General features: G+C 64.3%; 58 protein-coding genes, 1 pseudogene and 1 riboswitch (2 of these 60 cut by a window edge). Of the genes and pseudogenes, 20 read left to right on the top strand and 39 right to left on the bottom strand.

Features of this window, described 5'->3' with window-relative positions; translation table 11 throughout:
- The 4 genes in view from cysS to carD are tightly spaced (at most 53 nt apart) and all read right to left on the bottom strand, a layout consistent with a single transcriptional unit that may run on beyond the window.
- Positions 1-939, bottom strand: the 5' portion of a protein-coding gene (gene cysS, locus H7K34_RS10995; protein WP_264061922.1) for a cysteine--tRNA ligase. It extends 471 nt beyond the left edge of the window; the window shows 939 of its 1,410 coding nt (coding positions 1-939); its start codon is at positions 937-939; its stop codon lies off the left edge, out of view.
- A gap of 53 nt (positions 940-992) precedes the next feature.
- On the bottom strand, positions 993-1,472 hold the full coding sequence (gene ispF / locus H7K34_RS10990) for a 2-C-methyl-D-erythritol 2,4-cyclodiphosphate synthase (protein WP_264061921.1): 480 nt from the start codon (positions 1,470-1,472) through the stop codon (positions 993-995).
- Positions 1,469-2,140, bottom strand: a complete 672-nt coding sequence (ispD, locus tag H7K34_RS10985; RefSeq protein ID WP_264061920.1) for a 2-C-methyl-D-erythritol 4-phosphate cytidylyltransferase — start codon at positions 2,138-2,140, stop codon at positions 1,469-1,471. Before ispD ends, ispF begins: the two co-directional genes overlap by 4 nt.
- 15 nt (positions 2,141-2,155) lie before the next feature.
- Complete coding sequence (gene carD, locus H7K34_RS10980; RefSeq protein ID WP_007166539.1) at positions 2,156-2,644, bottom strand: RNA polymerase-binding transcription factor CarD; 489 nt, start codon at positions 2,642-2,644, stop codon at positions 2,156-2,158.
- Positions 2,645-2,956: 312 nt separating this feature from the next.
- Here carD and H7K34_RS10975 point away from each other — a divergent pair, with 312 nt between their 5' ends.
- The 3 genes and pseudogenes from H7K34_RS10975 (at position 2,957) to disA (ending at position 6,070) form a co-directional block, all read left to right on the top strand.
- Entirely contained in the window at positions 2,957-3,511 is a 555-nt protein-coding gene (locus tag H7K34_RS10975; protein ID WP_372510733.1) for a hypothetical protein, read from the top strand.
- 50 nt (positions 3,512-3,561) lie between these two features.
- Positions 3,562-4,983 carry a DNA repair protein RadA gene (gene radA / locus H7K34_RS10970; RefSeq protein WP_264061919.1) on the top strand — a complete coding sequence of 474 codons (1,422 nt, stop codon included), beginning with the start codon at positions 3,562-3,564 and terminating at the stop codon, positions 4,981-4,983.
- A gap of 14 nt (positions 4,984-4,997) precedes the next feature.
- Positions 4,998-6,070: pseudogene (disA, locus tag H7K34_RS10965) on the top strand (DNA integrity scanning diadenylate cyclase DisA).
- An 8-nt stretch (positions 6,071-6,078) separates the two neighbouring features.
- Here disA and H7K34_RS10960 read toward each other — a convergent pair.
- Positions 6,079-6,885, bottom strand: coding sequence for a hypothetical protein (locus H7K34_RS10960; protein ID WP_264061918.1), 807 nt, complete (start codon positions 6,883-6,885; stop codon positions 6,079-6,081).
- A gap of 134 nt (positions 6,886-7,019) precedes the next feature.
- Positions 7,020-7,637, bottom strand: coding sequence for a carbonic anhydrase (locus tag H7K34_RS10955; RefSeq protein WP_264061917.1), 618 nt, complete (start codon positions 7,635-7,637; stop codon positions 7,020-7,022).
- Between the two features lie 30 nt (positions 7,638-7,667).
- On the opposite strand from H7K34_RS10955, the gene H7K34_RS10950 reads away from it, so the two are divergent.
- Positions 7,668-8,552: an HhH-GPD family protein gene (locus H7K34_RS10950; RefSeq protein ID WP_264061916.1), complete on the top strand. Its 885-nt coding sequence runs from the start codon at positions 7,668-7,670 to the stop codon at positions 8,550-8,552.
- Here H7K34_RS10950 and H7K34_RS10945 read toward each other — a convergent pair.
- Positions 8,535-9,290: an alpha/beta fold hydrolase gene (locus tag H7K34_RS10945; RefSeq protein WP_264061915.1), complete on the bottom strand. Its 756-nt coding sequence runs from the start codon at positions 9,288-9,290 to the stop codon at positions 8,535-8,537. The two genes, H7K34_RS10950 and H7K34_RS10945, sit on opposite strands and share 18 nt — an antisense overlap.
- Before the next feature lie 64 nt (positions 9,291-9,354).
- Between H7K34_RS10945 and mhuD the strand changes: the two genes are divergently transcribed.
- Together mhuD and H7K34_RS10935 are read left to right on the top strand one after the other, a co-directional pair.
- Entirely contained in the window at positions 9,355-9,675 is a 321-nt protein-coding gene (gene mhuD, locus H7K34_RS10940; protein WP_264061914.1) for a mycobilin-forming heme oxygenase MhuD, read from the top strand.
- A 10-nt stretch (positions 9,676-9,685) separates the two neighbouring features.
- A complete protein-coding gene (locus H7K34_RS10935; RefSeq protein ID WP_372510765.1) occupies positions 9,686-11,023 on the top strand; it encodes a Cpe/LpqF family protein in 1,338 nt (445 codons plus the stop codon).
- Here H7K34_RS10935 and H7K34_RS10930 read toward each other — a convergent pair whose 3' ends face one another.
- From H7K34_RS10930 to H7K34_RS10840, 19 genes are all read right to left on the bottom strand, one after another.
- Positions 11,024-11,575, bottom strand: a complete 552-nt coding sequence (locus H7K34_RS10930) for a histidine phosphatase family protein (protein ID WP_264061913.1) — start codon at positions 11,573-11,575, stop codon at positions 11,024-11,026.
- Complete coding sequence (locus H7K34_RS10925; protein ID WP_264061912.1) at positions 11,572-12,375, bottom strand: CbtA family protein; 804 nt, start codon at positions 12,373-12,375, stop codon at positions 11,572-11,574. Before H7K34_RS10925 ends, H7K34_RS10930 begins: the two co-directional genes overlap by 4 nt.
- Before the next feature lie 6 nt (positions 12,376-12,381).
- Positions 12,382-12,591: a CbtB domain-containing protein gene (locus H7K34_RS10920; RefSeq protein ID WP_108920304.1), complete on the bottom strand. Its 210-nt coding sequence runs from the start codon at positions 12,589-12,591 to the stop codon at positions 12,382-12,384.
- Positions 12,575-12,735: riboswitch (cobalamin riboswitch) on the bottom strand. It overlaps the preceding gene by 17 nt.
- A gap of 20 nt (positions 12,736-12,755) precedes the next feature.
- On the bottom strand, positions 12,756-13,133 hold the full coding sequence (locus tag H7K34_RS10915) for a YbjQ family protein (RefSeq protein ID WP_108920303.1): 378 nt from the start codon (positions 13,131-13,133) through the stop codon (positions 12,756-12,758).
- Between the two features lie 79 nt (positions 13,134-13,212).
- On the bottom strand, positions 13,213-15,747 hold the full coding sequence (gene clpC1 / locus H7K34_RS10910) for an ATP-dependent protease ATP-binding subunit ClpC (protein ID WP_264061906.1): 2,535 nt from the start codon (positions 15,745-15,747) through the stop codon (positions 13,213-13,215).
- A 309-nt stretch (positions 15,748-16,056) separates the two neighbouring features.
- A complete protein-coding gene (gene lsr2, locus H7K34_RS10905; protein WP_085223269.1) occupies positions 16,057-16,395 on the bottom strand; it encodes a histone-like nucleoid-structuring protein Lsr2 in 339 nt (112 codons plus the stop codon).
- A gap of 120 nt (positions 16,396-16,515) precedes the next feature.
- A complete protein-coding gene (gene lysS, locus H7K34_RS10900) occupies positions 16,516-18,024 on the bottom strand; it encodes a lysine--tRNA ligase (RefSeq protein WP_264061905.1) in 1,509 nt (502 codons plus the stop codon).
- Positions 18,025-18,160: 136 nt separating this feature from the next.
- A complete protein-coding gene (locus H7K34_RS10895; protein WP_264061904.1) occupies positions 18,161-18,985 on the bottom strand; it encodes a type III pantothenate kinase in 825 nt (274 codons plus the stop codon).
- Positions 18,986-18,987: 2 nt separating this feature from the next.
- Positions 18,988-19,431, bottom strand: a complete 444-nt coding sequence (gene panD, locus H7K34_RS10890; protein ID WP_264061903.1) for an aspartate 1-decarboxylase — start codon at positions 19,429-19,431, stop codon at positions 18,988-18,990.
- Positions 19,431-20,369: a pantoate--beta-alanine ligase gene (gene panC / locus H7K34_RS10885; RefSeq protein WP_264061902.1), complete on the bottom strand. Its 939-nt coding sequence runs from the start codon at positions 20,367-20,369 to the stop codon at positions 19,431-19,433. The genes panD and panC overlap by 1 nt, the downstream gene beginning before the upstream one ends.
- Positions 20,366-21,277 carry a Rossmann-like and DUF2520 domain-containing protein gene (locus tag H7K34_RS10880; RefSeq protein ID WP_264061901.1) on the bottom strand — a complete coding sequence of 304 codons (912 nt, stop codon included), beginning with the start codon at positions 21,275-21,277 and terminating at the stop codon, positions 20,366-20,368. Before H7K34_RS10880 ends, panC begins: the two co-directional genes overlap by 4 nt.
- 116 nt (positions 21,278-21,393) lie before the next feature.
- A complete protein-coding gene (locus tag H7K34_RS10875) occupies positions 21,394-22,836 on the bottom strand; it encodes a DUF6779 domain-containing protein (protein WP_264061900.1) in 1,443 nt (480 codons plus the stop codon).
- Positions 22,837-22,979: 143 nt separating this feature from the next.
- Complete coding sequence (locus H7K34_RS10870) at positions 22,980-23,465, bottom strand: DUF3180 domain-containing protein (RefSeq protein WP_264061899.1); 486 nt, start codon at positions 23,463-23,465, stop codon at positions 22,980-22,982.
- Positions 23,465-24,016, bottom strand: a complete 552-nt coding sequence (folK, locus tag H7K34_RS10865) for a 2-amino-4-hydroxy-6-hydroxymethyldihydropteridine diphosphokinase (RefSeq protein WP_108920295.1) — start codon at positions 24,014-24,016, stop codon at positions 23,465-23,467. Before folK ends, H7K34_RS10870 begins: the two co-directional genes overlap by 1 nt.
- Positions 24,016-24,414: a dihydroneopterin aldolase gene (gene folB, locus H7K34_RS10860; protein WP_264061898.1), complete on the bottom strand. Its 399-nt coding sequence runs from the start codon at positions 24,412-24,414 to the stop codon at positions 24,016-24,018. The genes folK and folB overlap by 1 nt, the downstream gene beginning before the upstream one ends.
- Positions 24,407-25,249 (bottom strand): dihydropteroate synthase, encoded by an 843-nt coding sequence (folP, locus tag H7K34_RS10855; protein WP_264061897.1) that lies wholly within the window; start codon positions 25,247-25,249, stop codon positions 24,407-24,409. Before folP ends, folB begins: the two co-directional genes overlap by 8 nt.
- A complete protein-coding gene (folE, locus tag H7K34_RS10850; protein ID WP_108920292.1) occupies positions 25,246-25,854 on the bottom strand; it encodes a GTP cyclohydrolase I FolE in 609 nt (202 codons plus the stop codon). The genes folP and folE overlap by 4 nt, the downstream gene beginning before the upstream one ends.
- A gap of 14 nt (positions 25,855-25,868) precedes the next feature.
- Positions 25,869-28,238 carry an ATP-dependent zinc metalloprotease FtsH gene (ftsH, locus tag H7K34_RS10845; protein ID WP_264061896.1) on the bottom strand — a complete coding sequence of 790 codons (2,370 nt, stop codon included), beginning with the start codon at positions 28,236-28,238 and terminating at the stop codon, positions 25,869-25,871.
- Positions 28,239-28,483: 245 nt separating this feature from the next.
- On the bottom strand, positions 28,484-28,903 hold the full coding sequence (locus H7K34_RS10840) for a VOC family protein (protein ID WP_264061895.1): 420 nt from the start codon (positions 28,901-28,903) through the stop codon (positions 28,484-28,486).
- Between the two features lie 126 nt (positions 28,904-29,029).
- Here H7K34_RS10840 and H7K34_RS10835 point away from each other — a divergent pair, with 126 nt between their 5' ends.
- Genes H7K34_RS10835 through H7K34_RS10825 form a run of 3 tightly spaced genes read left to right on the top strand, consistent with a single transcriptional unit; the run spans position 29,030 to position 32,219 of the window.
- Positions 29,030-29,998, top strand: a complete 969-nt coding sequence (locus H7K34_RS10835) for an alpha/beta fold hydrolase (protein WP_264061894.1) — start codon at positions 29,030-29,032, stop codon at positions 29,996-29,998.
- Positions 29,995-31,182 (top strand): LLM class flavin-dependent oxidoreductase, encoded by a 1,188-nt coding sequence (locus tag H7K34_RS10830; protein WP_264061893.1) that lies wholly within the window; start codon positions 29,995-29,997, stop codon positions 31,180-31,182. Before H7K34_RS10835 ends, H7K34_RS10830 begins: the two co-directional genes overlap by 4 nt.
- Positions 31,182-32,219 (top strand): zinc-binding dehydrogenase, encoded by a 1,038-nt coding sequence (locus H7K34_RS10825; RefSeq protein WP_264061892.1) that lies wholly within the window; start codon positions 31,182-31,184, stop codon positions 32,217-32,219. The genes H7K34_RS10830 and H7K34_RS10825 overlap by 1 nt, the downstream gene beginning before the upstream one ends.
- On the opposite strand, the gene H7K34_RS10820 is transcribed toward H7K34_RS10825, so the two are convergent.
- Both H7K34_RS10820 and H7K34_RS10815 read right to left on the bottom strand, forming a co-directional pair.
- Positions 32,198-33,427 carry a PPE family protein gene (locus H7K34_RS10820; protein WP_264061891.1) on the bottom strand — a complete coding sequence of 410 codons (1,230 nt, stop codon included), beginning with the start codon at positions 33,425-33,427 and terminating at the stop codon, positions 32,198-32,200. The genes H7K34_RS10825 and H7K34_RS10820 overlap by 22 nt on opposite strands.
- Positions 33,428-33,440: 13 nt before the next feature.
- A complete protein-coding gene (locus H7K34_RS10815; RefSeq protein ID WP_264061890.1) occupies positions 33,441-33,740 on the bottom strand; it encodes a PE family protein in 300 nt (99 codons plus the stop codon).
- A gap of 490 nt (positions 33,741-34,230) precedes the next feature.
- Between H7K34_RS10815 and H7K34_RS10810 the strand changes: the two genes are divergently transcribed.
- The 4 genes from H7K34_RS10810 (at position 34,231) to H7K34_RS10795 (ending at position 37,369) form a co-directional block, all read left to right on the top strand.
- Positions 34,231-35,031 (top strand): helix-turn-helix transcriptional regulator, encoded by an 801-nt coding sequence (locus tag H7K34_RS10810; protein WP_108920286.1) that lies wholly within the window; start codon positions 34,231-34,233, stop codon positions 35,029-35,031.
- Positions 35,032-35,101: 70 nt separating this feature from the next.
- The gene (locus tag H7K34_RS10805) at positions 35,102-36,349 is read left to right on the top strand and encodes a cytochrome P450 family protein (protein ID WP_264061889.1); all 1,248 of its coding nucleotides are present in this window, start codon (positions 35,102-35,104) and stop codon (positions 36,347-36,349) included.
- Positions 36,346-36,618 (top strand): hypothetical protein, encoded by a 273-nt coding sequence (locus H7K34_RS10800; RefSeq protein WP_264061888.1) that lies wholly within the window; start codon positions 36,346-36,348, stop codon positions 36,616-36,618. Before H7K34_RS10805 ends, H7K34_RS10800 begins: the two co-directional genes overlap by 4 nt.
- Positions 36,619-36,628: 10 nt before the next feature.
- Entirely contained in the window at positions 36,629-37,369 is a 741-nt protein-coding gene (locus H7K34_RS10795; protein WP_264061887.1) for an SIMPL domain-containing protein, read from the top strand.
- Between the two features lie 10 nt (positions 37,370-37,379).
- On the opposite strand, the gene hpt is transcribed toward H7K34_RS10795, so the two are convergent.
- The 4 genes from hpt to dacB are packed head-to-tail and all read right to left on the bottom strand — an operon-like array spanning position 37,380 to position 41,412.
- Positions 37,380-38,033: a hypoxanthine phosphoribosyltransferase gene (gene hpt, locus H7K34_RS10790; RefSeq protein WP_264061886.1), complete on the bottom strand. Its 654-nt coding sequence runs from the start codon at positions 38,031-38,033 to the stop codon at positions 37,380-37,382.
- 12 nt (positions 38,034-38,045) lie between these two features.
- Positions 38,046-39,005: a tRNA lysidine(34) synthetase TilS gene (gene tilS / locus H7K34_RS10785; RefSeq protein ID WP_264061885.1), complete on the bottom strand. Its 960-nt coding sequence runs from the start codon at positions 39,003-39,005 to the stop codon at positions 38,046-38,048.
- Complete coding sequence (locus tag H7K34_RS10780) at positions 38,984-40,030, bottom strand: zinc-dependent metalloprotease (protein ID WP_264061884.1); 1,047 nt, start codon at positions 40,028-40,030, stop codon at positions 38,984-38,986. Before H7K34_RS10780 ends, tilS begins: the two co-directional genes overlap by 22 nt.
- Complete coding sequence (dacB, locus tag H7K34_RS10775; RefSeq protein WP_264061883.1) at positions 40,027-41,412, bottom strand: D-alanyl-D-alanine carboxypeptidase/D-alanyl-D-alanine endopeptidase; 1,386 nt, start codon at positions 41,410-41,412, stop codon at positions 40,027-40,029. Before dacB ends, H7K34_RS10780 begins: the two co-directional genes overlap by 4 nt.
- Positions 41,413-41,539: 127 nt before the next feature.
- Here dacB and H7K34_RS10770 point away from each other — a divergent pair, with 127 nt between their 5' ends.
- Positions 41,540-42,028 carry an inorganic diphosphatase gene (locus H7K34_RS10770; RefSeq protein ID WP_264062432.1) on the top strand — a complete coding sequence of 163 codons (489 nt, stop codon included), beginning with the start codon at positions 41,540-41,542 and terminating at the stop codon, positions 42,026-42,028.
- On the opposite strand, the gene H7K34_RS10765 is transcribed toward H7K34_RS10770, so the two are convergent.
- Together H7K34_RS10765 and H7K34_RS10760 are read right to left on the bottom strand one after the other, a co-directional pair.
- The gene (locus H7K34_RS10765) at positions 42,009-42,869 is read right to left on the bottom strand and encodes an LLM class flavin-dependent oxidoreductase (protein ID WP_264061881.1); all 861 of its coding nucleotides are present in this window, start codon (positions 42,867-42,869) and stop codon (positions 42,009-42,011) included. The genes H7K34_RS10770 and H7K34_RS10765 overlap by 20 nt on opposite strands.
- Positions 42,870-43,000: 131 nt before the next feature.
- Positions 43,001-43,381, bottom strand: coding sequence for a DoxX family protein (locus H7K34_RS10760; protein WP_264061880.1), 381 nt, complete (start codon positions 43,379-43,381; stop codon positions 43,001-43,003).
- Between the two features lie 443 nt (positions 43,382-43,824).
- On the opposite strand from H7K34_RS10760, the gene H7K34_RS10755 reads away from it, so the two are divergent.
- On the top strand, positions 43,825-45,483 hold the full coding sequence (locus H7K34_RS10755) for an FAD-binding oxidoreductase (protein ID WP_308205443.1): 1,659 nt from the start codon (positions 43,825-43,827) through the stop codon (positions 45,481-45,483).
- Positions 45,484-45,599: 116 nt separating this feature from the next.
- Here H7K34_RS10755 and H7K34_RS10750 read toward each other — a convergent pair whose 3' ends face one another.
- Positions 45,600-45,962, bottom strand: a complete 363-nt coding sequence (locus H7K34_RS10750; RefSeq protein WP_264061878.1) for a hypothetical protein — start codon at positions 45,960-45,962, stop codon at positions 45,600-45,602.
- A 781-nt stretch (positions 45,963-46,743) separates the two neighbouring features.
- Between H7K34_RS10750 and H7K34_RS10745 the strand changes: the two genes are divergently transcribed.
- On the top strand, positions 46,744-47,889 hold the full coding sequence (locus tag H7K34_RS10745) for an LLM class flavin-dependent oxidoreductase (RefSeq protein WP_264062429.1): 1,146 nt from the start codon (positions 46,744-46,746) through the stop codon (positions 47,887-47,889).
- A 146-nt stretch (positions 47,890-48,035) separates the two neighbouring features.
- Here H7K34_RS10745 and H7K34_RS10740 read toward each other — a convergent pair whose 3' ends face one another.
- On the bottom strand, positions 48,036-48,971 hold the full coding sequence (locus H7K34_RS10740) for an alpha/beta hydrolase (protein ID WP_264061877.1): 936 nt from the start codon (positions 48,969-48,971) through the stop codon (positions 48,036-48,038).
- A 562-nt stretch (positions 48,972-49,533) separates the two neighbouring features.
- Between H7K34_RS10740 and H7K34_RS10735 the strand changes: the two genes are divergently transcribed.
- Together H7K34_RS10735 and H7K34_RS10730 are read left to right on the top strand one after the other, a co-directional pair.
- On the top strand, positions 49,534-50,706 hold the full coding sequence (locus tag H7K34_RS10735; protein WP_264061876.1) for a cytochrome P450: 1,173 nt from the start codon (positions 49,534-49,536) through the stop codon (positions 50,704-50,706).
- Between the two features lie 455 nt (positions 50,707-51,161).
- A complete protein-coding gene (locus H7K34_RS10730; protein WP_264061875.1) occupies positions 51,162-51,434 on the top strand; it encodes a hypothetical protein in 273 nt (90 codons plus the stop codon).
- Positions 51,435-51,493: 59 nt separating this feature from the next.
- Here the strand turns inward: H7K34_RS10730 and H7K34_RS10725 are convergent, their stop codons facing one another.
- The gene (locus tag H7K34_RS10725) at positions 51,494-52,738 is read right to left on the bottom strand and encodes a cytochrome P450 (RefSeq protein ID WP_264061874.1); all 1,245 of its coding nucleotides are present in this window, start codon (positions 52,736-52,738) and stop codon (positions 51,494-51,496) included.
- A 377-nt stretch (positions 52,739-53,115) separates the two neighbouring features.
- On the opposite strand from H7K34_RS10725, the gene H7K34_RS10720 reads away from it, so the two are divergent.
- On the top strand, positions 53,116-53,622 hold the full coding sequence (locus tag H7K34_RS10720; protein ID WP_264062427.1) for a YkgB family protein: 507 nt from the start codon (positions 53,116-53,118) through the stop codon (positions 53,620-53,622).
- 308 nt (positions 53,623-53,930) lie between these two features.
- Here H7K34_RS10720 and H7K34_RS10715 read toward each other — a convergent pair whose 3' ends face one another.
- Positions 53,931-54,533 (bottom strand): CGNR zinc finger domain-containing protein, encoded by a 603-nt coding sequence (locus H7K34_RS10715; protein ID WP_264061873.1) that lies wholly within the window; start codon positions 54,531-54,533, stop codon positions 53,931-53,933.
- Between the two features lie 115 nt (positions 54,534-54,648).
- On the opposite strand from H7K34_RS10715, the gene H7K34_RS10710 reads away from it, so the two are divergent.
- Positions 54,649-55,200 carry a carboxymuconolactone decarboxylase family protein gene (locus H7K34_RS10710; RefSeq protein WP_264061872.1) on the top strand — a complete coding sequence of 184 codons (552 nt, stop codon included), beginning with the start codon at positions 54,649-54,651 and terminating at the stop codon, positions 55,198-55,200.
- A 124-nt stretch (positions 55,201-55,324) separates the two neighbouring features.
- On the opposite strand, the gene H7K34_RS10705 is transcribed toward H7K34_RS10710, so the two are convergent.
- On the bottom strand, positions 55,325-57,196 hold the 3' portion of the coding sequence (locus H7K34_RS10705) for an ATP-binding protein (protein ID WP_264061871.1). Its footprint extends 441 nt past the window's final position; the window shows 1,872 of its 2,313 coding nt (coding positions 442-2,313); the start codon falls outside the window, past its right edge; its stop codon occupies positions 55,325-55,327.

The following is a 57,196-nucleotide window of genomic DNA, read 5'->3' as shown; positions in this document are numbered from 1 at the left end:
TGCGTCCTGCAGGGCGGTCTCGGAGAATTCGAGCATCGATCGATAATGCGCGCTGCCGAGGTAGTAGCGCAGTTCGGGCGGGCGAACGCGCTGCAGCATCGCCGGGATGGACAGCACGTTACCCAGCGACTTGCTCATCTTCTCGCCGCCCATCGTCACCCAGCCGTTGTGCAGCCAGTAGCGGGCGAATCCATCCCCGGCCGCACGAGATTGAGCGATTTCGTTTTCGTGGTGCGGGAATACTAAATCCATTCCACCGCAATGGATATCAAATTCTGGGCCCAGATATGTGCGCGCCATCGCCGAGCATTCCAGGTGCCAGCCCGGGCGCCCACGGCCCCACGGCGTCGGCCATGACGGTTCGCCCGGTTTGGCGCCCTTCCACATGGTGAAGTCGCGCTGATCGCGCTTGCCGGTGGCCGTGCCCTCGCCCTGATGGACGTCGTCGATCCGGTGGCCGGACAGCTGGCCGTACTCGGGGTAGCTGAGCACGTCGAAGTACACGTCGCCGCCGCTGGCATACGCGTGACCATTCTCGATCAGGCGGTCCATCAACTCGACCATCTGGGTGATGTGGCCGGTGGCTCGCGGCTCCGCCGACGGCGGCAGCACGTCCAGGGCATCGTAGGCCGCGGTGAATGCCCGCTCGTAGGTGGCCGCCCACTCCCACCACGGTCGGCACGCGCCAGCCGCCTTGTTGAGGATCTTGTCGTCGATGTCGGTCACGTTGCGGATGAATGCGACGTCGTAACCGCGCGCCATCAGCCAACGGCGCAGGATGTCGAAGGCCACGCCGCTGCGGACATGCCCGATGTGCGGCTGCCCCTGAACGGTGGCGCCACACAGGTAGATGGAGACGTGCCCCTCGCGCAGCGGAACGAAATCACGCACGGCACCAGCCGCCGTGTCGTGTAGCCGCATGGGGGGGCGATCGGTCACGACGTGCCAGCTTACCTGCTAGTTCCGATCGGCCGACCGCAGAGCTCGCGGGGCTATGCGTGCGCGACAACCAGGGCAGTCGCGATCGCCGCCAAACCCTCGCCCCGCCCCGTCAGGCCCAGCCCGTCGGTGGTGGTCGCCGAGACGGATACCGGCGCCCGCAGTAGATCCGACAACACCTGCTGCGCCTCGGCGCGCCGCGGACCGATCTTCGGCCGATTGCCGATCACTTGCACGGCGGCGTTTCCGACCCGAAAGCCGTGCTCCGACAGTAAATCGACGACGTGGCGCAGCATGTCGGCGCCGCTGACGTCTTTCGACCGCGGATCGTCGACGCCGAACACGGCCCCGATGTCACCCAGCCCGGCAGCCGACAGCACGGCATCGCACAGTGCGTGCGCGGCGACGTCGCCGTCGGAGTGTCCGGCGCAGCCGTCGGCATCGGCAAACAGCAGCCCTACCAGCCAGCAGGGCCGTCCGGACTCGATCGGATGTACATCGGTACCCAGACCGACCCGCGGCAAGTCGTTCACCGGCGCACAATCGCTTGGGCCAGCAGCAGATCCAGCTGGGTGGTGATCTTGAATGCCAGCGGGTCGCCGTCGATGACCTGAACCTGGCCACCCACGTGCTCAACCAGAGATGCGTCATCGGTGAAAACCGCGCCGGCAGCGCGCTGATATGCGCGCAGCAACAGCTCGGCGGCGAAACCCTGCGGCGTCTGCACCGCGCGCAGCCCGGCCCGCTCCGGCGTGCCCAGCACCACGCCGTTGGCATCCACGGCCTTGATGGTGTCATGCAGCGCCAGCGCGGGCACGACGGCGCTGTGCCCGGCCCGCAAAGTGTCGACCACCCGGACGATCAACTCGGGCGGAGTCAATGCCCGGGCAGCGTCATGAACCAAGACGAACTCGGGTTCGCCGGGCAGGGCGGACAAAGCCAGACTGACCGATTCGGTGCGCCCGGCGCCGCCGGGCACGACGGTGGCTGCCGAGCCTAGGACTTGTTTGGCTTGATCGATGCGATCGGCGGGTACCGCCACCACGACATGGTTAACGACCCCTGATTTCAGCAGACCCGCGACGGCCCGCTCAAGCAGAGTGCGACCGTCGAGTTCGCAGAATGCTTTAGGGATACCGGCACGCAGCCGCTCCCCCAACCCCGCGGCCGGGACCACTGCGACAACTGCGCCCCCGACCACCTGAACTCAGGGCCTTCAGGAAGCGGCGGCCAGAACCTCGTCGAGGATGGTCTCCGCTTTGGCATCGTCGGTGCTCTCAGCAAGCGCCAACTCACCGACAAGAATCTGCCGGGCCTTTGCCAGCATGCGCTTTTCACCCGCGGATAGACCGCGTTCCTGATCGCGACGCCACAGGTCGCGGACCACTTCGGCAACCTTGTTGACGTCGCCGGAAGCAAGCTTTTCGAGGTTGGCCTTGTAGCGGCGCGACCAGTTGGTCGGCTCCTCGGTGTGCGGGGCCCGCAACACCTGGAAGACCTTGTCGAGACCTTCTTGTCCGACGACGTCACGGACCCCGACGTATTCGGCGTTGTCTGCGGGAACTCGAACGGTCAGGTCACCCTGTGCAACTTTCAAGACGAGATACTCTTTTTGCTCCCCTTTGATGGTGCGGGTTTCGATCGCCTCGACTAACGCAGCACCGTGGTGTGGATAAACAACGGTGTCGCCGACCTTGAAGATCATCTGATTCGAGCCCCTTTCGTTACTTCAGTCTAGCACGGCGGTCCAACACACGCGAAGCAACAGTGCAGGTCAGGGGCACAACGCGCGCTCAATAGGGGTTGACAGAAGCGGGAAGACGTGCAATCAAACACACTATCAATGCCGCCTGTTGCCCACGGCAGTGGGCCCGCTGCAGGTGCTGCGGTGCTGGTCTGCCACCTGCGCTACCGCTGGAGCGGCGTTCCTACTACTGTGCATAGTTGCACGGTTGACCCCGCTGTCATCGCGCCGCGACTTCCGCTGACCAGCCAGACCGAGCCCAGGAGGCATCGAGTGAACCGCTTCAAGAACAGCCTCGCGGTCCGCCTTCGCGCCCGAGTCGCCGCCGTCGGCCTGGCCGCGCTGGTAGCCGCCGTGCTCACCGGCTGCGGCGCCGGGCAGATCTCGCAGATGGCCACCCAGGAGCCTGCCGTCAACGGCAACAAAGTCTCGATCAACAACGTGGCGCTGCGCGACATCCGTATCCAGGCGTCCCAGACCGGCGACTATCTGCGACCGGGTAAGAACGTCGACCTGGTGCTGGTGGCCGTGAATCAGTCTCCGGACGTCGCGGACCGGCTGCTGGGCATAAGCAGTGACATCGGCACCGTGACGGTGACCGGTGACCCCAGCTTGCCCGCCAGCGGGATGCTATTCATCGGTACGCCGGAAGGCCAGAAGGTGGCGCCGGGCCCGCTCAACCCAAACAGTGCGGCCAAGGCATCCGTCAACTTGGCTAAGCCCATCACGAACGGCCTCAGCTACAAGTTCACCTTCACCTTCGAGAAGGCCGGGCAGGCCAGCGTGCAGGTGCCGATTTCCGCCGGGATGGCGCCGCCGGAGGCCTAAACCGCCGTGTTGCAGCGGGGCTTGTCGCCCCCGCCGGATACCGTCATGACGTGGCAAATGCGCGCTCGCAATACCGTTGCTCGGAGTGCCAGCACGTCACCGCAAAATGGGTGGGCCGCTGTGGAGAATGCGGCACCTGGGGCACCGTCGATCAGGTAGCCGTACTCGGCACGGTGGGCGGCCGCCGTTCGGTCAACGGGGCTTCGCGCGCCGTTCCGATCAGTTCCATCCAACCCAACGCCAGTCAGCACCGCGCGACGGGCATCGACGAACTCGACCGGGTGCTCGGCGGCGGCGTGGTGCCCGGCTCGGTGACGCTGCTGGCGGGTGACCCGGGGGTCGGTAAGTCGACGTTGCTGCTCAAGGTCGCCCACCTGTGGGCGCAGTCCGGACGGCGCGCGCTGTACATCTCCGGTGAGGAGTCCGCAGGCCAGATCAGGCTGCGCGCGGATCGGATGGGCTGCAGTTCAGACGAGGTCTACCTGGCCGCCGAATCCGACTTGCACACCGTGCTCGAGCACATCGCGACGGTCAAGCCCGCACTGGTGATCGTCGACTCGGTGCAGACCATGTCCAGCACCGAATCCGACGGCGTCGCCGGCGGGGTCACGCAGGTGCGCGCGGTGACGGCGGCGCTGACCGCCGCGGCCAAGGCCAACGGCGTGGCGCTGATTCTCGTCGACCACGTCACCAAGGACGGGGCGATCGCGGGACCACGCTCGCTGGAACACCTCGTCGACGTCGTGCTGCATTTCGAGGGCGACCGCAACGGCTCGCTGCGGATGGTCCGCGGAATCAAGAACCGATTCGGCGGCGCCGACGAGGTCGGCTGTTTCATGTTGCACGACAACGGAATTGAGGGCATAGCCGACCCGTCCAACCTGTTCCTAGATCAACGGCCCAGCCCGGTCGCGGGTACCGCAATCACGGTCGCCCTGGACGGCAAGCGGCCGCTGATCGGCGAAGTGCAGGCGTTGCTGGCCACACCGAACGCCGGTTCACCGCGCCGCGCGGTCAGCGGGATCGATCACTCCCGCGCCGCGATGATCACCGCCGTGCTGGAAAAGCACGCCAAGCTGCCGCTGGCCGCCAACGACATCTACCTGTCCACTGTGGGCGGCATGCGGTTGACCGATCCGTCCTCGGATCTCGCCGTCGCGATTGCGCTGGCTTCGGCATTGACCGATCTGCCGCTGCCGACAACCGCGGTGATGGTCGGTGAGGTGGGGCTCGCGGGCGATCTGCGCCGGGTCAGCGGGATGGACCGGCGGCTGGCCGAAGCCGCGCGGCAGGGGTTCACCATCGCGCTGATTCCACCGGGATGCGACGCCGTTCCACGGAGCATGCGAGCGCTGAGCGCACCCACCATCGGCGCGGCGCTGGAGCACATGAGCGACATCGCCGACCACCGCAGCAGCAGGCCCTGTGGACTCGAACGGCTAGACATTGCTACGCCGCGAGCCTTGGCGTAGCAGAATGACAGCCTGTGACCCGTCCGACCCTGCGTGAAACAGTCGCCCGCCTGGCACCTGGCACCGGGCTCCGGGATGGCCTGGAGCGCATTCTGCGTGGCCGAACCGGCGCGCTGATCGTGCTCGGCAACGACGAGAACGTCGAGGCCATCTGCGACGGTGGCTTCGCTCTCGATGTCCGCTACGCCCCGACGCGGTTGCGTGAACTGGCGAAGATGGACGGTGCCGTCGTGCTGTCCACCGACGCCAGCCGCATCGTGCGGGCCAACGTGCAGCTGGTGCCCGATCCGTCGATCCCCACCGACGAGTCGGGCACCCGGCACCGGTCGGCGGAACGAGCCGCGATCCAGACCGGTCACCCGGTGATCTCGGTCAGCCATTCGATGAACATCGTCACCGTCTACGTGGGCGGGGAACGCCACGTGCTGGCCGATTCCGCGACCATCCTGTCGCGAGCCAACCAGGCCATCGCGACCCTGGAGCGCTACAAGACCCGGCTCGACGAGGTCAGCCGGCTGCTGTCGCGCGCGGAGATCGAAGACTTCGTCACCCTGCGCGACGTGATGACCGCGGTGCAGCGACTCGAGCTGGTCCGTCGGATCGGCCTGGTGATCGACTACGACGTTGTCGAATTGGGTACCGACGGACGCCAGCTGCGGCTGCAACTCGAGGAGCTGCTGGGCGGCAACGACGCCGATCGAGAACTGATCGTGCGTGACTACCATGCCAGCCCCGAGCCGCTATCGGATGCACAGATGATCGCGACACTCGATGAACTGGAGCGTTGTCGGACACCGAGCTGCTCGAAATCACCTCGTTAGCAAAGGTTTTCGGCTATCCGACGACGGCAGAGGCGCAGGATTCGGCACTGAGCTCGCGTGGCTATCGCGCGATGGCCGGTATCCCGCGGCTGCAGTTCGCCCATGTGGATCTGTTGGTCCGAAACTTCGGCACCCTGCAGGGTCTGCTGGCCGCCAGCGCCAACGACCTGCAATCGGTCGACGGCATCGGCGCAATGTGGGCCCGCCATGTGCGGGAAGGGCTGTCGCAGCTGGCGGAGTCGACGATCGCCGACCCGCTCAGCTGACGGACCAACTACCCCGCGGGCGAGGGACCGGGACCAACCCCGGGCGGGGCCTCCGGCTGCGGCACCGCCGGCTGACCCGGCACCGGCCCCGGCGGGGGCGGCGGAACATTCAGGATGAACGGAACCGCGAGCGAGCGCAGATTGCCCAACTGGACGACCAGGTTGTAAGTGCCCGGGCCGATCGCCGGCCGCGGCAGCGGGCAGTGCGGCGAGGAGCCCATTCCCGTCCAAGTCACCGCCGTCGTCACCTGTTCACCCGGCGTGAAGGTCTTGACCAGCGTCTCGTTGGACGGTGCGCAGTCCAGGTTGGACCACAGCCGCTTGTTATCCAGCGAGTAGACGTAGGCGGCCAGCACAGCGGCACCCACGTCGCGCTTGCAGGCCACCAGCCCGATGTTGGTGACGACCATCGTGAATTTCGGCTGGTCGCCGATGAAGTATTGGGGAGCGTTGGTCAGACCCTTGACGGCCAGCGTCGAGTCGGGGCAGTCATCGCCCTCCTTCAGCACCGGCGGCGGCTGCACCGCAGCGGTGGGCGTCACGGCCTCGGGGTTCTGACCCTGCGGCGCCGGCACCGGGGTGACACCTTCCTGCCCCGGCGGCGGTGCTGCTTGCGGCGGTGGCGCGGCGGGCGTGTTTTGAGCCGATCCGGCCTTGTTGACGCTGGCGGGTTTGGCGCCCGCACCGTTACCCATGAAGGCAAGGACAGCCGCGACAGCAATGCCGATTACGACGACCGCGATCCCCAGGGCCAGCCCCCTGCGCCGCCAATAGATCTCCGTGGGTAGCGGGCCACGTGGTTCTAGATCCAGCACGATCACACCGTAAGTCCAGGTCACACCGATTTGTCCGATCCGACTCGGCGTGTCGCGATGTTAGCTGACCTTCGAACGTGTTAGGCCCGTGTTAGTGGCCCCGCGGCGCGAGGCGGAAACGGAGCTACTCGCCCCTACTCGCCAATGTCTCCGATGTGGTCGACCAGCGCCGCTCGCCCGTCGGCGAGGTGATAGGTGACCCCGGCGAGTGCCACCTTGCCGGCCGACACCCGCTCGGCGATGGCGGCAGAACGCGATGTGAGCTGGGCCAACGTCTCGCTCACATGCCGTGCCTCGAACTCGTCGACCCGACTCAGTCCGTCGCGGCGGCCCATCAGGATCGACGGTGCGACCCGCTCCACCACGTCGCGAACGAACCCCCCTGGTATCGCACCGTCGTCGACCGCGCCGATGGCAGCCTTGACGGCACCGCAGCTGTCATGGCCGAGGACGACGATCAGCGGAACGTCGAGCACCACGACCGCGTATTCGATCGAGCCCAGCACTGCCGTGTCGATGGCTTGTCCGGCGGTGCGCACCACGAACATGTCGCCCAGACCCTGGTCGAAGATCAGCTCGGCGGCGACCCGGCTGTCCGAACAACCGAAGATCACCGCGGTCGGCTTCTGACCGGATGCCAGGCTGGCGCGATGCTCGACGCTCTGGCTCGGGTGCGCAGGCTGTCCGGCGACGAATCGCTCGTTACCCTCTTTGAGTGCTTTCCATGCTGATACCGGATTGGAGATGGGCATGGGACACATTCTGGCGTGTTGCGGGCGGCGATGACTAGCCCGGGGCAAATCCCCGTTCATGAACTTCTGGGGTGGTACGAACGCACGCGCCGCGATCTACCTTGGCGGGAACCGGGTGTGGACGCGTGGCAGATTCTGGTCAGCGAATTCATGCTGCAGCAGACGCCGGTGGCTCGGGTGCTGCCGATCTGGACGGAATGGGTACAACGCTGGCCGACCCCGTCGGCGACCGCCGCGGCCAGTGCTGCCGACGTGCTGCGGGCCTGGGGCAAGCTGGGCTACCCGAGGCGGGCAAAACGCTTGCATGAATGCGCCATCGTCATCGCGCGTGATCACGGCGACGTCGTTCCCGACGACGTCGAGATCCTGTTGGGTTTGCCGGGTATCGGCAGCTACACCGCGCGGGCCGTGGCGTGCTTCGCCTACCGCAAGCGGGTGCCGGTGGTGGACACTAATGTTCGTCGGGTGGTTGCCCGCGCCGTGCACGGCCTGGCCGACGCCGGTACACCCTCTGCGACACGCGACCATGCCGACGTCTCGGCGCTGTTGCCGAAAGGTGATACGGCGCCTCAGTTTTCGGTCGCACTAATGGAATTGGGCGCCACGGTATGCACGGCGCGAACACCCCGCTGTGGGTTGTGCCCAGTCGATCAGTGCGCGTGGCGGCATGCCGGCTTTCCCCCCGCGCAATCCCCGGCCCGCCGCGTTCAGACCTACGCCGGAACAGATCGTCAGGTCCGCGGGCGGTTACTGGATGTGTTGCGCGCTAACGACTCTCCGGTTACCCGAGCTGCGCTCGACGTGGCTTGGCTGACCGACACCGCGCAGCGGGACCGCGCCCTGTATTCGCTGCTCGCCGACGGCCTGGTGACCCAGACGACCGACGGCCGATTCGGGCTAGCCGGCGAGGAATGACTCGACCGCCTGGCGGTACAGCTGCGGAGCTTCGTCGTGAATCAGGTGACCGGCTTCAGGAATAGCCAAATACGCTGTCGGAGAACCGGTCTTCGCCATCGCTTGCATCTGGCCCGGTGGGGTAACGGAGTTGCCGGCCTCGAGCAGCAGCGCCGGCGCCCGGCACGCTTGCCACTGCGTCCAGTAGTCCCGGGTTCCCCATTCGGCGGCGATCTCTATCCATCGCGAAGTATGGCCGTGTAGCCGCCAACCGGTGTCGGTGCGGTCGAAGGCATCCAGGAAATACTGCCCGGCTACCGGCCCGAATTCGCTGAATACTTTTTCCGCAGTTTCGAATTCGACCGGAAGAGCATGTAGCCACGGCTCCCACGGACCGGTGGTGCGGCCGCGGAAGTCCGGCGCCATGTCCTCGAGCACCAGCGCCGAAACCAATTCGGGACGCTGCGCGGCCAGACACCAGGAGTGCAGGGCACCCATCGAATGCCCCACCAGCCGTACCGGTACCCCCAATGTGGTTACCGCGTCGGCTAGATCGGCCACGAAGCGCTCGGTGCTGATCGGATGCGGGTCCTGCACGTCGCGCCCGCGATGCCACGGCGCGTCGTAGGTGTAGACGGTGCCCAGCCGGGTCAGCCACGGCAGCTGACGCGACCAGGTGGTGCCGCGGCCCATCAGGCCGTGCACCAGGATCAACGGCTCACCGTGCCCGCCGTGAGCGGTCAACAAGGTGGTGGGCATAGCACCATCTTGCGTGTCCCGCCCAGGGGTGGGACGAGGCAGGGGGCGGGGTAGCCTAGCGGACATGTCGCCAGTGGTGAAGATCAATGCCATCGAAGTACAAGCCGACGCCGGCCCTGAGCTGGAGAAGCGGTTCGCCCACCGGGCACACGCCGTGGACAACCAACCCGGCTTCCTCGGCTTTCAGCTGTTGCGCCCGGTCAAGGGTGAGAACCGCTATTTCGTCGTGACACACTGGGAGTCCGATGAAGCATTCCAGGCCTGGGCGAGTGGGCCCGCCGTCGAAGCTCATGCTGGTCAGCGTGCCAACCCAGTGGCGACCGGCGCGTCGTTGCTGGAATTCGAGGTGGTCATGGACGTGGCCGGGAGTAAGCCTACTGAGTAGGCCGAAAAGGCTGGGTCCCACGCGGCGCCGCTTCGTGGCCGTCACCGCGGCCGCCGCACTGGTCGCGACCTTGGTACCGGGTTGCTCCCCATCACCGTCACCACAGGCGAACGCGGCCAACGCCGGGCGGGCGATCGATACCCGGACGCCTCCCGGCCTGCGGGCTCAGCAGACCGTCGACATGCTCAACTCGGACTGGCCGATCGGCCCGGTCGGAGTTCGCACTCTGGCCGCGCCCGACAAGGTGGACTCGGTGGAAACCACCATGGAAGAACTCTGGTGGGATCGTCCGTTCGCCCTCGACGGGGTAGATATCAGCGCCAGCGTTGCCACGCTGCACCTCACCTCGTCCTACGGCGCGCGCCAAGACATCCGGATTCACACCGACGACGTCGGGCGGGTTGATCGGTTTGAGCTCGAGACACTGCCGCCGACCATCACCTCATGGCGTGACATCGACGCCACGCTGAGCAAGACCGGTGCGCGGTACTCCTATCAGGTCGCCAAGGTCGACAATGGCCGCTGCGATCCGGTGGTGGGCACCAATACCGGCGAATCTCTGCCGCTGGCATCGATTTTCAAGCTTTACGTGTTGCACGCATTGGCGGGCGCAATTCGCAACCACACGGTGTCCTGGGACGATCAGTTGACAGTCACCGAAAAGAGCAAGGCGGTGGGTTCGTCGGGCTTGGGACTTGCTCCGGGCGACCACGTTTCGGTGCGCACCGCGGCCGCGAAGATGATCGCCAACAGCGACAACATGGCTACCGATTTGCTGATCGAAAGAATGGGCACGCGCGCCATCGAATCCGCGCTCGCCACGGCCGGCCATCACGATCCGGCCAGCATGACTCCCTTCCCCACGATGTACGAGCTGTTCTCCATCGGCTGGGGCCGACCGGATCTGCGCAGCCAGTGGCAGAACGCGGCCCCGCAGGTCCGCGCCCAGCTGCTGGCACAGGCGAATTCAGCACCGTATGAACCTGATCCGGCTCGCGCCCACACCCCGGCGTCGGCGTACGGAGCGGAGTGGTACGGCAGCGCCGAGGACATCTGCCGAGTCCATGCGGCGCTGCAAGCCGACGCGGTCGGCGAGGCTGCACCGATCAAGCAGATCCTGTCCGCGGTCTCGGGTATCCAGCTGGACCGAAATGTTTGGCCCTATATCGGGGCGAAAGCCGGTGGCCTGCCAGGCGATCTGACCTTCAGCTGGTATGCCGTCGACAAGATGCAACAGCCGTGGGTCGTCAGCTTCCAGCTGAATTGGCCGCGCGATCATGGGCCGAAGGTAACGGGCTGGATGCTGCAGGTCGCCAAGCGGGCGTTCGCGCTGATCGCGCCGCAGTAGTCAGTGCAGCCGCAGCGTCCAGCAGTCGTTGCGGTAATGCATCGTCGTTGCGGCAACCGGTGCAATATCGATGCGCCAGAACGACTTCGGCCCAATGCCGAGAGCCACCAGGATCGCCGCCCGGATCACTGCCGGATGGGTCACCGCAACGATTCGCGAAGGTTCTTCGATCAACGACGCCAGCCATCCAGCCACCCGCTCGGTGAGGTCGACGACGGATTCCCCGCCGTGCGGCGCGCATGCCGGTTCGGTCAGCCACACCTCAAGGTCCGCCGCGGCCACGGCACCGAGTGTCTGTCCACGCCAGCTGCCACAGTCGAGGTCGGCCAACCGCGGCTCGGCCGTGGCCTGCAACCCGAGTAGCTCCGCGGTTTGGCGGGCGCGCCGCTCGGGTCCGGCGAGGTGACGTGTCCCGGGGCTATCAAGGCCCACAGCGGCTTTCGCCTGCCGACACCCGGTTTCGTTGAGCGGCTCGTCGGCCGGAAAGCGTACCGCCGCCATCGCGTCGGTCATCGCGTGCGACACCAGGGTCAGCCGGACGACCTCCGTCACGCCGCGATGCTCGATACCCGTCCGTTCTCGGAGCGCTCTGTCAGCAACCGATCGGCAAGTATCGCAAAGACCAGGCCGATGGTGACCCACAGCAGCAGCTGCGTGCCCAACGACAGCAGCCTGAATTCGTAGAGCACATCGGCGGGAAAGCCCGGGTAGATGATCGTGCCGGAGGCGTCGCGCAACGGCGCGGGCGTCTCGTCCACCGTTGGTAACGCCACCATCACCACCACGACGGCGACCAGGTAAGCCCCGGCCGCGAGCAGCCGTGAATTCCACCGGCCGAATCGGTCAGCCAGTCGCCGGGCCAGCAACACCGCCCCGCTCGCCAGCACCACCGACGCCAGCACCATCAGCAGATACCAGCCGGTGCGGGCCCCGATGGTATCGGACTGACCGACGGCGGGCGGGTTCGGCGGATATTTCACGAACGGCACCAGGTAGACCGCCACGAAGGCACCCACCGCCAGAAGCAGCGAAAGTTGGCGCGGCGCAGGGCTTTCCGCACGGCCTGCAGTGCGGGCATAGGTGACGCAGAACAGCACGGCGAACAGCGCACCCATGGCGACACCAAAAATCAGCACACCAAAGCCCAGTCCGGGGTTGGACTGCACGCCGCGGGTGAACAGCTCCGCGCCATGCTCATGCACACCGTGGGCATTCTCGGCGTCGGTACGACCGTCTTCGAAGTCGATCGCCCGGGCGATTACGGGTTCGGCACACAGACGGGCGAATACGAATGCCAGCACGGCGCCGATTGCGCCCGCCAGCAGCCCGCGTCCGATCAGACGCTTCTCCACGCCGGATCAGTGGCAGGGGAAGCCGAGGAGGTGGCGCGCATCGTGCACGAATTCGTGCACATGCGTGTCGCTGCCAAACAGCGACACGGCACCTTGATCGACGCCGACGAAGTAAATCGCCAACAACGCCAGGAAAGCGGTTGCCGCCAACCAGAGCGCGGCGCTCGACGCCGACAAATCTATCGCGCGTGCGCGGGTCGTCTCAGAACTGGACACTGCTGACTCCTTCTGGGAATGACGCGTCCCACCTTCGTGACGGGTTCCGGGTCTGACTCTCCACAGTGGCGCGACCGTTCTGGAATTTCACCAGATTCCGTTGCCCATCAGCAATAACTGATAACAGTCGTCAGTCTAATCGGACTGCACAGTAGAACCAATCACTACTGCGCGGGCTGTCCGCCGTAGCCCAGTTGGCTGGCGGTGTACTTCGCGGCATCCGTAACCGGCACCGCCTCCACTGCCGTGCCGTAGGCGCAGATCTCGGTCCACACGTCGCCGATCTCAGTGGTGTCGAACCGCATCGCGATGATCGCGTTGCCGCCGCGGTTGCGCGCCTCGGCGATCAGCCGACCCATCGCCTCGTTGCGACTCTCGGCGAGATTCTTGGTCATGCCGGCCAGTTCGCCGCCGAACATCGACTTCAGCCCGGCACCGAACTGGGCGAACGCATTGCGCGAGCGAACGGTCAGTCCGAACACTTCGCCGCAGACGCGCCGAATCTCCCAGCCCGGAAGGTCATTCGTGGTGACGATCAGCACAGCCGAACCCCTTAGCTCTCAGCACAGCAAAACGGGTGGTTAGTCCGGTCAGAGACTAACCACCCGTTTTGCTGTAGTGCTACTGGCTGTCGGGCGCGGCGTGCGCTCCGGCTTTCGTCAGTTCCGGCTCGGCCGGCGGCTTGCGCGCTCCGGCGAACGTGAACACCGCGTCCTCGCCGGCACCTTCGCCGTCCCAGTTGTCCACGTCGACGGTAACGACCTGACCGGGACCGACCTCGTCGAAGAGGATCTTCTCGGAGAGCTGGTCCTCGATCTCGCGCTGGATGGTGCGCCGCAGCGGGCGAGCACCCAGCACCGGGTCGAAGCCGCGCTTGGCCAGCAACGACTTGGCCTTGTCGGTCAGCTCCATCGCCATGTCCTTGGTCTTGAGCTGCTTGCCGACGCGTTCGATCATCAGGTCGACCATTTGGATGATCTCGTCACGAGTCAGCTGGTGGAAGACGATGATGTCGTCGATGCGGTTGAGGAACTCGGGGCGGAAGTGCTTCTTCAGCTCGTCGTTGACCTTCTGCTTCATCCGCTCGTAGTCGTTCTCGCCGCCACCCTGGGTGAAGCCCAGGCCCACCGGCTTGGAGATGTCGGAGGTGCCGAGGTTGGACGTGAAGATCAGCACGGTGTTCTTGAAGTCCACCGTGCGGCCCTGCCCGTCGGTGAGCCGACCATCCTCGAGCACCTGCAACAGGCTGTTGTAGATCTCCTGGTGCGCCTTCTCGATCTCGTCGAACAGCACCACGGAAAACGGCTTGCGGCGCACCTTCTCGGTGAGCTGGCCACCCTCTTCGTAGCCGACATATCCGGGCGGAGCACCGAACAGCCGCGACGCGGTAAACCGGTCGTGGAATTCGCCCATGTCGATCTGGATGAGCGCGTCGTCGTCGCCGAACAGGAAGTTGGCCAGCGCCTTGGACAGTTCGGTCTTACCGACACCCGACGGGCCGGCGAAGATGAACGAGCCCGACGGGCGTTTGGGGTCTTTCAGCCCGGCGCGGGTACGGCGAATCGCCTTGGAGACGGCCTTGACGGCATCGACCTGACCGATGATGCGCTTGTGTAGTTCGTCCTCCATACGCAGCAGGCGCGTGGTCTCGGCCTCGGTGAGCTTGAACACCGGAATACCGGTCCAGTTGCCCAGCACCTCGGCGATCTCGTTGTCGTCCACCTCGGCGACCACATCCATATCGCCTGAACGCCACTGCTTTTCGCGCTCGGCCCGCTGCGCGACCAGTTGCTTCTCGCGGTCGCGCAGGCTGGCGGCCTTTTCGAAGTCCTGGGCGTCGATCGCGGATTCCTTTTCCCGACGCGCGTCGGCGATCTTCTCGTCGAACTCACGCAGGTCTGGCGGAGCGGTCATCCGGCGGATTCGCATCCGCGCTCCGGCCTCGTCGATCAGGTCGATCGCCTTGTCCGGCAGGAACCGGTCGTTGATGTAGCGGTCGGCCAGCGTGGCGGCGGCCACGATTGCGGAGTCGCTGATCGACACCCGGTGGTGCGCCTCGTAGCGATCGCGCAGACCCTTCAGGATCTCGATGGTGTGCGCCACCGTCGGCTCGCCGACCTGCACCGGCTGGAAGCGGCGCTCCAGGGCAGCGTCCTTCTCGATGTACTTGCGGTACTCGTCGAGCGTGGTGGCACCGATGGTCTGCAGCTCGCCGCGGGCCAGCTTCGGCTTGAGGATCGACGCGGCGTCGATCGCGCCCTCGGCGGCGCCGGCACCGACCAGGGTGTGCAGCTCGTCGATGAACAGGATGATGTCGCCGCGGGTATTGATCTCCTTGAGCACCTTCTTCAGGCGTTCCTCGAAATCACCGCGGTAGCGGCTGCCCGCGACCAGCGACCCCAGGTCCAGTGTGTAGAGCTGCTTGTCCTTGAGGGTCTCGGGCACCTCGCCCTTCACGATGGCCTGCGCCAGACCTTCGACCACAGCGGTCTTGCCGACGCCGGGCTCGCCGATCAGCACCGGGTTGTTCTTGGTGCGCCGGCTCAACACCTGCATCACCCGCTCGATTTCCTTCTCGCGGCCGATGACAGGGTCCAGCTTGCCTTCCATCGCGGCAGCCGTCAGGTTGCGGCCGAACTGGTCGAGCACCAACGACGTGGACGGGCTGCCGGACTCGCCACCGCGGCCACCGGTCCCGGCCTCCGCGGCCTCCTTACCCTGGTAGCCGCTCAGCAGCTGAATCACCTGCTGGCGCACCCGGGTCAGTTCGGCGCCGAGCTTGACCAGCACCTGGGCGGCCACGCCCTCGCCCTCACGAATCAGGCCCAGCAAAATGTGCTCGGTGCCGATGTAGTTGTGGCCGAGCTGCAGCGCCTCGCGCAGGCTCAGCTCCAGAACCTTCTTGGCACGCGGGGTGAACGGGATGTGCCCCGACGGTGCCTGCTGCCCCTGGCCGATGATCTCTTCGACCTGGCTCCGGACGCCCTCGAGCGAGATCCCAAGCGACTCCAGCGACTTCGCTGCGACGCCTTCACCTTCGTGAATCAAACCCAACAGGATGTGCTCGGTGCCGATGTAGTTGTGGTTGAGCATCCGGGCCTCTTCTTGGGCCAGGACGACCACCCTTCGGGCGCGGTCAGTAAATCTCTCGAACATCGGTGGTTACCTGCTCTCCCTCACCATCGGTACTCCCTCGTTGTCGGCAAACGGGCCGACAGTGCGTACCTGGTGTCTACTGTAGTGGTCGGCCCGCCAGGGTTCTAACCTTGCGGTGCCTTGACGTTCAGGCCTGCTCGGCACCATCTGAGGAATCCCCCGGTGATGACACAGCCATAGCTGAAGAAACGAGACAAACCACCAATTCGTTTCCCCCGGACGCCGGGGATAATTACGCCACCAGCGAAAACAGAACCAAAACAGAACCGGCGCCCAGGCCTCGCGGCCGGGCGCCGGTCAACGGCTTATCTAGGTGGCAGCGTGGAACGCGTCGATGACGTCTGCCGGGATGCGGCCCCGCGTCGACACGTTGTGCCCGTTTCGGCGCGCCCATTCGCGGATCGCCGCGCTCTGCTCGCGGTCAATCGCCCCACGACCGCGCCCAGTTCCGGAACGCCCACGGCGACGGCCACCGACGCGACGGCCGGCTGCCACCCACTGCTTAAGATCACCGCGGAGTTTCGCGGCATTCTTCGTTGAAAGATCAATCTCATAGGTCACCCCGTCAAGCCCGAATTCGACAGTTTCGTCGGCGGCGCCTGCACCGTCGAAATCATCGACCAAGGTGACGGTGACTTTTTTCGCCATTTGCTTACCCTCGCGTTCTTCCTGAGCAGTTGCTGGGCAGTTTGGACCCACTCCCCGGGCACTAATCTGCCATATGAACGCAGCATATTCAATCTGAGCGCAACACAGAGTGTTGCGCTTTCAGCTAGAGTGCGGTCGAACAATCGGGAACAAAACTGTCTCTCTAATTGACAGCCCGGTCAAAGTCATCAACAACCGGTCGATACCCATTCCCGTTCCGGTACAAGGCGGCATCCCATACTCGAGTGCGGCGAGAAAGTCTTCGTCGAGCAGCATAGCCTCGTCATCACCTGCGGCCGCGGCGCGCGCTTGTTCGGCGAATCGCTCGCGTTGCACCACCGGATCGTTTAATTCCGAGTACCCGGTGGCGAGTTCGACGCCGCGCACGTAGAGGTCCCACTTCTCGGTCACACCCGGGATACTTCGGTGCTGTCGTGTCAAAGGTGTTGTCTCGACAGGGAAATCCTTGACGAACGTCGGTGCGGTCAGCGTATTGCCCACCGCGTGCTCCCACAGCTCCTCGACAAGCTTTCCGTGTCCGTAGCCGCGGCCCTCGGGAATCTCGACACCTAGCCGGTCCGCGATGGCACGTAACCGATCGACCGACGTCTGCGGTGTGATCTCTTCCCCGAGCTCCGCAGACAACGACGGATACATTTGAATCGACGCCCATTCTCCGTCTATGTCGTAGACACTGCCATCTGGCAACCGCAGTTGTCTGATACCGATGGCCTCGTCGGCCACCTCTTGAATAAGCTCTCGCGTGACGACTGCCGAATCGTCATACGTTCCGTACGTCTGGTAGGTCTCCAACATCGAGAATTCCGGAGAATGTGTGGAATCGGAACCTTCGTTTCTGAACACACGATTTAGCTCGAAGACCCTGTCGAATCCACCGACGATGCATCGCTTGAGGAACAGTTCGGGTGCGATCCTCAGGTAGAGATCGATGTCGAGAGCATTGGAATGCGTGATGAACGGCCGAGCTGCCGCGCCACCGGCCAACGTCTGCAAGATTGGCGTTTCGACTTCGAGAAACCCGCGCCGTTCCAGTGCGTTGCGTATCGCGCGTACAACGGCGATTCGCTGGCGTGCCACGTCGCGCGCCTGCGGGCGGACGATCAGGTCGACATAACGCTGCCGCACCCGCGATTCTTCACTCATGTCCTTATGCGCGACCGGCAGCGGCCGCAGCGACTTGGATGCGATCCGCCAGGAGTCGGCCAGAACGGATAATTCGCCGCGCCGTGAGCTGATCACGTTGCCGTGTACATAGACGATGTCGCCGAGGTCGACGTCGGCTTTCCAGGCCTCCAGCGAATCCTGACCGACCTTCTCCAGGCTGATCATTACCTGCAGGGTGGCGCCATCACCGTCTTGCAGCGTGGCGAAACACAATTTGCCGGAATTACGCGCGAATATGACCCGTCCCGCAACTCCGACGACGTCGGCTGTCGCGGTGTCGACGGCCAAGTCGGGGTAGGCGGCGCGGACCTGCGCCAGGGTGTGGGTGCGTTCGATGGCTACCGGGTAAGGGTCAAGCCCCTCGGCCAACAGCCGAGCGCGCTTATCCCGGCGTATCCGGAACTGCTCGGGGAGGTCTGCTCCGTTGTCTGCGGCGGCACTCACGACGTGCCAGCTTAAAGGACTTGGCGCGGCCGTCGCCGCAGGCGTCGAGTGTGCGCTGGTGGCTTCGAGTGTGGGGTCGCGGCGTGGAACCGGGTGCATTTCCGCCCTGTGCGCACGCTCAGCGCGAGCGAGAACGTCAGTGTGCGGTCTTGAGCCGGCCGCGCTGGGCGTCCCGGTTGCGCTCGAACACCAGTCGCAGCCCGTCCAGCGTCAGGTGCTGGTCGTAATGGGCAACGGTCTGCAGCTCGGACAGCAGCAGCGGCGCGGTGTGGCCGGTGGCCACCACCACGACTTGATCGCCTAAGTCGTCGGAAAAGCCGTCGACGTCCTCGCGGATGCGCGTCACCAGGCCGTCTACCAGCCCGGCGAAGCCGAACACCGCGCCCGCTTGCATGCATTCGACGGTGTTCTTGCCGATCACCGACCGGGGGCGGGACAGCTCGACCCGGCGCAGCGCGGCCGAGCGGGCCGCCGCGGCATCCGAGGAGACCTGCACCCCGGGTGCGATCGCGCCGCCGAGGAACTCCCCCTTGGCCGAAACCACGTCCACACAGATCGACGATCCGAAGTCGACGACGATGCAGGCTTTTCCGTATTTCTGAAACGCCGCCAGGCAATTGACGATCCGGTCGGCGCCGACCTCTTTCGGGTTGTCGACCAGCAGCGGGATACCGGTCCGCACCCCGGGCTCGATCAGCACGTGCGGCACCGACGGCCAGTACTGGTCGAGCATGACCCGCACTTCGTGCAGCACCGACGGAACGGTGGACAGGGCCGCGGCGCCGGTGAGCTGCTCGGAGTCGTCGCCGATCAGGCCGTCGATAGTCAGCGCCAGTTCGTCCGCGGTGACTTCGGACTCGGTGCGGATCCGCCAGTGCTGCACGACTTTTGCGTGCTCTCTGGCGCCGGACAGCAGCCCGACCACGGTGTGCGTGTTGCGAACGTCGATCGCAAGCAGCACGATTACAGGACGCCGATCCGGGGGTTGTGGGGGTACCGCCCGCGTGCCGGGGATAGGTCGGCCGCATCGTCGGGCACGAAAGCCGGATCGCTCCCCAGGTCGATCTGCTTGTTGTCGGCATCGACGAAGACGATGCGTGGCTGGTAGGCACGCGCCTCGGCATCGTCCATCGTGCCGTAGGCGATCAGGATCACCAAGTCGCCGGGGTGCACGAGATGCGCTGCGGCACCATTTATTCCGATGATGCCGGTGCCACGCTCGCCGGTGATCGCGTAGGTGACGAGCCGGGCGCCGTTGTCGATGTCCACGATGGTCACCTGCTCGCCCTCCAACAGATCGGCGGCCTCCATCAGGTCGGCATCGATGGTCACCGAGCCGACGTAGTGCAGATCCGCTTGCGTGACGGTGGCACGGTGGATTTTCGACTTGAGCATCGTCCGAAACATCAGTTCCTCCAAGGTGTTTCAACATGTCCGTCCGGCCCCCGAGAGGTGCCGGCGATACCATCGAATTGGATTGCAACGTTGTCCAGCAGTCTGGTGGTGCCGAGCCGGGCGGCGATCAGCAGCCGACCGGATCCGTTGATGGGTTCGGGTCCGAGCTCAGTGCTGCGCAGCTCCAGGTAGTCGAGCATGAGTCCGGGGGTGGCATCGAGCACCGTGCGGGCCGCGTCCAGCACGGCCTGGACGCCGTGCCCCGCCGCATGCGCCCCGGCCGTCAGCGCCGCCGAAAGTGCTACGGCCAGTTCACGCTGCTCGGTATCGAGGTAGCGATTGCGCGACGACATCGCCAGGCCGTCAACTTCCCGCACGATCGGCACACCGACGACCTGCACGTCGATGTTCAGGTCGGCAACCATCTGCCGGATCAGGACCAGTTGCTGGTAATCCTTCTCGCCGAAGAAGGCACAGTCTGGGTGCACGATCTGCAGCAGCTTGCACACGACCGTTAGCATTCCCGCGAAATGTGTTGGCCGCGAAGCACCTTCGAGCTCACCGGCCAGCGGACCAGGCTGCACGGTGGTGCGTAGGCCGTCGGGATACATCGCGGCGGCGGTAGGGGCGAACACCACCTCGACACCTTCGCCGCGCAGCAGCGCCAGGTCGTTGTCGAGCGTGCGCGGGTAGGCGTCCAGGTCTTCCCCGGCACCAAACTGCAGCGGATTCACGAAGATCGAAACAGCCACTACGGAGCCGGGCACCCGTTTGGCGGCGCGCACCAGGGCCAGATGCCCCTCGTGCAGCGCGCCCATCGTCGGCACTAACATCACCCGGCGGCCGGTGTAGCGCAGCGCGCGGCTGACGTCCGAGGCGTCGCGTGGCGCCGCGTAGATATTCAGTTCACCCGGCTCAAACGCCGGCGGTCGTGCCGTCGTCGCGTTCATCGCGCCAACACCTCGACGACGTCGGACGGAGCGTGTGCGCGCTGCGCGGTCCGCAGGGCGTTCACCCGATAGGCCTGCGCCAGCTCCGGATCAACCTGCGCCAGCGCGCGCAGATGGGCGGCGACCGCGGCCGCATCACCGCGGGCGACCGGACCGGTGAGCGCGGCCTGCCCACGCTGCAGCGTGTTCTCCAGCGCCGCCCGGGCCAGCGGTCCCACGATGCGCTCGGCAAGGCCGCCGGGCTGCTCGTCGACGGCTTGCTGCCCGAGCAGTTCGCTGCCCCGCAGCGCCGCCCGCAACGCGTCGAGCGCATCGGCGAGCACCGCCACGATGTGATTGCCCGCATGGGCCAGGGCGGCGTGGTACAGGATGCGGGCGTCCTCGCGGACGCAGAACGGCTCGCCGCCCATCTCCAGAACCAGCGACTGCCCGATCGCGTAGCCGACATCGTCGGCCGCGGTGATGCCGAAGCAGGTGTCCGGCAGCCGGCTGATGTCCTCGTCGGAGCCGGTGAACGTCATCGCCGGGTGGATCGCCAGCGGTATGCAGCCATGCTGGGTCAGCGGCGCGAGGATGCCGACCCCGTTGGCGCCCGAGGTGTGGACCACGATCGTGCCGGGCCGCACCGCCGAGGTGGCGGCCAGCCCGGACACCAGTCCGGCGAGTTCGCTGTCGGGAACCGACAACAGCAGCAGTTCGGCCGCGGCGGCCACATCCTGGGGTGGGACTATCGAGGTGTCCGGCAGCCGGCGCGCCGCCCGCTCCCGCGACGCATGGGAGATGGCGCTGCACGCCACTACAACGTGCTCAGCGCGCTCCAGGGCGACCCCCAGGGCGGTACCCACCCGGCCTGCCGAAATGACGCCCACCTTGAGCCTGGCCGGGCGCAAACCGTCGAACTGCTCCATCGCAGACGGCCTCACAATGTTGATTCGTTCGTTCCAGTCCCAGGTGCTGGGTACCGGACGGTCATCCAGATTTTAGTCGATCCGGGACGCTGCCCCAATGTGAGGAATGTCCCAGCTCAGCCTTCCCGGCGACGACGCCGGCCACCCCCGGATGGCTGTACCTGCAGCCGGGCCAGCAGGTCGGCAACCGACTGACCACCGGTCTGCGGGCCCTCACCGATGTTGTCCGGCGCCTCGGGCCCGGACTCCGCCCCGAGGTGGCGGGGTGCGGGCTCCGGCTGCGGCGCGGGGGCGAGTCGGGGTGGCGGCGGCTCCGCGTCGTGAAGTTCCTGCCTGGCGTGCGGCGGCGGGGGCGGCGCGGTCGCGGCGGCGGGGCGAGGTGGCGGCGCTGGGCCGGGCTCGTTCGGTCCGAGGAAGTTCGCGACGGAATAGTCACGGTACTCCGCGGAATGGCGCGAGCGTGCCCGACGGCTGGATTCGCTGTCCGGCGCTGGGGGCTCGGGCTCGACTGGCGGGCCCTCGAACTGCTCCTCGGGGTTGGAATGCCGGGAGCGCCGACGCCGGCCCGACGTTTCAGCGGCCGCATCGGGTGAATCGCCGCCCGCCCAGTTGCTGCCGGGTGCTCCCGGAGGCAACCAGAGCCCGTCGGAGATCACCGGCTGCCAGTCGGGCCGTGCCAATCCGGGCTCCGGTGGTGGTGGTGGCCCGGGTGGCGGCACCTGCTGGGGGTGCGGCTGCCAGTGTTGGGGCTCGAATCGCTGCTCGGCCGCGGCAGGGGCGGGCATCGGCGGGGGCGGATACGGGACCTCTTGCGGGACCACATACGGCGGAGTCTGCGGATACTGGGCCGGTGGCGGCGGGTAGGCCGCCTCTTGCTGGTCTTCGTATTGGAACCGGGCCCGCTCCCGCGAACGCGGCGGCACCAGCGGCTCTTCGGGCACGTCGATGATCGCGGATTCGTCGATGCGAGGCTCAGCCGAGTTCACCGGGTCGCCCTCGCGGACCGAGGTGACCCGATCGCTGGTCACCCAATCGACTCCAGCGCCCTCCCCGTTGCGGTCCCAGTCGCTGTACGCGCGGGCCGGCGGCGTATCGGTCTCCATGGTTCCCAGCGCCGGGCGCTGCTCGAGGTCGGTGTCGAACAAGATCTCCAGGCTGGTCCGCAGCGCGGACACTTCCGCGCGCAGCGCGGCCAGATCGTCGTCGGCCGCAGCGCGTATCTCGGAGGCCAGCTCGCGCCGCAACTGGGACTCGACCGTCAGCTCGTACTCACGGCGAGCCGAGATTTCCCGATCCAGCTGTAGGTCATAGACCAGCTTCAAGTCCCGCACCCGCGACTGATCGGCGTCGCTTTGCCGACGGTAGAGCACCGACACGAAAGCACCGGCGACTGCGGCCCACAGCGCCAGGATCACAGCGAGCTTGAGAAGTTCCACCCGATTGGTGAAAACCAGTGCGGAACTGGCCCCCATCGCGAGGACCAGCAACGCCGTCAAGAGCACCCACCCCGGCCTGCGGCCGCCGCGCCGACCCCGGGCGCCGCGGGACAGAACGGTCATGGCCTGACTGTACCTGTGCGACGTCATCGCGCGTGTCGCACGACTCCGGCGATTCTCACCTGGGTTAATTCGTTGATTAATCGCCGTTAACTGGCGGGCCGTTCGCGTCCACCCGCCGGATGGTCCGCAACCTCGGCGGGCCCTTAGCCTTCCGCTCCTTCGGCCCCCCCGCCGTGCTCGGTCTGGTCCGGCGGGGATTTGCAGCAGTGCTGTAGCCACAGCGCGGCGACCAGAAGCGCCAACGCGCTGACGGCGGCCACCACGGTTCCCGTGGTGTCCTCCGCGGCGACCCGCAGCCAGGACCGACGCGGCAGGAAGTACACCAGCACCCCGACCCACCAGCCCAGCACCAGGGCGCCGACCCAGGCCGACGCCTTGGCGATCACCACGGTGCGTGCCACCGCGAGCGGGTGCAGCCAGCCGGGCCCGTCACCGATCTCCCCTTCGGCGATCCTGGCTCGTACGTAGCGCGCCCACAGCGCCTCGGCGATAGCCACCGCGAGCAGCGACAGACCCGTCCACACCGTGATCGGCGGAAACCACCGGAACAACGCCCTGATCAGCAGGTAACTCAGTATCGCAGCGCCGACTACCGCGGCCGTCAGGTCACGTTTTCTAGTCGGCCCCATCAGCTCTGCGATTCCGGATCGGCTCGGGACGCGGCCCGGTGCGTGAGCGTCTGTACCGACAGCCGGACCGCCTCTTGGTCGGCGGGATCGAGTTCGGCCAACAGCTGAGCGACGGGTTGGGGCCCACCGGCCACGGTCAGCTGAGCCCCCGGGTCGACGGCCAGCCAGGGCACCATCACGAAGGCCCGCAGGTGGGCTAGCGGATGCGGCAGTGTCAGGTTGTTGTCCAGACTGATCACCTCGCCGTCCGCGGAGTAGCAGGCAATCAGGTCGACGTCCAGGGTGCGCGGGCCCCAGCGCTCGCCGCGAACCCGGCCCGCCGCATGTTCGAACTCCTGCGCCCGGCGCAGCCAGGCCTGGCCGTCGCGGGCCGGGTCGTCGGCGATCAGCACCGCGTTGAGAAACGGCCCCTGCTCCACCCGCCCCCAGGGGGCGGTCTCGTAGACGGGCGAGACCGCCAGCAGTGCGTCGCCGAGCCCGTCGACCACCGACTGCAGTCGCGCCAGCCGGTCCCCCAGGTTGGAGCCGATGGACAGTACGACGCGGGTCATCAGACTGAACCCGCGGGAATCACCGAACCGCGCCCGCCGCGCCGCGACCGCCGGATCACCACCGCGACATCGGCGAACTTCTGCGGTATCGGGGCCTGTGGCTTATGCACCGTCACCTCGACAGCGTGTACTCGCTCGTCGGCCATCACGTGATCGGCAATCTCGGCTCCCACCGTCTCGATCAGGTTGTGCGGAGGCCCCGCAACGATGTCGGCGGCCCGCTGGGCCAGGGCGCCGTAGTCGTGGGTGTCGGCCAGGTCATCGCTGGCGGCGGCGTCGACCAGGTCGATCCACACGACGATGTCGACGACGAATTCCTGCCCATTTGTCCGCTCGGCCTCGAAGACTCCATGTCGGCCATGAACTGTTAAGCCGCGCAACTCGATTCGGTCAGCCATTGCTCTTTGTCCGCCCTATCTGCGTCCAGGCATCGACGACCTTGAGGGCGTCGACAGAGGCCCGCACATCGTGCACTCGCACACCCCAGACTCCGTGCAGGGCGGCCAGCGCGGAAATCACCGCGGTCGCCGTCTCTCGCCCATCGGGCGGCCGGGGCGAGGAGTCCGGTCCGGCCAACAGCGTACCGAGGAACCGTTTACGCGAGGCACCCAGGAGCACCGGCACCCCGGTGGCCACCAGTTCCGGCAGGGCATGCAACAACGCCCAATTGTGTTGTCCCGTCTTGGCGAATCCAAGTCCCGGGTCGATGACCAGCTTCGCCGGGTCGACGCCGGCGGCCACCGCGGCGTCCACGCTGGCCAGCAGTTCCGAGCGCACCTCGGCCACCACGTCACGGTAGTGCGGAGCCTCGTGCGGGTGGCTCGACGACACCGATCGCCAGTGCATCAACACCCACAGCGCACCGGCTTCGGCCATCAGTGGTGCCATCGCCGGATCGGCTCGCCCGCCGGACACGTCGTTGACGATCCGCGCGCCGTTCTGCAGGGCGGCGCGAGCGACTTCCGCGTGCATAGTATCGATGCTCACCGTAATACCCTGTGCCACAAGTTCTTTGATGACAGGAAGGACGCGGGAGCTCTCGACCCGCGGGTCGATCCGGGTGGCTCCGGGCCGGGTCGACTCTCCGCCCACGTCGACGATGCCCGCACCTTCGGCCGCCAATGCCAGGCCGTGCGCGACGGCGTTGTCGGTACAGAGGTAGCGTCCGCCATCCGAGAATGAGTCGTCAGTGACGTTCACGACCCCGACAACCTGCACAGGCGGCGAACTCACTTACGCAGGATGAGATCGAGCGCTTCGGCTCGGGAGGCCGCATCGGTTTTGAACTGGCCGCGCACCGCGGAGGTGGTGGTGGTGGCGCCGGGCTTGCGGACACCGCGCATCGCCATGCACAGATGCTCAGCCTCGACGACGACGATCACCCCACGGGGGGCAAGCCGGTTCACCAACGCGTCGGCGATTTGGCTGGTGAGCCGCTCCTGAACCTGCGGCCGCTTGGCGTAAAGGTCAACCAGCCGGGCGATTTTCGACAACCCGGTTACCCGGCCTTCCTCGCCGGGGATGTAGCCGACATGGGCCACGCCGTGGAACGACACCAGGTGATGCTCGCACGTGGAGTACAGCGGGATTTCCTTGACGATCACCAACTCGTCGTGCTCCTCGTCGAACATGGTGTTGAGCACGGCATCCGGATCGGTGTAGAGCCCGGAGAATATTTCCCGGTACGCGCGAGCGACGCGAGCCGGGGTGTCGCGCAACCCGTCTCGATCGGGGTCTTCGCCGATCGCGTACAACAACTCGCGGACCGCCGCCTCAGCACGTGGCTGGTCGAACGCTCGTACGCGATCCAGCTCGATGCGGGTATCCGGGAGCGCCATCGAATCTCCGTTCGTCAGCCGCGGGCCGGCGGGTTGGACCGGCTTACATCCTCATCCGGTTGATCAGGGGATTTTGTCGGATCCGGGCTGGGCTGACCGGGTGGGGGGTAGGGCGGATAGGGCGGGTACAACGGCTGGCCCTGGCCACGGCTCGGCTGGCCCGGATAGCTCGGAGCCGGCGCAGGCCAATGTGGCTGCGGTGGAGGCGGATACCAGTGTCCCTGCGGCTGTTGCTGATGCTGCGGTGGCGGCGGCCAGCCGGGCGCATGCCAGCCGGCCGGAGCCCCGTAGTCGGGCTGAGTGGGACGCAGGGACCCGGCGCGATCGCCGGCACCCTGACCACCGTGAGAACCGTTGGGGCCATGGGCTTTTCTATCGGCCTCAGCTTGCGCGGCCTCGGCGGCCTGGCTGGCCGCCGCGATGGCCGCCTTGAAAGCCGGCTCGGGGACCGGTTGGGGCCACGGCTCGCCCCGCTCGATCGCCAGCTCTCCGGGCGTCTTGATCGGCGGTTTGTCCGACGGGATACGACCACCGAAGTCTTCGAACATCGTGAGCCGGGGCCGCTTTTCGACATCGGCGAAGATCTTCTCCAGCTCGGGCCGGTGCAGGGTTTCTTTTTCCAGCAGCTCGCCTGCCAAAGTGTCGAGCACATCGCGGTATTCGGTGAGGATCTCCCAGGCCTCGGTGTGCGCGGCCTCGATGAGCTTGCGGATCTCGTCGTCGATGTCGCGGGCAACCTCGTGGGAGTAGTCCGCCTGGTTGCCCATAGTCCGGCCCAGGAAGGGGTCGCCATGCTCGGAGCCGTATTTGACGGCACCGAGTTTGGAACTCATACCGAATTCGGTGACCATCGCGCGCGCGGTCTTGGTGGCCTGCTCGATGTCGGACACCGCGCCGGTCGTCGGCTCGCGGAACACCAGTTCCTCGGCGGCGCGCCCGCCCATCGCGAACACCAGCTGCGCGACCATCTCCGAGCGGGTGCGCAGGCCCTTGTCCTCTTCGGGCACCGCGACGGCGTGCCCGCCGGTACGGCCGCGGGCCAGGATCGTCACCTTGTAGACGGGGTCGATGTCCGGCATCGCCCACGCGGCCAGGGTGTGCCCACCTTCGTGGTATGCGGTGATCTTCTTCTCATGCTCGCTGATGATCCGGCCCTTGCGGCGCGGTCCGCCGATCACCCGGTCCACGGCTTCCTCGAGGGCGGGCCCAGTGATGACTGTGCCGTTCTCACGGGCCGTCAGCAGCGCCGCCTCGTTGATGACGTTGGCCAGGTCGGCGCCGGTCATGCCGACGGTCCGCTTGGCCAGCCCCTCCAGGTCGGCGCCCGACGCGATCGGCTTGCCCTTGGAGTGCACGGCCAATACCGCACGCCGGCCGGCCAGGTCGGGGTTGGACACCGGGATCTGCCGGTCGAAGCGGCCCGGGCGCAGCAATGCCGGGTCCAGGATGTCGGGGCGGTTGGTCGCGGCGATCAGGATGACCCCGGCGCGATCGCCGAAGCCGTCCATCTCGACCAGCAGCTGGTTCAGTGTCTGCTCACGCTCGTCGTGGCCACCGCCTAGCCCGGCGCCGCGCTGGCGGCCCACCGCGTCGATCTCGTCGACGAAGATGATGCACGGGCTGTTCTGCTTGGCCTGCTCGAACAGGTCGCGCACCCGCGAGGCACCGACACCGACGAACATCTCGACGAAGTCGGAGCCCGAGATGGTGAAGAACGGCACCCCGGCCTCTCCGGCCACCGCGCGGGCCAGCAACGTCTTACCGGTTCCCGGTGGCCCGTAGAGCAGCACTCCTTTGGGGATCTTGGCGCCCAACGCCTGATAACGCGACGGGTTCTGCAGGAAGTCCTTGATCTCGTAAAGCTCCTCGACCGCCTCGTCGACGCCGGCGACATCGGCGAATGTGGTCTTGGGCATGTCCTTGGAAAGCTGCTTGGCGCGCGATTTACCGAAGCCGAAGCCCATTCGGGCGCCGCCCTGCATGCGCGAGAACATCACGAACAGGCCCACCAGCAACAGCAACGGCAACACGTAAACCAGCAGCTCGCCCAGGATGCTGCCCTCATTGACGACGGTGGCAACCTTGGCGTTCTTCGCGTTGAGCGCGTTGAACAGGTCGACGGCATAACCACTGGGGAATTTGGTGATGACCTTGTCGGAGTTGTCGGTGTCGTTGTTGCCCTTCTTCAGGGTCAATCGGAGTTGCTGCTCCCGGTCATCGATCTGCGCGCTCTTGACGTTGTCGCCGTTGATCTGGGACATCGCCACCGAGGTGTCGACGGGTTTGTATCCGCGGGTGTCATCGCTGAAATAGAAGAACGACCAGCCGAGCAGCACAACTACAGCGATCGCCGTGACTATGCGAATCACGTTTTTCCGGTTCATCAATCATCGGCCGTTTCGGCCAGGTCCTTCCCGATACACGCAGCTGGAAAAGTTCAGGCTACCGCTACTGGCGATCGCCAGCACCGGCAGAGCCGGGGCGCAGCGGGTCGCCAGCTGCCTGCATAGACAACGAGCGGCGGTTCCCGATCCGACCTAGAGCACCGCAAATTGAGTTCGGGGACACCTCGCATTGGGAGAAGCCACACTGGGATGACACTGCGCAGCCATGAACTCTTGGGGGCCGCTTACTCGTCGTAATACCGGGCCTCGAGCACATTGCCGTCCGGATCGGAGAAGTAATAGGTGTGCGGTGCCCATCCCCGGGCCCCGTAGCTGCGGCTCAAGCGGGCGCTGGTGTCCACACCCGCCGCCTGCAGGCGCCGATCCAGCGCCTGGTATTCGGACTTCGACAGCGCCAGGCAGACGTGGTTGACCGGGTGTCCGGCACTGCCCTCGACCTTTGTCAGCAACTCTGAGCCGGCAATGTTGGCCACCGGCAGCAGGTCGATGATCGAGTCTTCGCACACCCGCACGCTCGGAAACGGCGCCTCTGCGGCCTCGTACTCGTCGAAGCGCAGCGGCGCGAGCCCGATCACGTTCGTATAGAAGTCCATCGCTGCGCGCGGATCCTTGGTCCACAACACGATGTGGTCCAGTCGCCTCATGCCGAGTCCACCCGCTTTCGGTTAGCCGTCGTATTCGCGATATCTACCAGATGCCAGGAAGTGAACGGCTATTTTCAACTCAGGTGAGCACTTCTCACGCCAGGAGGGTTGTGATTTGGTGTGTTGGTGCCCACCTCAACCGAACGGTTAGTAGAGACCAACGGCGTGCGGCTGCGGGTGTTCGAGGCCGGCGATCGCGGTGCTCCCGTGGTGGTCTTGGCCCACGGCTTTCCCGAATTGGCCTACTCATGGCGACACCAGATTCCGGTGCTCGCCGAGGCCGGCTATCACGTGCTGGCACCCGACCAGCGCGGTTACGGCGGCTCCTCGCGCCCCGACGCGATCGATGCCTACAACATCCGCGAGCTGACGGCCGACATCGTCGGACTGCTCGACGACGTCGGCGCGCAGCGAGCCGTCTGGATCGGCCACGACTGGGGTGCCCCGGTGGTGTGGCATGCGCCGCTGCTGCATCCCGACCGGGTCGCGGCTGTCGCCGCCCTCAGTGTGCCGGCCACGCCCAGATCGCAGGTAACGCCGACGCAGGCATGGCGCAAAACATTCGGTGAGAACTTCTTCTACATCCTGTATTTTCAGGAGCCCGGCATCGCCGACGCCGAACTCAACGGGGATCCGGACCGGACGATCCGCCGGTTGATGGGCGGCCTGCGTACCGACGGCGACAAGGCCGCGGGGATGCGGATGGTGGCACCGGGCCCGGAAGGCTTCATCGATCGCCTGCCCGAACCCGATGGGCTGCCGGCCTGGATCAGTCAGGAGGAGCTCGACCACTACATCGGCGAGTTCTCCCGCACCGGTTTCACCGGCGGCCTGAACTGGTACCGCAATTTCGACCGCAACTGGGAACTCACCGCCGACCTCGCCGACACGAAGATCTCGGTGCCGTGCCTATTCATCGGCGGCACAGCCGATCCCGTTCTCGCCTTCACTCGCGCCGACCGTGCCGCCGAGATCGTCTCCGGGCCGTATCGCCAGGTGATGATCGACGGCGCCGGCCACTCGCTGCAACAGGAAAGACCCGACGAGGTCAACACAGTATTGCTGGAATTTCTCAACGGATTGGAGCTGCGGTGAACGCACCGCTTGGTTTCGGCGTCTTCATCACACCATTTCACCCGATCGGCCAATCCCCCACGGTCGCACTGGAATACGACATGGAACGCGTCGTCGCCCTAGACCGCCTGGGGTACGACGAAGCGTGGTTCGGCGAACACCATTCGGGTGGCTACGAGTTGATCGCGTGCCCGGAAGTGTTCATCGCGGCCGCCGCGGAACGGACCAAACACATCCGGCTGGGCACCGGCGTAGTCTCGCTGCCCTACCATCATCCGCTGATGGTGGCCGACCGCTGGGTGCTGCTGGACCACCTGACCCGCGGCCGGGTGATGTTCGGCACCGGCCCCGGGGCGCTGCCGTCAGATGCCTACATGATGGGCATCGACCCGGTCGACCAGCGACACATGATGCAGGAGTCGTTGGAGGCAATCCTCGCGCTGTTCCGCGCCGGGCCTACCGAACGAATCGACCGTCACACCGACTGGTTCACGCTGCGCGACGCGCAACTGCACATCCGCCCGTACACCTGGCCCTATCCGGAAATATCCACGGCGGCAATGATTTCGCCGTCCGGACCGCGCCTGGCGGGCGCCCTGGGCACGTCATTGCTGTCGCTATCGATGTCGGTGCCCGGCGGTTACGCCGCGCTGGAAACCACCTGGGATGTGGTGCGCGAGCAGGCCGCCAAAGTCGGGCGGGACGAACCGAGTCGGGCCGACTGGCGGGTGCTGTCCATCATGCACATCGCCGACAGTCGCGAGCAAGCGATCACAGACTGCACCTACGGGTTGCAGGATTTCGCGAACTACTTCGGTGCGGCCGGATTTGTCCCACTGGCGAACACGGTCGAGGGCACGCAGACACCGTACGAATTCGTCGAAGACTATGCGGCTAAAGGGAATTGCTGCATCGGCACCCCCGACGAGGCGATCGCGCACATCGAAGACCTACTGAAACGGTCGGGCGGCTTCGGGACTTTGCTGATGCTCGGTCACGACTGGGCCTCCCCCGAAGCGACGTATCACTCCTATGAATTGATGGCCCGCAAGGTGATTCCACACTTCAAAGGGCAGCTAGCGGCACCGCGAGCGTCGCACGGCTGGGCCAAAGATCATCGCGACCAACTGATCGGCCGCGCCGGCGAGGCCGTCGTGAAAGCCATCACCGAGCACGTCGGCGAGCAGGAAGGCGCGGTGACCTGATGCGCGCCTCGGTGCTGCGCGACGGCCGGATGGTCTATCGCGACGACGTCGCAGACCCGGTACCCGAATCCGGCCAGGTGCTGGTCGCCATTCGGGCCTGCGGAATCTGCGGCTCCGACTTGCATTTCGCCTCGCACGGTCGCAAGGTGCTGGAGATGACCGAGCGGGTCGCGCGTGGCGCCAGCGGTATGGACGTCGACCTGGAGCACGACATCTTCATGGGCCACGAATTCAGTGCCGAGGTGCTCGAAGCCGGCCCCGACACCGACACCCATCCGTCCGGTTCCATCGTCACGTCGATTCCGGTGCTGTTGTCCGACAAGGGTGTGCAGCCGATCGTCTACAGCAACAACACCATCGGCGGCTACGCGGAACGGATGCTGCTGTCGGCGCCGCTGCTGCTGCCCGTCCCCAACGGTCTGGACCTCAAACACGCCGCCCTGACCGAGCCGATGGCGGTGGGGCTGCACGCCGTCAACAAGTCGAACATCGAGCCAGGCGAAACCGCCCTGGTGCTGGGCTGCGGCCCGATCGGCATTGCGATCATCGCGTGCCTTCGGGTGCGCGGCGTGGAAAGCATTGTGGCGTCGGATTTCTCGCCCAAGCGACGTGAGTTGGCTACGGCGATGGGCGCCCATCAGACGCTGGATGCCGCACAGGGCTCGCCGTTCGACATCGTCAAACCAACGGTGGTTTTCGAGGCGATCGGAGTGCCCGGCATCATCGACGACGTGCTCTTGCGGGCGAGGGCGGGCACCCGCCTGGTCGTTGCTGGAGTGTGCATGGAGGCCGACACCTTCCATCCGTTCTTCGCGATTGCCAAAGAGATCAACGTGCAGTTCTCGCTGGCCTACGGAGCCGAGGAGTTCGCCGAGTCACTGCGCTCTTTGGCCGAGGGCGAGATCGATGTCAGCCCGCTGATCACCGGCGAGGTGGGCCTGGACGGGGTCGGCGCGGCCTTCGACGACCTCGCCGACCCCGAGTGGCAGTGCAAGATTCTGGTGACGCCCTGGGCTTACCCGCCCGCGGGGGGATGAGTGATGATCGTCGGCTTGAAACCGTAGCGGGGAGGAGCAAAGTGGGCGGTCGCTACGCTGCGCCCCGCCCCACTGCCCGCTAGCGGCATCCCACCGACCGCATTGGTCCCCGGCTGTGCCGCCGCCGCAGTACTGAGGCCGTTGAGCGTCACAACGGCGGGGTTGGTCGCCGGGCTGACGGCGCCCCAGGACGCCGGAACCGACAAGCCCCCGACGGATGCCGCATGGCCCACTACTCCCGTGGCGTTGCCCACGACTCCCGAAAGCATCGGCGGCGCAGCGTCAATGGCTCTCGCAGCGACCGCGGCAGCCTGGGCGACGCCCTCGGTGGCGGCCCGGGCGGCCTGGGGTGCGAAGCCCTGCGCGAGCTGCTCGACGTCTCTGAAGGCGGTGGTAAACAGACGCGTCGGCGAGACCAACCGGATGAATGCGTCGAACGGCGTGCTGGCGCTCAAGACTTGCGACCCAGTCAGACCCCTGAAGAGATCACCCAAGTGGCCGTTGAGCCGAACCCCAGCGCCTTCGGTTTTCACGCCACCGAGATTGAATGCGGGTGTCGACCGGGCATTGTTGGTCGACCCCGCCAGCGACGACAAGGTTTGGGGCACCGCGTTGAGCCCCTGGCTACCTGCGCTATTGCCCGCCGCTTGCGCCACCACAGCGGCCTGACCGGCCGGCCCGCCAGGTTTGGGTGTTGCGGGCTGGAGCGGCGACAACGTGGACGCCGCCGCGGACGCACCCGCGTAGCCGTACATCGCGACCGCATCTTGAGCCCACATCTCGCCGTACTCCGTTTCGAGGGCCGCAATCGCCGCGGTGTTCTGCCCAAGGAAGTTCGTCGCCAACAACTCCAGCAACAACAACCGATTCGCCGCGACCACCGGCGGAGGCACTGTCTCGGCGAACGCCGCCTCGAAGGCACCCGCGGCCCCCGCGGCTTGGGCACCGGCCTGTTCGGCCTGCCCGGCCGTCTGACTTAGCCACGCCACTTGCGGGGCGGCCGCAGCCAGCATGGCCGAGGCGGATGGCCCCTGCCAGGGGCCATCGGTAAGCCCGGAAATCAGCGCCGCATAGCTGGCTGCCGCGGAATACAGCTCGGCGGCCAGCCCGTCCCAGGCTGCCGCCGCGGCCAGCAGGGGCCCTGATCCGGGCCCCGTATACATCAGCGTGGAATTGATCTCCGGCGGTAACTGCGCGAAATCCAGCATCGGCGTTCCTCGCCTAACCGGCCGCGGCGGCGTTGGCGAGCTCGGTGGCCGCATACGAACCGGCACTGACGACCAGCGTTGCCACCAGCTGCTCTCGGACCGCGGCAGCCTCGGCGCTGATCTGCTGAAAGAGCTGCGCGTGCGAAGCAAATTGTGCCGCAGTCAATATCGAAACCACATCAGCGGCTGCCGGGACCACCCCCGTCGTTGGTGTTGCCGCCGCCGAACTCCCCTCCCGCACTGCCGCATTCACACTGTGCAGCTCACCGGCAACTGTATTTAGCACTTCAGGCTGCGCCCTCAGAAAAGACATATCTCCTCCTCACAAGCTGTTCTATTTCACCATCTTTCAGCAGACAACTCCGGCTCCTGAATCAGACGCCTGGCTACGCTAGACGCGACATGTCCAGGGATAACAGCCCCAGACTAGCCAATTCATTATCGAGTCGATAACTGTTCATGTTGCCGATCCGGCACGCTGCAACATTTGTTTTTAGTATGAAAGACTTTGCAAAACAATATGATTGGAGGTTTATATGAATTCGCACGCGGATCGGCGGATTACTGATAGGGTGCGCTCACACCTGCGCGCCGACTGCCGGAAATTGCTGCGGTCCGATACGCGTATGTCAACGAATCGCCGGAGCCAAAGCATGCGCCAGCTCGGCTCGGCTTCCGGGGAGCCGAGCCTCCGGACTATCTGCTGCCAGCTAATTTTTGGCTATGCTGAACGAGGCAGGCAATCAGCTACGCGACGGGACGGAGCCGATGCTGAAACGTGAGTCCTCGGCGGGTTAACCACCGTGACCGAAGGAACCGCACTGGCGCAGTTTCTGCGCGCCCGTCGCAGCCTGGTCCAACCCGCTGACGTGGGACTACCCGTGGGCGGGCGCCGCAGAGTCGCCGGGCTGCGCCGCGAGGAAGTGGCAATACTCGCCAACATCAGCACCGACTACTACCTGCGCCTCGAGCAAGGCCGCGAGGAGCATCCGTCGGATCAGGTGCTCATTGCGCTGAGCCGGGCTCTGAAATTGGATGACGACGCGGTGTCTTACATGCGAAACCTGATGCGCCACCAATCCACCGACGTGGTCCAACCATTGCGGGACCCGCACCCAGGAATCCGGGGACTGATTGACGGCTGGCCGCTGACGGCGGCACATGTGGTCGATCCCGGGTTGACCGTGGTGGCCACCAACCACCTCGCTGACGCCCTGTTGCCCAGCTTCGGAGTCGGGGCCAACACAATGCGGGAATTATTTCGTGATCCCGAGACGCCGAACTTCTACCGCAACTGGAAGAAGCTAGCCGCGTGGGCAGTTGCCCTGGTCCGGGTCTTGTACGGCCAACGCCCCGACCCTGCCCTGATCAGTCTGGTCGACGAGTTGGTCGAGCAATGCCCACGGTTCCGTCAGCTCTGGGAACGCCACGATGTCACGTACGAACCCGCCGGACTGATGCTGGTCAACCATCCGCGGGTGGGCAAGCTCGATCTCAACTACCAACAGATGGTGTTGCCGGCGACCGGTCACGTGCTGGTGGCGTACTGGGCCGAACCCGGGTCCCCATCGGAGGAAGGCATGCGCCGCCTCGACGTCGGCTGAGCCTGGGAGTCGCACAACCAGGAATCACGCGTCCTGGATACACCGAGTCAACGGCAGCATTATTCGTGATGTGAGCCAGAACGGATGCCAGATTGGCACTGGACCTGCGCCGACCGAGAACGCGCCGCGCCTTGGTCGGGCATTCATCCAAGATCCGCACCCCATCTATCGCCGGCTGCGCGCGCAAGCCCCCGCGCATAGTGTCCAGATCTGGGGTGAGGCGCAAGCCTGGCTGGTCACCCGCTACGCCGAGGCGCGGGCGCTGTTGACCGACCCGCGGCTGAGCAAGGACTGGCAGCGGCTCAACGGGTTTTTTCCACCCACCAACAATGATCCGCACCGCTCGCTACTCAACAGCCATATGTTGCAGCAAGATCCGCCGGACCACACCCGGCTGCGCAAACTGCTGACCAAGGCGTTCACCGCCGGCAGCGTGCGAAAGATGAGACGCGATATCGAAGTGATCGCCGACGACTTGCTCGATCGGATGGCGATTGCCGCCGCAGGCGATGCCTTGGTGGATCTGATTCAGTCGTATGCGGTTGCGTTGCCGTTGGGCGTCATCGGCAGGTTGCTCGGCGTTCCGCCCGACGATCGCGACCGCTTTCGCCGTTACGTCGAGCCATCGTTCACCAGCACCGACCCCGCCGAGCTGTCGGTGGCCGAGAATATGTTGATCGACATGTTGACCGGGTTGATCGCGCAGAAGCGCAAGCTACCGGCCGACGACCTGCTCAGCGCTCTGGTGCACGCGTCCGACGTCGACGACCGCCTGTCCCCCGACGAGCTGCTGTCCACCGCGTTCCTGCTGATTCTGGCCGGCTACGAAACCACGGTGAACCTCATCGGCAACGGCGTGCTCGCGTTGCTGCGCAACCCATCTCAACTCGCGGCGTTGCGTGACGACCTATGGCTGATGCCCACGGCGGTGGAGGAGTTCCTGCGGTTCGAGAGCCCGCTCAACACCGCCACCATGCGATTCACCACCGAGCCGGTGCAGCTCGGTGCTGTCGAGATACCCGCGGGCCAACTCGTCTTGATCGCCCTGCTCGGCGCAAACCATGACAGCAGCCAGTTCGACAACCCGCATCTTCTCGACGTGACAAGGGCCCCGAACCCGCACCTGGCGTTCGGGCACGGCATTCACCACTGCCTTGGAGCACCGCTGGCGCGACTCGAAGGAGAGATCGCGATCGGCCGGCTACTCGCCAGATTTGACCGGATCACCTTGGACGACAACATTATTCTGCAGTACCGAAACAGCACACTGATGCGCGGTCTGACCGCGCTTCCCGTTCGCCTGCACGAGTTCCGATGAACGACAACAGCAGCCAAAACAATTTCGGCGCAATGCAACTAATGGGAATACTCGCAGGATTGATGATCGCGCCGGTAGCGACACCGGCATTGATCTGGGCCACGATCACCGCGAATCTTCCTCTCGCACTGGTGATCATGCAGCTGTTCGTCATGGCAGTGGTTTTGAACTGGCTTTCGCGCAAGATGATTCGCAATCACGAACTGACTGACGACTCCGACGACGACACGATGAGCAACCCCTGGAGTAGCGAGCCATCAAACGGCTAGGGTGCCAGGCATGGCGATCGATCAACGCGCTCGAGGTTTCCTCGGGTGGTCGATTGCCGTGGCCGCGGCCGGTTTGGCCCTGACCACGGTATCGGCCTGTGATTCCCACAATCCGACACCCGCACCGGGAGCAAATCCGCGTCAGGTCACCGTGCTGGGGTCAGGGCAAGTGCAAGGTGTCCCGGACACGTTGACCGCCGACGTCGGTATCGAATTCAGCGCGCACGATGTCACCGCGGCGATGAACCAGACCAACGACCGTCAGCAAGCCGTCATCAATGCCCTCGTCGGCGCCGGTATCGATCGCAAGGACATCAGCACCACCCAGGTGACGCTGCAGCCCCAATACGGCAGTCCCGAGCCCACGATCACCGGCTACCGCGCCACCAACGCGATCCAGGTCAAGATCCACCCGACCGACGCGGCATCGCGAATGCTGGCATTGATCGTCACTACCGGCGGCGACGCCACCCGGATCAGTTCGGTCAGCTACTCCATCGCCGACGACTCACAGCTGGTCAAGGACGCACGGGCGCGCGCGTTCAACGATGCCAAGAACCGCGCCGACCAGTACGCCCAGCTGGCGGGGCTGCGACTGGGCAAGGTGCTGTCCATCTCGGAGGCCACCGGCGGCTCGCCGATGGCCGGGTCACCGCCGGCGCCACCCAAAGCCATGGCCACCGCGGTACCGCTGGAGCCGGGCCAGCAGACAGTGAGCTTTTCGGTGAACGCGGTGTGGGAGCTGGACTAGTGGCGATCGGCTACTGCTCGTAGACCCTGGGGTCGAGCGTGCCGATATAGGACAGGTCGCGGTAGCGCTCGTCGTAGTCCAGGCCGTAGCCCACGACGAAGTCGTTGGGAATGTCGAAACCCACATAGGCGATCTCGGCGTTCGCGCGCACCGCGTCGGGCTTGCGCAGCAGCGTGCACACCCGCAGCGAGCGGGGATGGCGAGTTTTCAGGTTCCGCAACAGCCACGACAACGTCAGGCCGGAGTCGACGACGTCCTCGACGATCAGCACGTCGCGATCGTTGATGTCGCGGTCCAGGTCCTTGAGGATGCGCACCACACCCGACGAGGACGTCGAGGAACCGTACGAGCTGACAGCCATGAATTCGAATTGCGTCGGCACCGGAATCGCGCGCGCCAGGTCGGTGACAAAGATCACGGCGCCCTTGAGCACGGTGATCAACAGCAGATCCTGGCCGGTCGCGTTGATGGACTCCCGATAGTCGTTGCCGATTTGCTCGCCGAGCTCGCCGGTGCGTGCCTGGATCTGCTCCGTGGTGAGCAGCACGGACTTGATGTCCCCCGGGTACAGATCCACGGGCTGCTCGGGCGTTATCGCCGAGGAGATCTGGGCCACGCCCACAGCGTGCCATGTCAGCGGCCGAACAACCAACGGCGGCGACAATCTTGCAGCCTTTTACATAGACTCGCGCCGCAGGGTCAGGGCGCCGTCGCGGCGCCCTGCGACCAGGCGCTCGCCGCGCAAATCGGATCCGACGGCCACCCCGCCCTGCCCACGCCAGGCGGTGACCAGCGCATCCACCCCGCGGATCTGCTTATCGGTCAACCCCCTCGCACCGCCGGCCAGCAGCCAGCCGCGGATCACCCGGCGCCGCACCGGGTCGGGCAACGGAGCCAGCGCCTGGGCAGCCAGTCCCGAGTCCGCCCGCACACCGGGCGCCGCCTGCGCCGCGAGCGCATCGATGAACTCGGTGTCCTCTCGCAGCGCTGTCGCGGTCCGCGCTAGCGCCTCGGCCACCCCGCCGCCCAGGACGTCCTCGAGCAGCGGGAGCACCTCGTGCCGCAGCCGGGTCCGGGTGAAGCGGCGGTCGCTGTTGTGCGGGTCCTGCCACGCGGTCAGGCCCAGCTCACGGCACGCGGCATGCGTCGCGGCGCGCCGGACACCCAACAACGGCCTGCCCCACGGCGGGTCATGCGGGCGCATCCCGGCCATCGAGCGCGCTCCAGAGCCGCGACCCAGCCCGAGCAGCACCGTCTCGGCTTGATCGTCGAGCGTGTGGGCGAGCAGCACCGGCCCCAGACGGTAGGCGCTCAACGCGGCGTAGCGGGCCGCCCGCGCGGCGGCCTCGGGACCGCCGTCATTGCCGACCTGTACCGAAACTATTTGTGCGTCAACACATCCCAATGCGATGGCCTGGGTGCGCGCGGTTTCGGCAACTGCGGCCGATTCGGGCTGCAGGCCGTGATCCACGATCAGTGCGGTGGTGCGCCGCAGCGGAGCCGCGACCGCGGTGAGCGCCAGCGAGTCCGGTCCGCCCGATAGCGCTACACACCATTGGTCCCCAGTGACCAGATGGTCCTTGGCGAACGCCTCGACAGCCGCACGCAGCTGGCCTACAGAATCCTGTCGATCCATCGCTGAGGGTCTTCGATCTCGGCGGGCAGCGGCAGCGTTTCGGAGCTCGTCCAGACGGTGCTGAATCGCTGCATTCCGACCCGGTCCACCACGTGGTCGACGAACGCCTTGCCACGGGTGTACTGGCTGAGCTTGGCGTCCAGGCCCAGCAGGGCGCGCATCAAGCGTTGCAGTGGCGGTGGCTTGCGACGGCGGCGGTCGTCGAATCGGCCGCGAATGGTGGCCACCGACGGCACTGCCTTCGGCCCGACGGCATCCATGACGTGCTCGGCGTGCCCTTCCAGCAACGTGCCCAGCACCAGCAGCTGATCCAGGGCGTTGCGCTGTGGCTCGGACTGCACGGCGCGCACCAGGCCGACAATCCCCGACGCGGAAGCGTCGGACGCCGGAAGACCACGGTTGCGCACATAGGAGGCCAACCTGCCGGCCACTTCCCCGACGTCGTCGCCGGCGTCGCGGGTCAACAACGCCAGCGCGTCCGACATGTAGTCGGGCAGCCATGGGTTGGCGGTGAACTGCACCCGGTGCGTCACCTCGTGCAGACATACCCACAGCCGGAAGTCGGACGGCTCCACCCGCAGCTGACGCTCGACGGCGATCACGTTCGGATATACCAGCAGCAGGCAGCCCTGCATGTCGTCAAAGAACGGGTCGTACTGGCCGAGAATCCCGGATGCCACAAACGCCAGCACCGCGCCCGTCTGCGCGCCGGTGAGCCGGCCGGTGAGAAACCCGTGTGGCTTCTCGGTGCCGTGCGTCATCACCCGCATCGAGTCCGCAGCGGCGCGAACCCACTCGCCGCGGTCGACGATGCGCGCAGGCGGCACCACCCCGCCGGTGGCCAGGCCCGTGACGTCGCGTACCAGCGGTTCGGCTTTGGTCGCCGAACTCGCCAGCTCGTCGATCGCCTGACGGCGGGTGTAGTCGCTGGCCGGCGGGCCGGGCCGGGCCAGCCGAGCGCCGACCGTCGCAGCGAACTGCCAGTCGACGGCGGTCCCCAGGGTCAAGTCGGTTGGCGCGGTCATGCGCACCCGCAAGTCCACAGCCGAGTGGCCAAAGCGTCCATTACATTGCGCCCGTTGGGGCCGGCGGAATTGGAGATGAACGCGAACGTGAGCACGCGTCCGCTGCGGTCGGTGACGACCCCGACCAGCGAGTTCGTCGCGGTCAACGAGCCGGTCTTGGCTCGCAACCAGCCGGCCGGTCCCTGGTTGGTGGCCTGATCGAGAAAGCGCTCTGCCAGCGTCCCGCTGCCACCGGCGATTGGAAGCAGATCCAGCAGCGCCCGCAACGACGGCTGGTCAGGCCCCGCGGCCGCCTGCACGGTGCCGTCGAGCGTCTTGGCCGTCAGGCGATCGTCGACCGAGAGCCCGCTGGAGTCCAGCAGCGCGGCACCGGTGGTGTCGATGTGTGCGGTGCTCAACCGATTGGTCACCGCGTCCACCGCACCCGCGAAGCTGCGCGGCCGGTTGATCGCCGCCGCCACCTCACGGGCGATGCACTCGGCCAGCACGTTGTCGGAGTGGTCCATCATCTCGCCGAGCCGCTGGACCAGCGGCGCAGATTGCACCACCGCCAGCTGCCGTGCCCCGGACGGGGCGGCGGCGACCGTCACCGCGGCAGGGTCCATTCCGAGGGCTTTGGCCAGCTCCCGGCCCGCGTCCAGCGCTGGAGTCTTAGACCGCCGCGAGTTGACGGTGCTCGGCTGGATGCGGCCGGCGTCGATCATCACCGATTCGATCGGCGCGATGTCGCCGTTGTCGATGTCGGTCGGATCCCAGCCCTGTGCCAGCGTCGGGCCGGTGAACGCCGAGGTGTCCACCTGCACTGCCGTCGGCGTCATGCCGCTGCGACGAACCTGTTCCACCAGGTCGCTGATCCGCGGCGCACCGCGGTACCAGGTCGGCACGTCCGGCGGTGCGGCCGACAGCGTCGGATCGCCGGCCCCCACCAGCACAATCGGTCCCTGAGCGTTTTGGCTGCCGGCCACGACGCGGGTGCTGATGCGGGCCTGACGATCCAGCGTCAGCAGTGCCGCGGCCGCGGTCAGCACCTTGTTGGTCGACGCCGGCACCAACGGCACGTCGTCGCCCAGCTGCCACAGTTCTTTTCCGATGATGGCGTCGGTGACCCGGCCGCCGAGCCTGCCCAGATTGGGGTCGGCAGCCACCAGCGCCAGCACGGCCGCCAGCCCAGCCGCCGACGGCGTCTCGGCGGTGTCGGCGACGGGCACCATTCCCGGCTTGACAACCGGCGCGCGCGGAGGCGGTACGGGGACGTGCGCGTTGCTGGTGCCGTGCCCACCCGTGGTGAAAAAGGTGGCCGCGGCCACCACGGCGGCGACGAACGCCAGCACGGCCACTCCGATGAACACCTGGGTGGATTTCCGCCAGCGAGTACGACCCATCACTCTCCTGACTCTTTGGTCCCATTCTGCCGAATCCGCCGCAACTCGCTCGACTAGGGTGATGCGCGACGCAACCGACCTACCCGGGTCGACCCAGATTTACGTCTCTTCGAAGGAGCTTCAGACAGTGCAATTCGACGTGGTCATTGAGATCCCGAAAGGCCAGCGGAACAAGTACGAGGTCGATCATGAAACGGGGCGGGTGAAGCTGGACCGCTATCTGTACACGTCGATGGCCTACCCTACCGACTACGGATTCATCGAGAACACCCTCGGCGAGGACGGCGACCCGCTCGACGTGCTGCTGCTGCTTCCCGAGTCGGTGTTCCCCGGCGTGCTGGTCGAGGCGCGGCCGGTGGGAATGTTCAAGATGGTCGACGAGGCCGGCGGTGACGACAAGGTGTTGTGCGTTCCGGCTGGCGACCACAGGTGGGACCACATCCAGGACATCGGCGATGTTGCGTCCTACGAGCTGGACGTCATCAAGCACTTCTTCTCGCAATACAAGGCGCTGGAGCCGGGCAAGTACGTCAAGGCAGCGGACTGGGTCGGTCGCTCCGAAGCCGAAGCCGAGGTGGAGCGCTCGATCGCACGGTTCAAAGAAGGCGGACACTAACGCTTCTGGCCGGGTGGCAACCTGGCGATGTGACCTCGGTGCTTGGCACCTTCGCCCGGCGGGCTTGTTGGGTATCCCGCCGAGTCGACCTTTCGTTCGCTGCATCGTTCAGTTGGCACTGACGCCACTTGATCATGTCTTCGAGCACGGCAAGGTCGCGGTGTGATTCAGGAGTGATTTCGGCGATGAACGTCGAAACACCTTCTGCCAGCAAGACATCGGCGGCTGATTTCCCAGTCCAGGTCGCTGAGCGTGTGACACCAGGATGTTCATCTAGCTCATCGGTCATTTGGTCAAGTATGGCGCTGTCGCGCCGGAAGGCCGCGACGTCGAGGGCGGTATGCCAGGTCTGTGCGTGGCGGGCGATTAGACCCAACATCCTCGGGCTGCCAGATCCACACATAGCGATTGGGATCGAATGTGCTTGTGGGCTAGCATTTTTAGACAACCTCCACCCGAGGTGTTGAAGTGCTGCCTCCAATCGATTCATCTGTGAAGTCGTGGTGTCGTGGCGATACTGGCTGTAATCCTTGCCGTAGCGCGAGACCACCTGGCCAGGCTCGTGGTTGCCAATTCCGAAAATGAGCCGACCGCAGGAGATGCTGTCGATGGTACGAGCCATATCAGCAAGCTCGTCCACGTTGCGATAGCCGATGCCCATCACGAAGATTCCGATCTGCGCCCGATTGGTGATTTCGCCCCATGACGCAAGCGCGGTCCAGCCGTGGAACTCGGTGACGACACCGCGGTTCACTCCTACCGCAGGATGCTGAACCTGATCGGTGCAGAAGATGACGTCGGCCCCTAGGTCTTCGGCACGTCTGACGGTGTCGCGCCACACTGCGTATTCGCTGGGACCCCTGGGGCACAACCGAATTCCGACATTGAGCGACCGTGTCACCGGAGCCGACTTCCTCGCTGGTTAGGCACGGTGTCCCGATACGATGCCCAGCTACCCGACACTTGTAGCCACTACGTGTTCAACGACCACGGGTCTAGGCGACCCAAGGCGACAATGACCGCAAGTATCAACAGCACCAGGTTCACCACAATATTTCGCGCTTCTTTGCGACGAGCGTGCAATGCGGCGGCACCGATCATCACCAGCGCCAGGCCGATGGCGGCCAGTGGTGTAAGGATCGGGGCGACATGCACTGCGGGAGGCAGGGCCAACCCGATGGCGCCTAGAATTTCGACGAGCCCGATCAATCGGATACTGGTCGCGTTGTAGTCCTGCGCCCAGCCTTGGCCCGCCACGACGAGTTGATCCTTGGGCACAAACTGCTTCATCAGCCCGTTAGCGGCAAATGTCACCGAGAGCACACTGGTGAAAATCCAGAGTGTTAACTGCATCGAGTCTCCTACATCCTGTCATGGCGAATACGACCGTAACGTGTTGCAATGCAGCTAAAGTCGTCTCTCGTGCGGCCCACGCGCAACCGCCGAATGAAAGCCGTGAAAATCACCTCGCGTTGGAAACCACCGCAGGATTATCGACGCCACCACGCTTCGGCTCGCACAACCATTCATAGTACGAACGGGATGACACGGCTTGTATCATAGGAACTTCGGCGGCCACGGATATAGAAAACTCATGTCATGGCATCGCCAGCGTGACCGCGACCTCGACCGCGACCGCGACCGCGACCGCGACCGCGACGAAATACATTCGTGTTACCTCATATTCAACGCCATACACGAAGGCGTCTACGGCGCAAGCATGTTAGGCATTCGCGAGTTAAGAACGAAGACAACATATCTCGAATATCACTGGCCGCGCCACGCGTCACGACGATATGGTGGCACTGTGTGATAGCTCGTCGATGCGGCTTCCTTTCGGCCCGTTGACTTGTCGGATTGAACAACCGCTCAGATGTGGGAGGCGCTCACATGACTATCGTCGATGCGGAAATCGATACGGGATCACCACCTTCTGGCACGAATCCCCGGCAAGTGGCGCTGTATGGGGTGCTGGACACGTGACTCGAGAGGACGCCCGGCGGCCCGCACGCTTGACAGATCGGCAGGTTGCGCAGCTAGATGGACTGCTGTCGGGCGAGGTTATTGATCCACAGCATCGTGAATACACTCGCGCACGGCGTATTTGGAACCACACGATTGACCGGTACCCAGCCGCGGTGGCGAGATGCGTGAACCGCGCTGACGTCGCCACCGCTATCGGGTTCGCGCGTGAACACGGTCTCGAACTCGCGGTACGGGGCGGTGGACATAGCGTCGTTGGACAATCGATGATTGACGACGGGTTGATCGTCGACCTCAGTGCGATGCAGCGCGTCACCGTGCACCCAGACACCGGGACGGTACGAGCAGAGGGCGGCTGCCTCCTGGCGGATCTCGACCGCGCGACACAAGCGCACGGCCTGGCAACGCCGGTAGGAATCGTTTCTAGCACGGGGATCGGCGGTCTTACGCTCGGTGGCGGAATGGGCTGGCTGACTCGCAAGTTTGGCCTTACTTGCGACAACTTGATCTCTGCTGAGGTGGTGTTGGCCGATGGCACTATTACTGCTGCCAGTGCGGCAGCGACACCTGACCTCTTCTGGGCGTTACGTGGAGCTGGCACCAACTTCGGGGCGGTGACCGAGTTTGAGCTAGCCACGCACCCGCTGGGTACAACCGTGGCTTTCGGGGTTGCCCTGTATGGCATTGATGAGGCGCCGGCCGCAATCGCGCACTACGAGCGAACCATGCGTAATTCCACCAATGACCTGACGGCTACGGTCCTACTGCGACGGGCAACTGCGGAGCCCGGGATCCCAGAGGAGCTGATCTATAGGCCAATGTGCGGCTTAGTCAGCGTTTGGACCGGCGACCCCCGAGATGCCCGAGCCGTCAACGAGGAGTTGTGGAAGGGTGCCTCGAAGGTCTTCGGCGGCGTTGAGGTTGTGCCCTATCGCGAATTGCACACAATGAATGATGCAGTACTGGCGGCCGGGGCATGTAACTACACCAAGGGTGGTTACCTCGGCCGGCTGGATGACGACTGCATCAAATCACTGGTTGAATCTGCAAGGACGTTGCCGTCCACGGACTCGGTTATCGCGCTTACCTACCGGCACGGCGCACAGGATCACCTTGACGAGCGCGAGACTGCGTTTCCAGCCCGGCTTGCTGATCACTGCATTACCATACTCACCCGCTGGCTCCCTGGTGTGCACGGACAGCCGCATATTAACTGGGCGCAAACGACTTTCGGCCTAGTCATGGCATGCCAAACGGCAAGGCTTTGCCCAAACGACACGGCTGCCCACGACATCGACCGAGCACACGACATCTACCCCGGTTATGACTACGCAAGACTTCGGTCAGCCAAAGCAAAATACGATCCGGAGAACATCTTTAACACCACACTCAACCTTCCACCACTGGACGGTGGCCGTCGCAACAGCGCGAGATACCAGTGCACAGACGCCCGTCGTGACGATCGACACTAGGGAGTGGAGGCAACTGTTCGGTGCGTCAATACTGCTTACTTGTAGCTGATTTCGTGCTATGAGTGGGGCTGGCCGACCGATCTTCGATGTGCGACGCAAATTGGAGCAGCAACTGGCTATTCAAGTAATCTCCCGATCATCTCGCTTATTTCCGCACCCTGTTCTGTCAGGACTGAGACCTCGTGTACTATCTGGTCACGAAATGCCTTGGCGCAGAAGTCTTCTTGATCGATAAGCCTACAGATTAGCCGATAGTTACCAAGAGCTACATTCAGGGCTTGTTCTCTCACCGCCGCCTGCAGCACGGCGGTCTCGGTCTTCTCATCGAGCGCAGCGCTGCAAACGTCAAGCATCACAATCGCAGCCTTAATCGAGGTGGCAATGTATCGCTCACGACTTGTCCGAGCTTCGCACAACGGCGGCCAGTCGCATTGGAGGGACTCCAAGATTTTGCGCAGTTCGCGCGCCAGCGTCGTCATTTCCTGACCCGACCTTTCGTTCACACAATCGGTTCGACGGCTTGGGCCAGATTTGCCCACCATGGTGTAGCGCACGGCGGCAACGACGCGGTGCGCGCGCCGCAGAAAGCGGACGCGAATGTTGCTCGATACAGATTTCCGGGAGGGTGGAACCATGTACTTTCCCTTCGCAGCAAGGCCATTCACTGAGGATTGGAATCACGTCAAAGACTCCACACTCCGTGCGATTGCTAAAAATAGTGCGGCATCGTGTCTTTCAATCTGCACCGCTGCCTCGAGAGTACCTGCCATAAAGAGGCGGGGAATGTTGCTGGCATACAGATTATGACAATGGGCTTAAGCAAAACTAATCGAAAGACCTGCAGCTGGCACGGAGATGTGGCGCCCACCTCTCACCAGACCCTACGGCGTCAGGGGTTGGTTACTATCGGTGCCGCAATGGATTACGTTGCATTGACGCGCCGGCCGGCTGGCGAGCCGCCGTTGCCGAGTCCCGCCGCTTCTGAGCCGAGATCCGGTCTCGTATCCGAAAGTTGTTAACAGCCAAGAAAATATGAATTCGCAGGAATCACAATGTGTCGATCGAATTGGTTAGCCTGGCCGCAGGGTGGCAACGCGCGTCCACTCTTAGCTAGTCGTGGCGCCCAGCTGCACGGTTAGTACCAACTGAGCAGCATTTCCCTGCGCCCAAAGTCCATTCGGCGCCGATTCGGTGCCGCGCGGATGGCAGGCATGGATTCGAGTAGGCGCAACCGAAGGTCGGCATAAAGGAGAAATCATCGTGAGCAGACTCCGGGTAGGTATTGTCGACGCGGGCATCGCGGCGCGTCCCAGTGCCAGCACAGCGACCCGCGCAAACTACTTGTCTGCGGCGGCCAGTCGCGTTGACTCCTTTTGGATCCCGGATCATCTCAACAGTCTGGCGCCACGGGCACTGTGGACGCCGGAATACTGTGGCGTGACGCAGCTGATCCCGCGGACTGATGCGAATTTGGAGCCGTGGACGATGGTCGGCCACCTCGCTGCTCGGAACTGGCCGGGGCGGCTCCGTCTGGGCGTCGCCGTCACCGACGCCGGCAGGCGTAACCCCGCGGTGACGGCGCAGGCCGCGGCTACGTTACATCTGCTGAGCAAAGGACGAGCGATTCTCGGAGTCGGCGCGGGTGAACGTGAAGGCAACGAGCCCTACGGAGTGGAATGGTCGAAACCGGTGGCAAGGTTCGAGGAGGCACTGGCAACCATCCGGGCACTATGGGATTCGGCTGGCGAACTCGTGAACCGTGATTCGCCCTACTTTCCACTTCGGAGTGCGCTATTCGACCTGCCGCCTTACCGTGGGGAATGGCCTGAGATCTGGGTCGCCGCGCACGGTCCTCGCATGCTGAGGCTTACCGGACGTTATGCCGATGCCTGGTTTCCGTACCTGGCGAACGTCACGCAGCAATACGAAAAGTGTCTTGAAGTCGCTCGGACAGCCGCTTCCGATCATGGACGAGATCCCATGGCGCTTACTCCGGCGTTGTTGGCACCGATTGTTACCGGGCGCAGCCCCGACGATGTTGAAGAAGCCATGCAGTCCCATCTGGTCAAAGCCTATGCGTTGACTGCCCCCGGAGACCTGTTCACTCAGGTTGGTGCCGAACATCCTTTTGGACCGGATTTTTCCGGCCTTCAAGACATCCTACCGTTCGCCCTGGACGAAGACTCCGCGCTCGCCGCTGTATCTCGAGTCCCGCGGTCGGTGGTGCAACGTTGGGCGCTGTGCGGCACGCCTGCTGAAGTCATCGAGCAGGCGGCAGCGTGGCGCGATCGCGGGGTTCGCTATCTGGCGGTCGCGAACAACAGTGTGCTACAGCGAAGTTTCTCGAAAGCCCTCGCTTCGACCCTGCCGTTCAACAAGATTGTCCGTGGGCTCAAAAGACTTTGAACCCACGAGCATACTTGCCGCGTGAGTCTGCAGTCACACTGGTTATCCAACAACATCATTCGTGATGCCCAGCGCCGACGCGATCGTGAGTGACGCAACATCTAGGTCGTCAGACCGCGCCGGCCGCCGTGCATCGATGCCGACTATCACAACGCTGCGAGCCGACGACTTCGATCAGCGAACGCTCGCAGCGACACGTCGGCGTCAGGTGCGATGAGTTCGAAGGCATGCGGGCAACCCTGTCGCACAATCACTTCAGCGCTGATCGCGTGGCGCCGGAGCCGCTGTCCGTATTCGACGCATTCGTCGCGGAAACCATCTAGTTCCCCGACTTCGATGTATGCAGGAGGAAGATCCACCGGATTCGGGGAATCGGGAAAGGTGAAGTAGGGGTGCGCCTCCTCTCCGAGGAACGCTTTCCACGCGTCGACGTTATCGTCATGCGTCCACGTTAAGAACGGTGCGATGTTGGGATCCGATATTGTGGTGCGGCTGCTGAGCATCGGATAAATGAGGATCTGCGCGGCCAGCTCGAGTTCGCCACGATCACGCACCAGCGCTGCCGTGCCCACCGCCAAACCGCCGCCGGCACTGTCGCCCATCACTGCAATGCGAGAGGGCTCGACTCCAAGTCGTTTGGCGTTAGCGGTGAGCCATTTCAACGCGGCATAGCAATCCTCGACCGGAGTCGGGTACTGATGCTCGGGGGCCAATCGGTAGTCTACCGCCAGAATCGGCACGCCCGAATCGGCAACGTAGCGACGTATCGCCGGTGCATAGTGCTCGACGCTGCCGCTGATGTACCCGCCTCCGTGTATGTACAGGGCGGCGCTCCCTGGCTGTTGTCCGACCTTCGTAAACCAGGACAGCACCAGCTCGCTGTCGTCGGCAGTTTGAACTGTGTAGCGTTCGATGTCGATGCCATTGATCGGCGGAAACAGAGTGCCAGCATGAGTGAAGAGTCCGTCAAGCAGGGCTCTTAACGTCTCCCAGTCGCCAGCCTGTCGCGGCAGCACGGCCGCCATCTGTTCCATTACCGGTGCCAGTTCTTTTGCTATTTCCTCGTCGATGCTAAACGGCACGGCAATCCTTTCGGCTGATTCGCCACGCTGGTGAGTTGACCGCTTTCCGCAGACCAGCTGACTAGAGGTGCGAACCCGGCAGTGGAAACGTCTCTTCGGTGCGCCCAGGTCAGAGAATACCGGCTGCGGTCGCATTCTGAGATCAGAGTTTTCTAACCGTTGTTACTGCCAATGGAATGCCATGCCGCGCTTGAACAAAAGCATCCAATCGATGCGCCGATTATTCTCGCACGGGGGAACTCCGAGACTCTGCAATACTTTTGGCGCGGGTCGCAAGCCGTCGGCGCCGGAGCCAAGGTGGATCTGTCCTGAAAAGGACATACCTGTCGATCTCTAATCATATTGCAACCCTGCGTAGTTCGCGTAGCGATCGCCAAGCACGACGCACTTTTGGACATGCTTAACGAAATTTTATCTAGATCGGTATAGGTTTTTATAGCCGTTGCGTACGCCTCTGGGGCGTCGGCATAGTCGGGAAGTGACGACCGGCGGTAGTCACGCCACACGAGTACAGATGATGGGTAGTCCAATGACAGCAACGCCCGGCACGCAACCTTCTTCAGTGAGTGATATCGATCCGTTCAGCGATGAGTTCCTAACAGATCCCTATCCCGGTTACCAGAAGCTACGCGCATCCGGTCACTCAATTTGGCTGTCAAGCTATGGGATTTGGGCGCTGGCACGCCATGATTCCGTGGCCGAAGCCCTCAAGAACCCTGACGCGTTCTGCTCATCATCTGGTGTAGGGCTCGCCGATTTGCGTAAAGAAGAACCTTGGAGACCTCCCAGCCTACTTCTAGAGGCCGATGATCCCGACCATGCGAAAGCCCGCCGAGTGGTGACTCGCGTTCTGACTCCGAGTGTCGTGCGGAAACTCAAGTCAGACTTTCTCGACAGCGCCCGGGGCATGGTTGACAAGCTCCTCACGCGCGGCCGCTTCGATGTGATGACCGACCTTGCCCAGGCTTTTGTTTTGCAGGTATTTCCGGATCTGGTCGGGCTACCGCAGTCTGGCCGGGAGCACCTGATCGCCCATGGAGCATTGGTTTTCAACGGACTAGGGCCGCGTAATCGTCACTTCGAACGTGCAATGGCCAACGCTGGCGAGGTCTCCGCTTGGATCGCTGCCCAATGCACCCGCGATCACCTGGCCCCAGGGGGGTTAGGTGCACAGATCCATGACTTGGCTTCAGTCGAAGGCTATTCGGAAGATGACGCGAACCGCATCGTTCGGTCTCTACTGTCCGCCGGCGTGGACACTACTGTGTTCGGTATAGGTAATGCTGTGCACTGCCTGGCACAGCGCCCTGAACAGTGGAATCTGCTGTGCGCGAACCCCTCTCTTGCACGTTCCGCATTCGAGGAGACCCTTCGTTTCGATTCGCCGGCGCAGGCCTTCTTCAGAACAACGACGTGCGACGTCGAAATCGGCGGCGTATCGATCTCGGTCGGAACTAAGATCCTGTTGTTGGTCGGAGCCGCCAACCGCGACCCACGGCGCTGGGATGAGCCTGAAAAGTTTGATGTCATGCGGAATGCGGCGGGACACCTGAGCTTCGGTGTCGGCATTCACGGCTGCGTCGGGCAAGTGCTCGCGCGGCTTGAAGCCGAGTCTGTGTTGACTGCACTGGCGGAACGCGTGAATACAATCGAAATCTCTGGATCCGCTGTACGCCAACTGAACAATGGCGTGCGAGGTTTCGAATCGCTGCCGGTTGCGGTAACCGCGCGTTGAGTGACTACCGGCTTCTCGGGCTTGGCCCTTGATTGTTGGCTGGCGAAGCTCCGTTCGCGACCCACACTCACCGCTAACCATTGTTTAAAGAGCGGCGCGGCTCTTACGTCGCGATCTGCTAAGCGTTTGCGCGCCAAAACTGTCGAATACAAGCGTCATTCCCGCACGGCAATGTCCGCACGCTGACGGGGATCAATCAGGAGGCCCGATGCTTCCGCGGACGCACGCTTCAAAACCCAAGCAACTCACTCACTGCCATCGAGGAGGAATGGATCGTGCTAGACCTGCCAGAGAAAGAACTTCTGTCGGGAGAGTCCTGGCGAGGATTTGCGAACTCGGTGGTTCGGCGACAACGCAACTGCGTACCTCGGCAGCTGCGTACCGGGATTCCCGAACTTCTTCATGCTCTACGGCCCCAACACCGGCATTGTGGTGCATGGTGTTTCGGCATTTTCATGTCCGAGTGCGCAGTCCGCTTCGTCGTTGATGCGGTCAGACTGCTGCTCGAGAGCGACAGTTCGTCGTTGGAGGTGCGTGAATCAGCCTTGGCCGCCTACCAGCACCGCGTTGATGAGGCCAGCGGTCGCCGGGCTTGGGGATTTTCCACTGTTAGGTCTTGGTACAAGAACAGCGCCGGCCGGTCGACTCAGAACTGGCCTCTGACCACCTTCGAATACTGGCAGCGCGCCCGCCACATCGACACTTCGGACTTCATCCTCGGAAGCTGATGCAAGTCCTTGGGCTCAGCCAAGCTCGTCATCGATTTCCACGGCACTGATGGCGAGGGCTATCTCAGCCTGTATCGGATCGGGAGGTGTTTGAGGCCACCCACGAACACGGTATCGGAAAGGATCGGAGCGCCGGCAAGTTCGATTGTGTCGACCTTAGTGACTAGCTCGGTGAGGAAGCTGTTGATTTCCATTCGGGCCAGGGCAGCACCAAGGCAGAAGTGAACGCCGTGGCCAAAAGTGAGGTGTCTGTTCGGTTTTCGGGTGATATCGAAGCGGAATGGTTCGACGAAAGCCTCTTCGTCGCGGTTGCCGGATGCATAGGCAAGGCAGACCGATTCACCCGCAGCGATAGGCACACCGCGCACTCTGGTGTCCGCGACGGCGGTACGCATAAAATGCTTTGTCGGTGTCGTCCAACGTAGTATCTCCTCGACAGCGGTGGTCATCAGGCTGGGATTGTCCTGCAGCCGCCCCAATTCTGAGGGGCGTTCAACGAGCGCCCAGAGGCCGCCTGAGATCGCGGCGCTAGTGGTGTCGTGCCCGGCGGTCGCGATGAGGAGGTAGTAGGCGATGGTCTCGGCGTCTGATAGATGCTTGCCGTCGATACGGGCGTTGGCAATTGCGGACGCGAGGTCGTCGGCAGGGCGGGCGCGACGGTCAGTAGTGAGCGCAGAAAAGTAGGTGAGCATGTCGGCAATTGCATCCGCATAGCCCACGCTCGAGCCGCTGCGCTGCAACTCTTTGTCGTCTCGCCCGAATAGCTCCTGAGTAAGCTTGCGCAGGTACGGGAAGTCGCTTTCGGGGAGACCAAGTAGCGACAGGATGATGTATAGCGGGAACTTCACAGCGATTTCGGTGACAAAGTCGCAGTCAGTACTGTCCCTCATCTTTTCGACGTACCGTCTCGCAAGATCATCGACCCTGTGCTTGAGAGCTCTCATGGCCTTGGGCTGGAACCAATCCACACCGATAGCCCTGACCTGCCGGTAGCGTTGACCGTCCATAGCGGGGAGGACGGGCAAGCCACCGCCGCTCTCAGGGCGCTCTCGGTTCGTGCCCTCGTCATCGGTCGGGAATAGCGCCACCCGCGGCGCGTTGATCCACAATGCGTTGTTGCGTTCGATTTCCGTGATGTCGGCGTGCTTGGTGATTGCCCAGAATGGCCGGTACGGCGGATCGTCGACAAACGACACCGGTGCATTGGCCCTTAGATGCGCTAGCGACGAATGCAGTCGTGGCTCATCGGCGTAAGCAGTCGGATCGGTAAGCACCTTGGCAGCGCGATCCTGAATTTTCAACACCTGGAACTCCTCTCGTGCTGACCGAAATGACCGGGGCGGCAAGCACGGCCGGACTTCTCAAAAGGTGGCGACAGCCGATCGGCGTATTGACCCGCCCCTGTTTCTCAGCATAAGACCCGTTGTCCACCAATGGTGTGTTAGGGGCATCACTCCAATCACGCTAGTAGCCAATATTTTTGAAGTCACGCGGCCAATTTTGCATGCAACGACGTCAAATTCCTGGTGCGATCGCTTCCAGCACCGGTCGATGGCATTCACCTGACTTATCGCTGGCATCAAATACTCGCATGACAATCAGAAATGGAGAGCCGACCCTCTAGTGTCTTGGTGTGAAAGGTGTACCGCCACGAGGTATCTATCACGGGAAGAAGTCCATGATGATCGTGTTGAAGAACTCGGCAAGAGCCAGCGAGATCGTGAAGGTGACCATAATCTATGGGATTGCCAGCGTCCTAAGCCGATACGGTCTGGTAGTCGTCATCGGCTGGATCGGCGCGCTGAAGTTCATGAATTTCGAGGCTCACCAAATCCAACCATTGGTAGCCAACAGTCCATTCATGGGCTGGTTGTACGGCATCTTTCCCGTATACACGTTTTCGGTGCTACTGGGTGTCGTTGAGGTTAGCGCGGCTGCGCTCCTGGCGATCAAGCCGCTAGCCCCGGCACTCTCCATCGGAGGCAGTCTGCTGGCGATCCTGCTCTTCGTGGCGACGATCAGCTTTCTGTTCACCACTCCCGGTGTGGGTGAATCGGCCGGCGGTGGTTTTCCAGCGATTTCGCTCACTGGCGAGTTTTTACTCAAAGATGTTCCGCTGTTGGGTCTGTCGTTCTGGACACTGGCCGACGCTATATGCGCCGCAAAGCTCAAGGCGAGCAGGAAGTGAGAACGAGACGAGCCGGACACAGGGGGCGCCACGAACCACACCCCGGCGGCCATCCGCTCAACGAGCTCGCACAGAAGTTCATCGCGCTGTGGTTCCTTTCCGCTGTGGTGACGTCACCCTAACCCAAACATCACCGGGTGTGTTGCGACCCTTGCCGGAGTGAAAATCGGTGCTCGGATGCTGTCCTGACGCCGTAATTACCTCCCCTTCAACGCTTTTAACAGACAGCTCGAGACTACTCGCCCTGGTGGTCTTACAACAATTCCTTACTGCCGTGAATAAAAAACGTTGGCAGGACGCCGATCACGTCACCTCGAGCGGTAGGCCTTGCTGCGTTGGTAGTGTCGCGCCGCTCGGACGCGGTTCCCGCAGGCTTCTGAGCACCACTCCCGGCGGGGATGAGTCTTGACAAAGTACAGCACGCAACCAGGGGCGTGGCATGCCCGCAGTGTCGCCGACGTTGGTCCGGTCAGCAGATCAATTGCATCGTGCGCCAGTTCGGCAAGAGCGGTGCGGATGGGCGATGCCTGCGTGGGTCTTTCGCGCTGAAGTTGGTCGCCGCGCAGCGCGATCCAGGCAGCGGGGCGATGGCTGACCGCGGCGTTGACAGAGCTAATCGCGTCATCGATGTTGTCGACTATCGATTGTGCGGCGGCACGGTCATCCTGGGTGCAGAAGGCTGCCAGTCGCCGCACCGCGTCGCGCAGCAGCCTGGCCTCGACAACGTCGCGGACGCCAATACGTCCGAAGGACTTTGCATCCCGTTCCGCTACGACGGCGATCCACTCGCGCAAGGCACTCGGTGTAGTTAGGTCGTCGTGCGAACCGCTGGTGTCGGCCCAGATCGTATTCATGAATCGCACAGCGGCGGGCTCACCAGGCAGTACCCAAGCGGGAGCGGAGCGAGTCACATGGTCAATCGTATCACGGGTCGGCGGGCTTGTATCCGTTAGGTAGGGATGGTACAAATCCTAACGGAATCTACTAACTAGATCCGTTATAACTGGATCGGCCGAAAGGAAAAAGATGACCCACTTCACCCCAGTCGAGCCCGGCGCTGCCACGGGCAAGGCCGCCGAACTACTTGCGCAGGTACAAAAGTCGTTGGGCCTCACGCCGAACATGACGAAAGTCATGGCCAACAGCCCCGCGCTGCTGCACAGTTATCTGGCTCTATCAAATGCCGTGTCGGGCGGCACGTTGTCGGCCGGTGTGCGCGAGCGCCTCGCGATCACCACGGCGCAGCTCAACGGCTGCCAGTACTGCCTGTCCGCGCACACCTACATCGGGGCCAACATCGCCCACGTAGCCACCGACGAACTCGAGATAGCCCGCCGGGGCGAGTCGAATGACCCGCACGTAGCGGCATTACTGAAGCTGTCCAACGACATCGTGCGAGCCGCCGGAGATGTGAAAGAAGTCGACCTGGAGACCGCACGTGCGGCCGGGGTAACCGAGGAGGAAATCGGCGAGGTGGTAGCCAATCTCGCGCTGAACGTTTTGACCAACTACTTCAACGTTTTGGCCCATGTCGACAACGACTGGCCAGCCGTGTCCCTGGCGACAAGTGGAAGCTGACCGGCACGTGTGAACCGTCCGCGGACACATCACTTCCCCGGGCCGCCGTCGGCGCCGCGAGTCCCGCACCGGCTGTGTCGCGAATTGCGAGTCGAGGTTGTTCTTATCCTCGTTGGCTCCCCGATCAGGATGCGCGCCGCGCCATCCATGCGGCAACTTGAGATCGTGAGCTGAAACCCAGCTTTGCCAAGATGCGTTCGACATGGCCATCGGCTGTGCGTTTAGCGATAACCAGTCGCTGAGCGATCTCCCGGTTGGAAAGGCCACTCTCAATCAGCGCGGCGACTTCGAGTTCTCTTCTAGTGAGCGGTGTTTCGTCTTTTCGGACACCGCGGCCGCTGCTGGTACCGGAGCCCAGCACCAAGTCGATGACATCGTCGAGTCCGTGGAGCTTCTGCGTGAGGCGGCTCTTGTCGGTGTGCGCGAGATCGGTTGACGATGGACCGTACTCTCGGGCGAATGCGGACAGGTGCGGCCCGAACGCTTCGAGGGATGTGCCGCGCGATTGCCAAATCTGTTGCGCTGCTTTCGACAGGTCGACGGCGCGTTCATGTTGGTTGCGAATGTTGGCAATCCACGAACACAATGTGGTCGCGAGGGCGGCGGCGATGCCGTCGCCCATCGTGCGCTGCGACTTCAATACTTGCCAGGCAGAGCGTTCCGCTTCGTCCGGCTGGCCAAGCGTCCAGTAGGCAACTCCGCAGGCCCAGTCGGTGTACGCACGCGCATTTCGCTCGCCATATTGCTCACACATCGCCGCGGTTTCCGTGCTCATGTCGAGTGCGCGCTTGGCTTCGGAACTGAACGCAAGCGCATTGGCGAGCATGTACCGAGCGGTAATTTCCAGATAAGGATTTTCGTGGGCACGGTGACCGACGAGCGCGATCTGAAAGTCGCGTTTCGCGGCTTCCAGGTCGCCGCTGAACATCGCTAGCAGCGCGTTCCAGTGGTGCAGATGCACAACGAGTTGCGGGCTGTCGAATTCATGCGCCAGACCCGCAAGCTCGTCCAATAATTGCGCACCCCTTTGATGATCACCTTGCAGGAGCGCTATCCAGGCAGTTACCCACAGGCACTCGGCCCGTATCGCTGAACGCTCGGCGACGGTGGCCAGGGCCGCCTCGAGGCGTACCCGCCCCTCGGCGAGGCGCCCGCCAACGAGGTAGTGGTAGCGCAACGATGCCAAAAGCCGCAGCCCGGTCTGCTCCTCTCCGGCGGTCTCTAGGCTCCACTGCAACGCCGCGACGTATTCGGCGTGGTCGAGGCTCATCTGTTCGATAAGGACGTCTTGATCTGGGCCACACCATCGCTGCAACACTTCGCATGCGCGCCCAAGCATTGCGTCTCGGTGTCTGCGCTGGAGCTCAGCTGTCTCATCGGCCTCGTCCGCGAGATCGCTAGCCACCTCACGAATCGCCGCTGGGAGACGGTAACGCATCACGCCGGCGCCGCGGCAAGTCGATAGGATCGATTGCGCGACGAGGCGCTCGACAGCGTCCATGACGTCGTCTTGTTGCAGTGCACCGAAGGCACAAACCGACTCCGCGAGTTCAAGGTCGAAGGTGGCGGCGAAGACCGATAGTCGGCGCCACAACACCTGCGCACTTTTCGGACACAGGTCGTAACTCCAATTGACCATGGACCGTAGCGATCGGTGCCGATCGGTAGTCGGTGTCGTCGAGGCCGTCAATGACGTCAGCCGGCGGCCGAATCTTTCGACGACCTGCTCGACCGTGAGCGACCGTAGCTTGGCCGCAGCAAGCTCGATCGCTAGCGGCAAACCCTCCGTGAGCCGGCAGAGTTGAACTGTTGCCGCAGCATTGGCATCGGTGAGCTCAAAGCCGGGATCGACTGCGCTGGCCCGCTCGGCGAGCAGGCTCACCGACCCGTCGACGATGAGCTGCTCGGCTGGCGTGCCCGGTTCTGGCACGCTCAGTGGGAGCACCGGCCGCAGCATTTCACCCGCTACGTCGAGGGGCTCTCGGCTGGTGGCAAC

Source organism: Mycobacterium montefiorense, from assembly GCF_025823255.1.
In the GTDB taxonomy this organism is placed as follows: Bacteria; Actinomycetota; Actinomycetes; order Mycobacteriales; family Mycobacteriaceae; genus Mycobacterium; species Mycobacterium montefiorense.
This window is presented reverse-complemented; position numbering and strand designations above follow the sequence as displayed.

Excerpts from the sequence above, each read along its gene's own strand:
- carD (WP_007166539.1), bottom strand. The coding sequence starts at position 2,644 with ATGATCTTCAAGGTCGGCGACACCGTTGTTTATCCACACCACGGTGCT.
- H7K34_RS10955 (WP_264061917.1), bottom strand. The coding sequence starts at position 7,637 with ATGCCCATCTCCAATCCGGTATCAGCATGGAAAGCACTCAAAGAGGGT.
- H7K34_RS10950 (WP_264061916.1), top strand. The coding sequence starts at position 7,668 with ATGACTAGCCCGGGGCAAATCCCCGTTCATGAACTTCTGGGGTGGTAC.
- H7K34_RS10945 (WP_264061915.1), bottom strand. The coding sequence starts at position 9,290 with ATGCCCACCACCTTGTTGACCGCTCACGGCGGGCACGGTGAGCCGTTG.
- mhuD (WP_264061914.1), top strand. The coding sequence starts at position 9,355 with ATGTCGCCAGTGGTGAAGATCAATGCCATCGAAGTACAAGCCGACGCC.
- clpC1 (WP_264061906.1), bottom strand. The coding sequence starts at position 15,747 with ATGTTCGAGAGATTTACTGACCGCGCCCGAAGGGTGGTCGTCCTGGCC.
- lsr2 (WP_085223269.1), bottom strand. The coding sequence starts at position 16,395 with ATGGCGAAAAAAGTCACCGTCACCTTGGTCGATGATTTCGACGGTGCA.
- panD (WP_264061903.1), bottom strand. The coding sequence starts at position 19,431 with ATGTTTCGGACGATGCTCAAGTCGAAAATCCACCGTGCCACCGTCACG.
- panC (WP_264061902.1), bottom strand. The coding sequence starts at position 20,369 with ATGAACGCGACGACGGCACGACCGCCGGCGTTTGAGCCGGGTGAACTG.
- H7K34_RS10880 (WP_264061901.1), bottom strand. The coding sequence starts at position 21,277 with ATGGAGCAGTTCGACGGTTTGCGCCCGGCCAGGCTCAAGGTGGGCGTC.
- H7K34_RS10875 (WP_264061900.1), bottom strand. The coding sequence starts at position 22,836 with ATGACCGTTCTGTCCCGCGGCGCCCGGGGTCGGCGCGGCGGCCGCAGG.
- H7K34_RS10870 (WP_264061899.1), bottom strand. The coding sequence starts at position 23,465 with ATGGGGCCGACTAGAAAACGTGACCTGACGGCCGCGGTAGTCGGCGCT.
- folK (WP_108920295.1), bottom strand. The coding sequence starts at position 24,016 with ATGACCCGCGTCGTACTGTCCATCGGCTCCAACCTGGGGGACCGGCTG.
- folB (WP_264061898.1), bottom strand. The coding sequence starts at position 24,414 with ATGGCTGACCGAATCGAGTTGCGCGGCTTAACAGTTCATGGCCGACAT.
- folE (WP_108920292.1), bottom strand. The coding sequence starts at position 25,854 with ATGGCGCTCCCGGATACCCGCATCGAGCTGGATCGCGTACGAGCGTTC.
- ftsH (WP_264061896.1), bottom strand. The coding sequence starts at position 28,238 with ATGAACCGGAAAAACGTGATTCGCATAGTCACGGCGATCGCTGTAGTT.
- H7K34_RS10840 (WP_264061895.1), bottom strand. The coding sequence starts at position 28,903 with ATGAGGCGACTGGACCACATCGTGTTGTGGACCAAGGATCCGCGCGCA.
- H7K34_RS10825 (WP_264061892.1), top strand. The coding sequence starts at position 31,182 with ATGCGCGCCTCGGTGCTGCGCGACGGCCGGATGGTCTATCGCGACGAC.
- H7K34_RS10820 (WP_264061891.1), bottom strand. The coding sequence starts at position 33,427 with ATGCTGGATTTCGCGCAGTTACCGCCGGAGATCAATTCCACGCTGATG.
- H7K34_RS10815 (WP_264061890.1), bottom strand. The coding sequence starts at position 33,740 with ATGTCTTTTCTGAGGGCGCAGCCTGAAGTGCTAAATACAGTTGCCGGT.
- H7K34_RS10800 (WP_264061888.1), top strand. The coding sequence starts at position 36,346 with ATGAACGACAACAGCAGCCAAAACAATTTCGGCGCAATGCAACTAATG.
- H7K34_RS10795 (WP_264061887.1), top strand. The coding sequence starts at position 36,629 with ATGGCGATCGATCAACGCGCTCGAGGTTTCCTCGGGTGGTCGATTGCC.
- tilS (WP_264061885.1), bottom strand. The coding sequence starts at position 39,005 with ATGGATCGACAGGATTCTGTAGGCCAGCTGCGTGCGGCTGTCGAGGCG.
- H7K34_RS10780 (WP_264061884.1), bottom strand. The coding sequence starts at position 40,030 with ATGACCGCGCCAACCGACTTGACCCTGGGGACCGCCGTCGACTGGCAG.
- dacB (WP_264061883.1), bottom strand. The coding sequence starts at position 41,412 with ATGGGTCGTACTCGCTGGCGGAAATCCACCCAGGTGTTCATCGGAGTG.
- H7K34_RS10760 (WP_264061880.1), bottom strand. The coding sequence starts at position 43,381 with ATGCAGTTAACACTCTGGATTTTCACCAGTGTGCTCTCGGTGACATTT.
- H7K34_RS10755 (WP_308205443.1), top strand. The coding sequence starts at position 43,825 with ATGGTGGCACTGTGTGATAGCTCGTCGATGCGGCTTCCTTTCGGCCCG.
- H7K34_RS10750 (WP_264061878.1), bottom strand. The coding sequence starts at position 45,962 with ATGACGACGCTGGCGCGCGAACTGCGCAAAATCTTGGAGTCCCTCCAA.
- H7K34_RS10730 (WP_264061875.1), top strand. The coding sequence starts at position 51,162 with ATGTCCGAGTGCGCAGTCCGCTTCGTCGTTGATGCGGTCAGACTGCTG.
- H7K34_RS10720 (WP_264062427.1), top strand. The coding sequence starts at position 53,116 with ATGATCGTGTTGAAGAACTCGGCAAGAGCCAGCGAGATCGTGAAGGTG.
- H7K34_RS10710 (WP_264061872.1), top strand. The coding sequence starts at position 54,649 with ATGACCCACTTCACCCCAGTCGAGCCCGGCGCTGCCACGGGCAAGGCC.